The 57,671-nt window shown below is 45.0% G+C and carries 49 protein-coding genes (2 of these 49 cut by a window edge); 27 read left to right on the plus strand and 22 right to left on the minus strand.

The features are described 5' to 3' along the window. A protein-coding gene (locus A8L45_RS04645; RefSeq protein ID WP_068899735.1) for a hypothetical protein crosses the window boundary here: on the plus strand, positions 1 to 5,189 show its 3' portion. It extends 3,121 nt beyond the left edge of the window; 5,189 of the gene's 8,310 nt are visible here — the last part of the coding sequence; the start codon falls outside the window, past its left edge; it ends in the stop codon at positions 5,187 to 5,189. Between the two features lie 71 nt (positions 5,190 to 5,260). Beyond that, complete coding sequence (locus tag A8L45_RS04650; RefSeq protein ID WP_068899737.1) at positions 5,261 to 6,001, plus strand: glycerophosphodiester phosphodiesterase family protein; 741 nt, start codon at positions 5,261 to 5,263, stop codon at positions 5,999 to 6,001. An 82-nt stretch (positions 6,002 to 6,083) separates the two neighbouring features. Here the strand turns inward: A8L45_RS04650 and yccS are convergent, their stop codons facing one another. Next, on the minus strand, positions 6,084 to 8,255 hold the full coding sequence (gene yccS / locus A8L45_RS04655) for a YccS family putative transporter (protein WP_068899739.1): 2,172 nt from the start codon (positions 8,253 to 8,255) through the stop codon (positions 6,084 to 6,086). Positions 8,256 to 8,412: 157 nt separating this feature from the next. On the opposite strand from yccS, the gene helD reads away from it, so the two are divergent. Beyond that, the gene (helD, locus tag A8L45_RS04660; RefSeq protein ID WP_068899741.1) at positions 8,413 to 10,545 is read left to right on the plus strand and encodes a DNA helicase IV; all 2,133 of its coding nucleotides are present in this window, start codon (positions 8,413 to 8,415) and stop codon (positions 10,543 to 10,545) included. Positions 10,546 to 10,551: 6 nt separating this feature from the next. Here helD and A8L45_RS04665 read toward each other — a convergent pair whose 3' ends face one another. Beyond that, positions 10,552 to 10,962 carry a BLUF domain-containing protein gene (locus A8L45_RS04665; RefSeq protein ID WP_068899742.1) on the minus strand — a complete coding sequence of 137 codons (411 nt, stop codon included), beginning with the start codon at positions 10,960 to 10,962 and terminating at the stop codon, positions 10,552 to 10,554. A gap of 390 nt (positions 10,963 to 11,352) precedes the next feature. Between A8L45_RS04665 and A8L45_RS04670 the strand changes: the two genes are divergently transcribed. Continuing rightward, a complete protein-coding gene (locus A8L45_RS04670; RefSeq protein ID WP_068899743.1) occupies positions 11,353 to 11,751 on the plus strand; it encodes a hypothetical protein in 399 nt (132 codons plus the stop codon). A 50-nt stretch (positions 11,752 to 11,801) separates the two neighbouring features. Here A8L45_RS04670 and A8L45_RS04675 read toward each other — a convergent pair whose 3' ends face one another. Then, entirely contained in the window at positions 11,802 to 12,401 is a 600-nt protein-coding gene (locus A8L45_RS04675; RefSeq protein ID WP_068899744.1) for a pentapeptide repeat-containing protein, read from the minus strand. Between the two features lie 368 nt (positions 12,402 to 12,769). On the opposite strand from A8L45_RS04675, the gene A8L45_RS04680 reads away from it, so the two are divergent. Then, on the plus strand, positions 12,770 to 13,405 hold the full coding sequence (locus A8L45_RS04680; RefSeq protein ID WP_068899746.1) for a DUF6058 family natural product biosynthesis protein: 636 nt from the start codon (positions 12,770 to 12,772) through the stop codon (positions 13,403 to 13,405). Positions 13,406 to 13,725: 320 nt separating this feature from the next. Here A8L45_RS04680 and A8L45_RS04685 read toward each other — a convergent pair whose 3' ends face one another. The 4 genes from A8L45_RS04685 to dld all read right to left on the minus strand — a co-directional run bounded on the left by A8L45_RS04685 (position 13,726) and on the right by dld (position 24,845). Next, positions 13,726 to 15,510, minus strand: a complete 1,785-nt coding sequence (locus A8L45_RS04685) for a sulfite reductase subunit alpha (RefSeq protein ID WP_068899748.1) — start codon at positions 15,508 to 15,510, stop codon at positions 13,726 to 13,728. A 22-nt stretch (positions 15,511 to 15,532) separates the two neighbouring features. Then, positions 15,533 to 20,989 (minus strand): glutamate synthase-related protein, encoded by a 5,457-nt coding sequence (locus A8L45_RS04690; protein WP_068899749.1) that lies wholly within the window; start codon positions 20,987 to 20,989, stop codon positions 15,533 to 15,535. Positions 20,990 to 21,366: 377 nt separating this feature from the next. Then, complete coding sequence (locus A8L45_RS04695; RefSeq protein ID WP_068899751.1) at positions 21,367 to 23,016, minus strand: VRR-NUC domain-containing protein; 1,650 nt, start codon at positions 23,014 to 23,016, stop codon at positions 21,367 to 21,369. Between the two features lie 128 nt (positions 23,017 to 23,144). Beyond that, positions 23,145 to 24,845 (minus strand): D-lactate dehydrogenase, encoded by a 1,701-nt coding sequence (gene dld, locus A8L45_RS04700; RefSeq protein WP_068899752.1) that lies wholly within the window; start codon positions 24,843 to 24,845, stop codon positions 23,145 to 23,147. Between the two features lie 230 nt (positions 24,846 to 25,075). Here dld and A8L45_RS04705 point away from each other — a divergent pair, with 230 nt between their 5' ends. The 3 genes from A8L45_RS04705 (at position 25,076) to A8L45_RS04710 (ending at position 26,610) form a co-directional block, all read left to right on the plus strand. Then, on the plus strand, positions 25,076 to 25,489 hold the full coding sequence (locus A8L45_RS04705; RefSeq protein WP_068899754.1) for a VOC family protein: 414 nt from the start codon (positions 25,076 to 25,078) through the stop codon (positions 25,487 to 25,489). 211 nt (positions 25,490 to 25,700) lie between these two features. Further along, positions 25,701 to 25,856: a hypothetical protein gene (locus A8L45_RS24405; RefSeq protein ID WP_175401905.1), complete on the plus strand. Its 156-nt coding sequence runs from the start codon at positions 25,701 to 25,703 to the stop codon at positions 25,854 to 25,856. A 166-nt stretch (positions 25,857 to 26,022) separates the two neighbouring features. After that, complete coding sequence (locus A8L45_RS04710) at positions 26,023 to 26,610, plus strand: porin family protein (protein ID WP_068899756.1); 588 nt, start codon at positions 26,023 to 26,025, stop codon at positions 26,608 to 26,610. 17 nt (positions 26,611 to 26,627) lie between these two features. On the opposite strand, the gene A8L45_RS04715 is transcribed toward A8L45_RS04710, so the two are convergent. The 3 genes from A8L45_RS04715 to A8L45_RS04725 all read right to left on the minus strand — a co-directional run bounded on the left by A8L45_RS04715 (position 26,628) and on the right by A8L45_RS04725 (position 29,124). Further along, entirely contained in the window at positions 26,628 to 27,374 is a 747-nt protein-coding gene (locus A8L45_RS04715; RefSeq protein ID WP_068899758.1) for an SDR family oxidoreductase, read from the minus strand. Between the two features lie 54 nt (positions 27,375 to 27,428). Further along, positions 27,429 to 28,235, minus strand: a complete 807-nt coding sequence (locus A8L45_RS04720; protein ID WP_068899760.1) for a crotonase/enoyl-CoA hydratase family protein — start codon at positions 28,233 to 28,235, stop codon at positions 27,429 to 27,431. 82 nt (positions 28,236 to 28,317) lie between these two features. Continuing rightward, positions 28,318 to 29,124, minus strand: a complete 807-nt coding sequence (locus A8L45_RS04725) for a crotonase/enoyl-CoA hydratase family protein (protein ID WP_068899762.1) — start codon at positions 29,122 to 29,124, stop codon at positions 28,318 to 28,320. A 362-nt stretch (positions 29,125 to 29,486) separates the two neighbouring features. Between A8L45_RS04725 and A8L45_RS04730 the strand changes: the two genes are divergently transcribed. After that, positions 29,487 to 31,349, plus strand: coding sequence for a hypothetical protein (locus A8L45_RS04730; protein ID WP_068899764.1), 1,863 nt, complete (start codon positions 29,487 to 29,489; stop codon positions 31,347 to 31,349). On the opposite strand, the gene A8L45_RS04735 is transcribed toward A8L45_RS04730, so the two are convergent. Further along, entirely contained in the window at positions 31,346 to 31,642 is a 297-nt protein-coding gene (locus tag A8L45_RS04735) for a LysR substrate-binding domain-containing protein (RefSeq protein WP_083228205.1), read from the minus strand. The two genes, A8L45_RS04730 and A8L45_RS04735, sit on opposite strands and share 4 nt — an antisense overlap. A gap of 80 nt (positions 31,643 to 31,722) precedes the next feature. Between A8L45_RS04735 and A8L45_RS04740 the strand changes: the two genes are divergently transcribed. Further along, entirely contained in the window at positions 31,723 to 32,316 is a 594-nt protein-coding gene (locus A8L45_RS04740; RefSeq protein ID WP_068899768.1) for a LysE family translocator, read from the plus strand. 82 nt (positions 32,317 to 32,398) lie between these two features. On the opposite strand, the gene A8L45_RS04745 is transcribed toward A8L45_RS04740, so the two are convergent. Both A8L45_RS04745 and A8L45_RS04750 read right to left on the minus strand, forming a co-directional pair. Continuing rightward, positions 32,399 to 34,756, minus strand: coding sequence for a YgiQ family radical SAM protein (locus tag A8L45_RS04745; RefSeq protein WP_068899770.1), 2,358 nt, complete (start codon positions 34,754 to 34,756; stop codon positions 32,399 to 32,401). Positions 34,757 to 35,392: 636 nt separating this feature from the next. Beyond that, entirely contained in the window at positions 35,393 to 36,151 is a 759-nt protein-coding gene (locus A8L45_RS04750; protein WP_068899772.1) for a hypothetical protein, read from the minus strand. A gap of 529 nt (positions 36,152 to 36,680) precedes the next feature. Between A8L45_RS04750 and A8L45_RS04755 the strand changes: the two genes are divergently transcribed. After that, complete coding sequence (locus tag A8L45_RS04755) at positions 36,681 to 38,273, plus strand: sulfatase-like hydrolase/transferase (protein WP_217492120.1); 1,593 nt, start codon at positions 36,681 to 36,683, stop codon at positions 38,271 to 38,273. 119 nt (positions 38,274 to 38,392) lie between these two features. On the opposite strand, the gene bamJ (A8L45_RS04760) is transcribed toward A8L45_RS04755, so the two are convergent. Then, positions 38,393 to 38,866, minus strand: a complete 474-nt coding sequence (gene bamJ, locus A8L45_RS04760) for a BamJ family beta-barrel-assembly machinery protein (RefSeq protein ID WP_068899775.1) — start codon at positions 38,864 to 38,866, stop codon at positions 38,393 to 38,395. 83 nt (positions 38,867 to 38,949) lie between these two features. Next, positions 38,950 to 39,429: a BamJ family beta-barrel-assembly machinery protein gene (gene bamJ, locus A8L45_RS04765; protein ID WP_068899777.1), complete on the minus strand. Its 480-nt coding sequence runs from the start codon at positions 39,427 to 39,429 to the stop codon at positions 38,950 to 38,952. A 27-nt stretch (positions 39,430 to 39,456) separates the two neighbouring features. Here bamJ (A8L45_RS04765) and A8L45_RS24410 point away from each other — a divergent pair, with 27 nt between their 5' ends. The 4 genes from A8L45_RS24410 to A8L45_RS04785 all read left to right on the plus strand — a co-directional run bounded on the left by A8L45_RS24410 (position 39,457) and on the right by A8L45_RS04785 (position 41,832). Next, complete coding sequence (locus tag A8L45_RS24410; RefSeq protein ID WP_068899779.1) at positions 39,457 to 39,654, plus strand: hypothetical protein; 198 nt, start codon at positions 39,457 to 39,459, stop codon at positions 39,652 to 39,654. A 72-nt stretch (positions 39,655 to 39,726) separates the two neighbouring features. After that, entirely contained in the window at positions 39,727 to 40,227 is a 501-nt protein-coding gene (locus A8L45_RS04775; RefSeq protein ID WP_068899781.1) for a GNAT family N-acetyltransferase, read from the plus strand. 146 nt (positions 40,228 to 40,373) lie between these two features. After that, positions 40,374 to 40,910, plus strand: coding sequence for an MOSC domain-containing protein (locus A8L45_RS04780; protein ID WP_068899783.1), 537 nt, complete (start codon positions 40,374 to 40,376; stop codon positions 40,908 to 40,910). Positions 40,911 to 41,091: 181 nt separating this feature from the next. Further along, the gene (locus tag A8L45_RS04785) at positions 41,092 to 41,832 is read left to right on the plus strand and encodes a hypothetical protein (RefSeq protein WP_068899785.1); all 741 of its coding nucleotides are present in this window, start codon (positions 41,092 to 41,094) and stop codon (positions 41,830 to 41,832) included. Between the two features lie 53 nt (positions 41,833 to 41,885). Here the strand turns inward: A8L45_RS04785 and A8L45_RS04790 are convergent, their stop codons facing one another. Next, positions 41,886 to 43,658 (minus strand): ABC transporter ATP-binding protein, encoded by a 1,773-nt coding sequence (locus tag A8L45_RS04790; protein WP_068899787.1) that lies wholly within the window; start codon positions 43,656 to 43,658, stop codon positions 41,886 to 41,888. A gap of 810 nt (positions 43,659 to 44,468) precedes the next feature. On the opposite strand from A8L45_RS04790, the gene A8L45_RS04800 reads away from it, so the two are divergent. The 6 genes from A8L45_RS04800 (at position 44,469) to A8L45_RS04825 (ending at position 49,138) form a co-directional block, all read left to right on the plus strand. After that, positions 44,469 to 45,155: a haloacid dehalogenase type II gene (locus tag A8L45_RS04800; RefSeq protein WP_217492121.1), complete on the plus strand. Its 687-nt coding sequence runs from the start codon at positions 44,469 to 44,471 to the stop codon at positions 45,153 to 45,155. Between the two features lie 124 nt (positions 45,156 to 45,279). Further along, on the plus strand, positions 45,280 to 45,681 hold the full coding sequence (locus A8L45_RS04805; RefSeq protein ID WP_245680642.1) for a GFA family protein: 402 nt from the start codon (positions 45,280 to 45,282) through the stop codon (positions 45,679 to 45,681). Between the two features lie 145 nt (positions 45,682 to 45,826). Next, positions 45,827 to 46,624 carry a class I SAM-dependent methyltransferase gene (locus tag A8L45_RS04810; protein ID WP_068899793.1) on the plus strand — a complete coding sequence of 266 codons (798 nt, stop codon included), beginning with the start codon at positions 45,827 to 45,829 and terminating at the stop codon, positions 46,622 to 46,624. Next, positions 46,624 to 47,076: a GNAT family N-acetyltransferase gene (locus A8L45_RS04815; protein ID WP_068899795.1), complete on the plus strand. Its 453-nt coding sequence runs from the start codon at positions 46,624 to 46,626 to the stop codon at positions 47,074 to 47,076. The genes A8L45_RS04810 and A8L45_RS04815 overlap by 1 nt, the downstream gene beginning before the upstream one ends. A gap of 332 nt (positions 47,077 to 47,408) precedes the next feature. Continuing rightward, positions 47,409 to 48,734 carry a serine hydrolase domain-containing protein gene (locus tag A8L45_RS04820; protein ID WP_068899797.1) on the plus strand — a complete coding sequence of 442 codons (1,326 nt, stop codon included), beginning with the start codon at positions 47,409 to 47,411 and terminating at the stop codon, positions 48,732 to 48,734. A gap of 155 nt (positions 48,735 to 48,889) precedes the next feature. Continuing rightward, on the plus strand, positions 48,890 to 49,138 hold the full coding sequence (locus tag A8L45_RS04825; protein ID WP_068899799.1) for a DUF1145 domain-containing protein: 249 nt from the start codon (positions 48,890 to 48,892) through the stop codon (positions 49,136 to 49,138). 250 nt (positions 49,139 to 49,388) lie between these two features. On the opposite strand, the gene A8L45_RS04830 is transcribed toward A8L45_RS04825, so the two are convergent. After that, positions 49,389 to 50,273 (minus strand): helix-turn-helix domain-containing protein, encoded by an 885-nt coding sequence (locus A8L45_RS04830; protein WP_245680643.1) that lies wholly within the window; start codon positions 50,271 to 50,273, stop codon positions 49,389 to 49,391. 606 nt (positions 50,274 to 50,879) lie between these two features. On the opposite strand from A8L45_RS04830, the gene A8L45_RS04835 reads away from it, so the two are divergent. The 3 genes from A8L45_RS04835 (at position 50,880) to A8L45_RS04845 (ending at position 53,057) form a co-directional block, all read left to right on the plus strand. Continuing rightward, positions 50,880 to 51,464: a hypothetical protein gene (locus A8L45_RS04835; protein WP_175401906.1), complete on the plus strand. Its 585-nt coding sequence runs from the start codon at positions 50,880 to 50,882 to the stop codon at positions 51,462 to 51,464. A gap of 425 nt (positions 51,465 to 51,889) precedes the next feature. Then, complete coding sequence (locus A8L45_RS04840; protein WP_068899803.1) at positions 51,890 to 52,315, plus strand: NUDIX domain-containing protein; 426 nt, start codon at positions 51,890 to 51,892, stop codon at positions 52,313 to 52,315. Positions 52,316 to 52,394: 79 nt separating this feature from the next. Continuing rightward, the gene (locus A8L45_RS04845; protein WP_068899805.1) at positions 52,395 to 53,057 is read left to right on the plus strand and encodes a Type 1 glutamine amidotransferase-like domain-containing protein; all 663 of its coding nucleotides are present in this window, start codon (positions 52,395 to 52,397) and stop codon (positions 53,055 to 53,057) included. On the opposite strand, the gene A8L45_RS04850 is transcribed toward A8L45_RS04845, so the two are convergent. The 3 genes from A8L45_RS04850 to A8L45_RS04860 form a co-directional block, all read right to left on the minus strand. Beyond that, complete coding sequence (locus A8L45_RS04850) at positions 53,016 to 53,540, minus strand: DUF6942 family protein (RefSeq protein ID WP_068899807.1); 525 nt, start codon at positions 53,538 to 53,540, stop codon at positions 53,016 to 53,018. The genes A8L45_RS04845 and A8L45_RS04850 overlap by 42 nt on opposite strands. Before the next feature lie 84 nt (positions 53,541 to 53,624). Continuing rightward, the gene (locus A8L45_RS04855; RefSeq protein WP_068899810.1) at positions 53,625 to 54,407 is read right to left on the minus strand and encodes a DUF2145 domain-containing protein; all 783 of its coding nucleotides are present in this window, start codon (positions 54,405 to 54,407) and stop codon (positions 53,625 to 53,627) included. A gap of 26 nt (positions 54,408 to 54,433) precedes the next feature. Continuing rightward, positions 54,434 to 54,778, minus strand: a complete 345-nt coding sequence (locus A8L45_RS04860) for a hypothetical protein (RefSeq protein ID WP_068899812.1) — start codon at positions 54,776 to 54,778, stop codon at positions 54,434 to 54,436. Between the two features lie 75 nt (positions 54,779 to 54,853). Between A8L45_RS04860 and A8L45_RS04865 the strand changes: the two genes are divergently transcribed. Further along, positions 54,854 to 55,045 carry a hypothetical protein gene (locus A8L45_RS04865; protein WP_068899814.1) on the plus strand — a complete coding sequence of 64 codons (192 nt, stop codon included), beginning with the start codon at positions 54,854 to 54,856 and terminating at the stop codon, positions 55,043 to 55,045. 2 nt (positions 55,046 to 55,047) lie between these two features. On the opposite strand, the gene A8L45_RS04870 is transcribed toward A8L45_RS04865, so the two are convergent. Next, positions 55,048 to 56,256, minus strand: a complete 1,209-nt coding sequence (locus A8L45_RS04870) for a GGDEF domain-containing protein (RefSeq protein WP_068899816.1) — start codon at positions 56,254 to 56,256, stop codon at positions 55,048 to 55,050. A gap of 211 nt (positions 56,257 to 56,467) precedes the next feature. Here A8L45_RS04870 and A8L45_RS04875 point away from each other — a divergent pair, with 211 nt between their 5' ends. Together A8L45_RS04875 and A8L45_RS04880 are read left to right on the plus strand one after the other, a co-directional pair. Continuing rightward, positions 56,468 to 57,133, plus strand: a complete 666-nt coding sequence (locus A8L45_RS04875; RefSeq protein WP_068899818.1) for an HI_1241 family integral membrane domain — start codon at positions 56,468 to 56,470, stop codon at positions 57,131 to 57,133. Between the two features lie 163 nt (positions 57,134 to 57,296). Continuing rightward, on the plus strand, positions 57,297 to 57,491 hold the full coding sequence (locus A8L45_RS04880; protein WP_068899820.1) for a DUF4250 domain-containing protein: 195 nt from the start codon (positions 57,297 to 57,299) through the stop codon (positions 57,489 to 57,491). Positions 57,492 to 57,517: 26 nt separating this feature from the next. Here the strand turns inward: A8L45_RS04880 and metR are convergent, their stop codons facing one another. Then, positions 57,518 to 57,671 carry the 3' portion of an HTH-type transcriptional regulator MetR gene (gene metR / locus A8L45_RS04885; protein ID WP_068899822.1) on the minus strand. It continues 758 nt past the right edge of the window, so 154 of the gene's 912 nt are visible here — the last part of the coding sequence; its start codon lies beyond the right edge, outside the window; the stop codon is at positions 57,518 to 57,520.

Here is a 57,671-nt window from a genome sequence, read left to right on the forward strand (position 1 = left end):
CAACAGGTGGTGAAGAGAGCGTCGTCTTTGACCCGGATATGTTGGTTTCAGCCCTGTCCGGCGTGACTTGCTATGCCATGCCAGTATTGATAGATAGTTCCATTCCCGGGCTACTCAGTCTGTATCTTGATGATGCCGATGGTCGTATTGCGGTGATGGATATTACCCCGGTACGGTGCAACGACGGTGTCAGCTATGATTACGAGTCAACCCAGCATCAGAAAGTAGACGTCGCCAGCGGCGAGGAACACTTTATGCTGCCGTTTATGCTGGTGGACAGCGTGACCGGAAACAGCCGACCATATCAGATATCAGTGGCGGTCAATCAGGGCGACCATGTACCTGATTTGTCCCTGTCCAACCCAGACCCTGCTCAGCAAATGCCAGCGATGGACATCACGCCGTCAGAGCCTGACATCATGGATACTGCAGAAACTGCACCAGATATGATGGGTGATGGCACCCCGATGCAGGAAAACCTAGATAAAGAAACTTCATTACAGGAAAACTCAGCTGAGGAAGCGGAAGGTATGCCCGCTGAGATGATGCAGCAAGAGGATCTTGCAGAGCCCAGCATGTCTCCAGAGCCAGAAATGGCACAGCCATCAGGTGGTGAAGAGAACGTCATCTTTGACCCGGATATGTTGGTTTCAGCCCTGTCTGCCGTGACTTGTTATGCCATGCCAGTATTGATAGATAGTTCCATTCCCGGACTACTCAGTCTGTATCTTGATGATGCCGATGGTCGCATTGCGGTGATGGATATTACTCCGGTACGGTGCAAAGACGGTGTTAGCTATGATTACGAGTCAACCCAGCATCAGAAAGTAGACGTCGCCAGCGGCGAGGAATACTTTATGTTGCCATTTATGTTGGTGGACAGCGTGACCGGAAACAGCCGTCCTTATCAGATACCCGTGGCGGTCAATCAGGGTGATCATGTACCGAATCTTGACGCCATGCACAGTGAACCAGCGCCAGATGAAAGTAATAATGTGATGCCCGCTGAAGGTGCTGAGTCTCTGGATAGCGGCAACATGAGTGTGATAGAAGACACCACCGAGAATATGTCATCCGAATCATCCTCATTGGTTCCACCCGTTTTGCTGAGTGTTCCGTTAAAACCTGTTCATGTCGAGTCAGGTAAACCTGTTCCACTTGCCAGTCTGTTGATTGATTGTGTCTTACAGCCAGATGCGCTCACCGGGCATTCTCTTCACTTTTCTCTTCAGCCCGAAACAGGGATTTTATTTGGTGGCGGTATATTTAATGCCAAGGGTAACTGGCTTCTCAACGACGGTATGGCATTAAGTGAAGTCATGTATGTGCCAGAAGAGGGTTTCTTTGGTGAAATTATCCTGACAGTGTCTGTGTCGGTTGATGGAGAGGAGACTGGTCCTTCGGTGGATGTAGATGTCAGGGTTGGAGACGTCAGTGGTCAGACCGAAACGGATGAGGAGAAGCGGGTAATTTCTCTGGCACAAAAGATCTCTATCAGTGGGTCTGCAGACGCGGAAAACGAAGAGTTATTTGTCAGAGTATTCAGCCTCCCGGAAAATACCAGCCTGCAATTGAGAGATAACACGATTGACGAGGGCGAGATTCATCAGCTCTCCGGAGATGACCGGATATCGGCAGATAAAATCATTGGTCTTGAGCTTCTTGCCCCACATGATATTGAGACTGGTTTTAGCATCATGGTGGAGGGTATTGTTCAGACAGCCACGGTTGACGGTGTCAAAGAGCGAATACTGCCGGCACAGTCTCTACAGATTGATCTGAGTGATTCAACAACAGATACTCAGTTGCAGGGGCACGGCATCGAAATGGTGACCACCGAGATAGAGTTACCGGATGAAAATACCAGCACTGAACCTTCCGGTGTCATCGATGCTACTGAGACAGATTTTCCTACAGTAGAGACACTTTCTCCGCATGACCTAGCCGAACCTTCGCTGTCAGAAGAATTGCCAGCAGCAGAAAACGATGGGATGGGTAATGAGATATCCCCGCCTTGCGAGACTGCTGAAACATCTGAGATGCCAGAAATACAAGCTGATGATGGGTTGAAGCAAAGCGTTGTTGACGCTGCAGATACAGCAAACGAAATAGCGGAGCCAGAGATAGAGCCCGCAACGGATAGTCAGATAACAGCTAAAGAAACTATTGCCTTTGATCCCGACGTTGTTGCCGCAACATTTTCTGGAGTGACATGCTACACCATGCCTCTGCTAATCGATACGCAAGTACCTGGCATGCTCAGTCTCTATCTTGACGATCCTGATGGTCGCATTCCTGTGATTGATCTTTCCCCCGTTGCGATTTCCGGAAGGCCCGATTTCGACTACGAAATGACTCAGCACCAGCGAGTTGATATCGCTGATGGGCAAGAGAATATGTCCGTCGCTTTCAGTCTGATTAACGAAGTAACGGGTGCTATTCGACAAAGTCACGTCGATATTATTATCAATCAGGGAGACCATAGCCCCAACCTGAATGCAGAGCCTGCCCAAGAGCTACAGAGCGATATACATGAGGTGGAAGATATACCTGAAGCTGCGCCAATGACAGATGCGTTATCTGAGCTGTCGGCAGAGACTGCAGACATAGCACCTGACGGTATGCCGTCACAAGAGAGCGTAATGTCCGGAGACAGCACGCCGGACGAGGCAATGTCAGCGTCGAACGTTGATATGGCAAAAGTGCATCAAGGTCTGGTTTTTAATGGTGTTGTTCCTCTCGACTTTGCTGAAATCCGTCGTCAGTTTGCTAACGCCATGATGTCCGGGATGACAGAGCTGACATTAACCATCAGTCATTTCCACGAAGAAGATGTCTTCGTGTTGGTCTCTGACCATGGAACACAGACCGACATTGAGCTCAGTTTCATCGGTTGGGCAGAGGATGATACTGGCATGTCAGTCGCTCGTTTTAGCTTCGACCTCGCGATGTTGGATGCGGGCCACATTTATCTCAGATTGTCATCGCAGTCATCTGCTGAGACAACAGCGATTCAGGCTTTTCTCGGCAATACGGATGGCACGGCTATCTATCAGGGGCTCATTGTTTCGCGGTCAGAAGGCGAGGTGAGTGAGGTTGGTCAGGCGATTGAAGATTCGGCCCATCCACTGTCATCTTCTGAGAGTGTCAGCCAGTGTGGAGGGATGACTCTGGCCTCTTTATTAGTCAGCTGTCAGGGCTTGGGTGACATCAGTAATGTGAAAAGTGCAATGTTGTTTGTTGATTACTCAAAGGGGGCTTTCGCACTCCCTTCTGGGAATTACAGCAACGTGTATCTGGCTTCCTTGGCTGACGAAATTCTCTTTATGCCCGAGGAGGGCACCCGGGGAACGCTAGAGATTAAAGCGGTGATCACTCTGAAGGATCCCACGTCAATCGAATACCGCACTGTGATAGAGATGATTTCCCTTGATCTTGATGCAATGGGCTCAGAATCGGTGACTTTTGATGGAAACTCTCAGACTGAACCCGCACCTTTTGAGCAGCCTACTGAGCACGTAGAGCCGCAAGTTGCTGAAGGAGCCACAGAGGATCAGCAAGACATGATGGCTGCCGAGCCGATTGAAGCAGAATGTAGCACAGACGACGTTGGTCAGCCTGATAATGCTGTCTCGATGGATAATGCCGTTTCAATGGAAGATACTGCGTCAATGGCAGATACTGCTTCGATGAATGCGGATATTATGGAACCCGCAGCTTCCGCCAGTCCAATTGCTGATGAGCAAAACGCGACAGAGACATATGTTGAAACGGATAATCATCTTTCGGAGTCTCACTCTGAACTCAATTCTGGTTCGGAATCCCAATATACAGAAAATGATGAGGATCAGCTTGTCACCGGACTTCACCTTGATCAGTCGGATTATCCTCAGGTGAACGTAACGCTGGCAGCAGGTATTGACGCTCAGTTGACGATTGAGGCTGATGCCCCTGATGTGATTGCTAATGGTAAAGGCAAAAATGTACTGGTACTGACGGGTGCGGTAGAGGCGGTAAACTCTCTGCTTGAAAAAGGGATCAGTTGTCACCACGGATCGCAGGCAGGTATTGCGATGATTATTACCCGGGCAACGCCCAAGGGACGCTCTGTTGAGCTGGCTGAGTTGTCATCTGGCGGTAATCTGAAAGCAACTATTGTGACGAATCGCGCTATCCCGATACCCGTTGTTGGTCTATTGGAATCTATGGTTGACCAATTAGATATCGTCACCAGCCTGACCATTTGTGGACTGGGAGATACCAGTCGGATTGTCGATGCCAATGAAAATATTGTCGGCTCGCATTATGGAGATGGCACCTGGACAGTGAACCTCGAAAACTCTGTCGTCGATAGCCTGTATATTGCTTTAACCGATCAGCCCCGTCGGGTTGTCGAGATAAAAGCGATGGCAGGAGAGGCGACACTTTGCTCTATCAACGCTGTCTTCCGTGTGACTGATGCTGAAGTCAGTGCAGCGGTACTGGAAGAGGATATGCTGAATGCAGCTCACGACGACGATACACAGGCGCAATCTGCCGGGGGTAACGTCGATGTGATTGAAAATTTCAATATCGGTGTCGATGTGATTAACCTCAAGCGAGACTTTGCTTCTGAGGGGCGCTTTACCTTCACTCAATTGGCAAATCGATTGGATATTCAGCAAGTCGGCGACGATACCCGATTACAAATTTTTGATGTCAGTGCCACTCTTCAGCGCACCATACTGGTTAAAGGACGGCCTCTAAGCGCCATGCTGGGTGTTGATTGCCACAGTATGAATCAGGATGAGATCATCGAGGCGATGCTGATGTCTGGGCAGCTTGCTGTCTTTGGTAACGAAGATGAAAGCTTCGCACCTGAGTCAACGCAAGTGGTAATGAATGCAGTTGAAACACAGCATGTTGAGATGCAAGAAGGAGATGGTGTCTGCGATCTGTCGACATTACTGCCTGCCAGTCTTCATGGTCAGCAATCTGTAGAAGTTCTCAGGGATTATATCCGCCCCGAAATTACGGCATCTGGTATTGTGCTTCACGTTTCTGGAACACCCGGAGGAGAGGCCATTGCCAATATTGAACTTGATCACTTGAGTCTGGCATCACTGGGTCTTGATGATACTGCGACGGGAGGGGATATCCTTCGTTGTATGTTAGAACGGCAGGCTTTGGTGCTTGAGCCTCAGACTTGACCTTAACGCTTGATCAAATTGAAGTGGGCAGGCAATCTTCGCGTCAGCGTTAATAACGAGACCTGAAAAACATGAAGACACTATTTGCTCACCGTGGCATGTCGTCGCTGGCCCCTGAAAATACCCTGTCAGCATTCTCGATAGTCAAATCTCACGGTATTGGCTGGATAGAATGTGACGTCGATGTGCTGGCTGATGGCACTGTTGTTGTGTCACATGACGATACCCTCGACCGCTGCACTGATAAAACAGGTAGTTTATACGCATTGAACCAGAGTGACCTGACAACTATTGATGCAGGCAGCTGGTTTGGTGATGAATTTAGCGGAGAGCCCTTGCCAACGTTTGAACAGTTGATCGAGTTGGTAAACGAACATCAGCTAAATATAAATGTGGAAATAAAATCGTGTGCTGCAGGTTGGCCCATGACGTTGAAGCTGATAGATGGAGTCATTAAAGGACTGGAGCAACTCTCGCCGACATCAGAGCTTCTGGTTTCTTGCTTCAATCATTTGGCTCTTGCTGAATTCAAACGAAAACAGCCCCACGTCGATGTTGCTTGTCTGTTCGAAGCTGAAGACTTCGGTCATGACTGGTTGTCATCCGCTCAGTCATGCTCTGCTTCGGCGATACATCTAAACGATTTGAGCGTGGACAAAGAGACAGTGGCTCGTATTAAAGCGGCGGGTTATCGGGTAAATGTTTACACGGTCAATGACTTTGCAAGAGCCAATCAATTGTTCAACTGGGGGGTAGACGGGATTTTCACTGACATTGGTCATGAGTTTCCTTCCCGTTACCGACAATATTAGCCCGCTGATATAACGCTGACCTTGCTAACCCATGCGCTATCGCGATGGATGGCGTGGTCAGAACGCTATCTGTTGTGAGGTGTTAGGCTTTAGACGTATTCAATGCTTTGCTGTTCAGGCTTCCAATTAGACTGTAAAGCTCAGGAATAATCCGTTCGATAAGACTCAATTGGCGTAAAATAAACTCCGCGGAGTCTGATGAATGGTTCAACTCCCGCCAGCTACTTGGCCTTTCTTCCCACTGTAATGCGGCAATATCAGGATCAGGGTTATCAATTTCGTTTACCAGCTGAGCGAGTCCGTCTGAGACATGCTGATGCGCGGTCTCAATTGCTTCCAGAAGATCGCCACTCTCAATCGGTTGTCGGTGAGCACCAATTGCCGAAATATAACCCAGCATCGCGTTGGTTAAACAAAGAAAGCGAAAACCCTCGTCGGTGGCCGTTCGATATCTGCCGGGCTCAGCCAACATGTTACTCATGGCCGTTGTCAGCTGTGAATCCTTGTTATGTGCCTGACGCCTCACAACCCGATACTCCACCGTATCTTGCTTACCTTCATGGTATTGCGTTAATACCTTTTGCAGGTACTGGCTATTGGCGGTCAGGGTATCTGACATGATGCCTCGCAGTCGGTGTGCCTGCCAGTCAGGCAGAATAAACCTCACCGCCAGTGCCGCGATGATGCAGCCCGCAATCGTATCCGCCATCCTGGGAACCATTACCGCAAAGCCATGCCCAAGTTGATTAAACGACATCAGGACAAACAGAGTGATACAGGTTGTCGCCAGCATGTAGTGAGTGACGCGGAAAGCAAAAAACAACATCCCAAAAACGACCATTAACGCCAGTTGTCCGCCCGAGTCTGGGAACAGCGTCATCAGGGGCAACCCGGCGGCAAGACCTGAAACTGTGCCAAACACTCTGTCAGTCAGTTTTGAACGGGTTGCGGCATAGCTGGGCTGACAGACGAAGAGCGCGGTGAGCATCAGCCAGTATCCCTGTTCCAAATCCAGCATCTGAATGACGCCATAACCCACTGTTAAAGCGGTAGCAAGGCGGATCCCATGCCTAAACAACAGAGCTTTTGGCGTCAGTTGGGCTTTGATCCGATAAAACTTCTCCTTCACGCTGTGTGCTTCAAAGTCAGCCAGTTCACTGTCAGCTTGTTCGTTTGCGACAAAATGCGCGTTTGTCACGTTGTTAAGCTGGTTTTCAACCGTTTCGAGGTTGCGAAATAAGTAATCAACCTGAGCGATGAGTTCACTGCTTGCCTGCGTATTGTGTTGTTTTACATACTCAATGGCATCAGCCAGCTCGAGTAAAAGCCGTTGATTGGCCTCAGCATGCTGATAGGGCTGTGCCAAAGTAATCGCCTCAGCAATGGCACGGCAGGAGTGAGCTTGCTGCTGCATCAACAAGCGAACTCTGAACAACAAATCACTATGGAAAAAGGCATCGTACAAGTCGGCATAGAGATAGTGAGAAGAGCTGATCCGCTCATGAATATCTTGTGCAATAAAGTAAGACTGAAGCAAAGCCGATGTGGTGTTATTTGATGCTGAACGACGGGTGCGACTCAGTAAGGCTGATTTTGCCAGATTGAGAGCACCGACTACCTGACTGTTCTGGTTGGCCAGTTTGAGCCGGGTCTGTTGAGGACTTGGCTCGCTGGTGGGAAGAAACAAATCTGATTTAAGACTGAAATAATCCCCGAGTTCAGCAAATATTGATGACAAGTGGTGCTGCACGGGCTGCAAAGGCCAGATTGCTAACCATATAAGAGAAATGAGCCCGTACCAGCTCGCGCCTGACATTAACAAGGTTGGTTGGAGAAGCGCCGTACCATCCTCCACACTTAACATGGTGTATACCGCAATCATAAGAGACGCGAAAGCGATGGTGGCATAGCGGCTGCCTATAGCGCCAAGCATGACAAAAAAGAACGTTGAGCAGAAAAGTCCGGCAGCAAATAATTCGGGATAGGGAAATAAAAAAGAAACAGAAAGGGTGGCAATGCTGAAGCAAATAAGGGTAACGGTCAGAGATTTAAAACGCCCCACTAAACTGTCGTCTGTTTCCGCTAACGCTGAAGCAATCACACCCAGTACAAGAGGATTGATTGCTTCAATGCTATTTTGCCACCAGCAAGCGAGCACAATACTACTAAGTGCTATGAAAACGCGGATACTGTAGTTAATTCGGCTATTAGACCAATAATGACGAAACTTATTAGGGGTTAACTGACGGTTCATTGGAGTTCCGAGCCACTTTTTATTGGTCAATAAGTTACCAGAATTAGGGGTGTAATGTGTCACATATCAACAAAAAACTGAGAATTCACACTCATGTTATGAGAACTGATGGAAATACTGCTATTCTCGCTAAAAACAATGCAGATTTATTAACACTATGAAACTTACCGCTAGTCCCTTTGCACAATGGTTTGTGCAGGGTGACCACTTCAGTATTGCCGTTGGTGAAAACTGCTTAAAGTTAGAGTCAAAAAAAATGTTCGAAACCGTCCCTTTTGCATTGTGGGATGGTCAGTGTCGAATTCGTCGCGGCATATTCTGGGGCGAGCTGACACTTTTTGTCTCACCGTTTGATACGCAGGCAAGAATAATCAGAATTCATGGACTGAACTGGCGGAAACTCGAAACCTTCGCTCAGAGCCTGGCTGAACATCATCGCCTGTGGATGGACGAGCAGAAAATACTGTTGAAACCCATTTTGCCGCAGATCGATGCTTTGCTTGCCGAACTTGATGATGCGCCTTACTACCTCAGGGTCGATGACGTTGCACAATGGCAGAGTAGGTTTCACAAGGTGTTGACAGATTATGGCGTTAGTTTTGCTGTGTTGAATGCTGTCGTACCCGCCATTCATCAAAGAGCACTGGCATGGCTCGAAAAGCCAGACCAAGCCCGTACCGAGAGAAATCAGGCGTGGCTGACCGAAACGCTCTCTATCTGGCAGCCTTTCTTTGACACGGCCGAATCATCACCGCTTAATCAGTCCCAACGACATGCTGTCTTGCAGGATGAGAGCCATAATCTCCTTTTGGCAGGTGCAGGGTCGGGTAAAACCAGTGTGCTTACTGCTCGCGCAAGATATCTTGTTGCCAGTGGTCAGGCTCAACCCTCAGAGATCTTGCTCCTAGCGTTTGGCAAAAAAGCGGCAGAGGAACTGAAACAAAGGTTGGGCCAACCTGAGATGAAAGGGATTCAGGTGGCGACGTTTCACAGCTTTGCATTGGAGACTATCAGGAAGCTGACGGGCAAGGCACCTGACATTTCACACCTTGCCAGTGAGGACTGCAGCCGCTCAGCTTTCATTACCTTGGCGCTTTCCGAACAGTGGCAGAATAAAACCCAGCTTAACCGATGGAACAAGTACTTTTCTGAATGGCCTCTTCCCGGGGTTGATAGAGATGGCGAACTGGTTAAGCAAGCGCACTCAGAAAAGCTTCATCAGTGGATTTGGCGAAGGCTCAGTTTGTTGTTACAGCAGAATGAGAGTATGACCAAAGTTAAACAGAACATAGACTCAACAGATAAGCAGGCTAATGCGGAGTTCGGTCTTATCGCCCCTTTGGTTAAGGCCTATCAGGACGTGCTGAAAAAAGAGGGGACGACCGACTTTGACGGATTAATCCGTCAGGCAGCGAAACTGCTACAGCGTAAACATGGTGCGGATGTCAGTGGGATTCGATTTATCATGGTCGACGAATATCAAGATATTTCCCCATTGAGAATGACAATGCTGGAAGCCCTGTGCTGTGCAAAGAAAAGCCGAACGCCTTCTCTGTTTGCTGTCGGTGATGATTGGCAGGCAATATACCGCTTCACTGGTGCTGATGTATGCCTGACAACCGATTTTTCTGAGCGGTTCCCAGATGGAAATATTAGCTACTTAGATACCACTTATCGCTTTAACAATATGATAGGAGAAGTCGCGAATCGATTTGTCTGTCAGAACCCACTACAGCTTGAGAAGCCGCTGAATAGTATCAAAACGCAGAAGAAAAAAGCCGTGACTGTGATTGGAGAGGGAAATGAGGCAGACATTATGGCAGATCTGTCCCAGCGTCATCAATCTGCCAGTGTTCTCATCATTGGTCGTAATAACAGCCATAGACCGACCCAACTGGCGGATTGGCAATCTCGCTTCAGCAACCTTGATATTGATTATTTAACCGCGCACGCAAGCAAGGGCAGGGAAGCGGACTTTGTCTTTGTCGTAAATGTTGATCAGGATGTTTTCCCGCCACGAGTCAGAAATGAGGCTATGCTGGATGCGCTTTTGCCGCAGCAAGATGTGATAGAGGATGCTGAGGAACGGCGGCTATTTTATGTTGCGCTGACAAGGGCTAAGGAGCACGTATGGTTGAGCTGTTCACCTGATAGGCCTTCCCCTTTTGTTTGTGAATTAATTGACGAGTGCTATCCAGTGCTCAAGAAGTTAGCTGGGCTGACAAAGCGAAAGGTTCAGACTGTTCTGCAGGGTGAAGACGTAGAGTTGGCAAGTACCAATGATGGTTGATGCTGCTTACTTTTTGAATGCCAGCAATAAGCTGAGAGCTTCTCCTGGATCGAAGGTGACGGATGGATCGTCGCTGAAAAAAGACTGATGCTGTGACAATCTGGGATCATTGTCCTGAATGTGATGAAAAGCCATCGGGGTGGCATCAAATGCCCTTTCTGAGATGGCAAGTTTGCTCATCTCACGCACGCCATAATGGCGGTTATCGCGACAAATCTTTTCGTACAAACACACAAGGTGGTCGTTTGGCCCTTCAATTGCCTGAATAAAATCTCCGTCTCTGTAGAGCAACATGCCTGTTACCCCTGTGGATTGATTTCGTTGTCGGATGTCTTCTAATAATTCATCCAACTCGCGGTCAGAGAAAGGATGCTCCGCACTGCTTATGTAAATAATCTGCGTAAGATCATTTTTCATAACACCCTCTGGACATTATTAAACCTAGTTTTTATTTAGAACATAAAGGCTTATAAGGTGATACATCAAACAACTGAGTGTTAAATCACTGCTGAAGGTGGCCTCTATACTTATGAGAATAGTACAAACCCTAATATCTCCTAGCAGTCCTTCATGGTTATTTTTAGACGTTGCCGACCATGAATTCTTTTCAAAGCATGTCATTTAACAGGGAGAATTTAGTCTGAAAAACCGCTCAAATCCCGTGATAACACTCTGTAGTGTCGCTTAATAAAGGATCAGAAAATAAAGATATATTGCACATTTTGTGACATTGCGCAGCTCTTTATATCGACCTTGCTAATGATAATCATTATCATTAGCGTCTTTGGTGTCCGTTAGGTAAATATCATGCCAGATTCAGACTACATCAAGCGAATGGACGAATACCGCAAAGCTTTCGAGTGTGCCAATACTGTTCTTACTTTCCGGTTGGTAGCAATGAAAAGCGGTAAGCCGGGAATTTGTAAATTAAAAGATTTGATTACTGCAAGCCTCGAACTCGCCGGTGTCTGCCATCACTACGATGACATCTTGAGGCACTACGAGTTGTTGATTTGGTTACATCATCAAATTGCTTTGTATCATAGGCTGGATGAGGCTGGGCCTGGGCTGCAAATGATATGCCGTGTAGAAGCCAGACAGATAGCCGATAAGATTAAAGATCTTGAACCCATCCTTAACGAAAGTCACATTGCTCCGTTTATTGAGTTGTTGGAGCCTGAGAGGGAATACGAGCTCAAGCCTTAATTGTGGGGACTTCGTCAAGGTTATATCTGCCAATTTTCGGTTGATTATTGTCAGTCAACGAGTGTGATACCCAGACTCGTCAATAAGTTAACCGCCTCATCTCGCGGCATTACGGTCTTGTTAAGATGATTGATTTTAAGATTGATATCGAAATTGACAGACCTCTCTAGATCGCAGCCCTCTAAGTTTGTTTGTTCGAACTTAGCATCACTTAAATCGCAGCCGTTTAGCTTTGCACTGACTAGGCTAGCGCCGCGGAAATCAACATTATGCATTCGACAGTCGCTAAATATTGCTTCACCCATATCCAATTCAAAAAATGAGGACTTGTTAAGTACGCACGCGATAAAGCGTAGTTGAGAGCCAGAATCAAATGGCGTCCACCTTGCCTGAACCCAGTCAATACCAACCAGTTTACAGTCAGAAAATTCTACATTGCTCAGACGGGTTTGTGAAAAGGTGACAAGGCTGAGATTGCACCTCTCAAACCTACAGTCAACAAGACGGCAGTGGTCCAGTTCGCACTCACTCAGGTCGCACTCAACAAAAGTACAGGATTCAAATTCAATATTTTTTAAGCGATTGAAGCTGCAGGAAAGCTGGAAGAAATTCTGTTCTATGTACTCTTTGTGACTTCCTATCCGTGACACTGTGATACCCTCCTGACTGTATTGGAAACGATTCTTTAAACGTATTCGCTGATACATAAAAGTGCGCCAATCAGTAGAATAACTGACTGATATGATGCAATTAAGTCAGGATAACGTGTTCCTCAAAAAACTCTTCCATCCCGTTCTTCGTCAGGTATCTATTGTCACCCTCCCCATTTCAGCGGCAGTCTAAATTAGAGATTTTTCACGTGCCAGATATTTGGTGATTTCCTTCGAGCAGTGACGTTTGGGGTATGGAGACGGTCTCAATTTTTACGTATTAATAACATTGGACAAATCTTAGGAACTATATTGAATTTTTTGCGGTGAATTAACCTGTCAGCGTCTCTAAATGGAAGCTTAAATTTGTGAAATTAATTAAATATCTGAACGATCACTTCATTACTCAAAGTGAATTGCTTGAACTCTCTAAGGTGACTGAAGAAGAGCTGATGAAACTTCAGCATCGGCGTTTAATGCCGCAGTGTTCTTACAAGCTGAAAATAAACGTGGAAAGTGACTCTTTTTTTGGTGCTTACTCCGAGCATCAAGAGCTGGAGTATTATGCAAAAGGCTATATTTCTTGGGTAACAGCGATTAAAAGACTCCAAAGTAGTAACGACGCTTATTTACTTTTTGCATCCCGTTACAAAGCGGCTTTAAACAACTTAAAGAGTGATGGGTTTGTAATAAGCGACCACAAATTCAATGAAGGTTTAGAGTTACATATCGAAGAGCAATGGGCGCATTTTTTAAATGGTACCTATGGGCTCTGCACTAAATCTGGTTTGCCAGAGGATATAGCGGCTAAAGCACTTGCGACAACAGAGATTAATGAACTGACTGAATGGTCTGATTTAGATGAAAAGCAACTGAGTCGTCTCGAACGGGCCGTTAATCTTTTGGACTCTGCCAGTTCCTTATTTGCGCCTCATGAGAGGCTAAAAAGCTCACGCCATCGTCTGGTTGATGACGTTCGACGTGAGTACAAACTAGACATCTAACAAACGGTCCGACCAAAGACAGAAAAAAGCAGAGTTACACTCATTTGGCACTAACTCTAGCTTGGTACTTTTGTGTGAGTTAAGCCAGCGATTTATAGGGTTTGCTTCCACCGTTTTTAAAGGGGGAGAGTAATACTAAAAACGTTCAATCTGTCGTCCCGTAACACTCGCCTTAAAATACAGTACTGTTGCTTTCTGTTCGCACCAGAAATTTACAAAGGTAGTTATATGCCTGAAACAGTAAGGCCCGAACAAACGGGCCTTGGTTTGATTGTGTCGAAGGTGCTATCACGGACGTTTTTTATATAACTACTGTCATCTTAATAAACATCACGCACATAGCGTTTTTGTTTCTTGAGATCATTGACGTAGCTCTCGGCAGCTTCTGCGCTCATACTTCCGTGTTGCTCGATAACTCTGTGTAGTGCCTTATCTACGTCTTTCGCCATCCGGAATGCGTCACCGCAGATAAAGAAGTAGCCTCCGCGCTCTAGCCATTCAAACAGCTCTTTGCCGTTTTCTTCCATTCGATCCTGCACATATACTTTTTCTGCCTGATCGCGGGAGAAAGCCAAGTCTAGGCGGGTGAGTAGGCCATCCTGTTGCATTTGCTCGATTTCGTCCTGATAGATGAAATCGGTATCCCGGTTTCTGTCACCAAAGAACAGCCAGTTATCACCATTGGCACCTGTGGCTTTTCTCTCTTCGAGGAAAGCACGGAAAGGCGCAATACCTGTACCAGGACCAACCATGATCATTGGCGCATCATGATTTTCTGGTACAGCGAAGTGTTTATTAGGAGCGAAGTAGCATTTGACGGTCTGACCCTCGTCGGCAATGTCTGACAGGAATGTCGAGCAAACGCCGTTATGGTCTCGCCCATGACTTTCGTACCTGACGTTACCAATCGTCAGATGCACCTCCTCCGGGTGATAGTTGATGCTGGACGAGATGGAGTAAGCACGCGGTGCCAGTGGTTTACATAAGCCGACAAACTCTTCTGCGGTCATGGCTGTGTCTGGAAAGAGACCGAGTAAATCAACCGTATCTTTGCCCCACAAATAGTCGTTTAACTTTTCAGTATCGTTAAGCATTAAAGCAAGCGACTTGTCATTGCTGTGTCCTGCAAGGTGGGCGAGAAACTCTTTACTGGGAAGCCTTATCTCAAGATGTTCTTTGAGAATGGTATGTAAAGTCAACGGCTGGTTATCGAAGTTGATTTCTGCGTCAGGACTGCTGTTTAACCGAGCTATCAGGTCAGTCACCAGATCTTCTCTGTTGATCGGAATAATGTTCAGCGCGTCGCCAGCTTCGTAGTGTTCTCCGCTACCTGCCAAAGAGAATTCATAGTGGAGAGTTTCTTTACTCGACCCATCGGAGGTCAGGCACTTTTTGGTAAGCAGTTCAGCAGACAGTGGGTTTTGTCGGTTATGCTTGGGCTTATTCTTTTTACTGCTGGTCGTTGCAGGTTGAGAGGCGGCATCCGCAGGACCTGCATTGCCTCGTTGAGCAATTTCAGGCAAGGTCGCATCCATCCACTCGCTGGCTGGGGTGTCGAAATCGATATCACAATCAACCCGTGTGGTCACTCTCTGGCCACCAAGCTCTTCAAGCCGCTCATCCCACTGAATCCCTGCCAGACAGAAGTCGTCATAGTTGGTATCGCCCAGCGCCAAAACTGAGTAGTGGGTATTGGCGAAACTCGGCGCATCGTCTGCGCTGATAGCGTCCCAAAGGTTTTGCGCATTATCTGGCATTTCGCCTTCGCCATAGGTACTGGTGACAACCAGCAGACGTTCGTTCTGAGCCAGTTGATTGAGGTCAGCGTCATCCATGTCGAGCACGGTTGGCGTCAGCCCCGCTGATTTAGCCTGCTCTGCCGCTGTTTCAGCTACGCTTTCTGCATTTCCGGTTTGTGAGCCGTAAATAATTGTGATTGGTCTTACCGCGACCTGCTGCGATTGGGCTGGGGCCTGATTTTCTTCCTGAACCAGCAGCTTGGTATGTAACCCGGCGAGAAAGCCGCCGAGCCATTGTGTCTGTTCGCTGTTAAACGGAATATCCTCGGGTAGATAAGGTACTTTTTGTGTGTTGTCTAATTTCATCGTTAATCCATTCTCCTGATAATTAGGCAGCGTCACGCATGACCTGACTGAGGACGTGGCAGTAATGACTGGCCAGCAGTTGTTCAAATGCAGGGTATTGTTCTAGCTGTTGTCGAATCTCCCTGTCTCTCTCAATAATCCATACGCTGGTTCCCCATGCTCGGGAATCCCAGACTTCACGTTTTGACATCGCAGATTTGTAATCATCAACACGTTTCTGTGCGATCAAACAGGCCAATGCTGCATCGTCATAGTCAGCCAGTGCAGCTTTGGCATCTTTCACAAGAACATCAATCAGTCTTTTATCTTCAGTATCAAACAGGTAACGACAGGCCTGAGTTTCCGTCGCCCCTCGCTTGAGAAATTCATCTGCTTGTCTGGCGGTTTCAAGACCACGCCTTAACACGCCAGATGCATTGACATACTGGCAGATCAAATCGGTGTCTCTATCTCCATATCTTGGAACTTTTCCATCAAATATTGAGATCCCCTGAGCTTCATGGTTGGCGTACGCCTCTTTTATCCGGCTGATATGGAGACGGGAAAAATATTGGGAGAGCTCTTCAACCATACTTTTTCTGTCCATCGCTGCCGAAATAGCATCGCTGGTGTGGTACTTGAACAGCGACAGAGGAATAAGGACATAAAAGTCAGCACTTGCCAGCGCCCAGTTGTGAAGAATCGCTCTGGCTTTGTCTGATCCTGTCGCATTAAAATGCTGGGTAAGGTGGTAATGAAGCGCCTGACGTTGGCCCTCAACCAAACTATCTCCCCCTTTCAGGCTGATTGCTTTGACCGAGTCGTTACTGCAGGACGAGACGATAGCGCCGGACGGGTCGTACTGGAAAGCGGTTCCTCCGCTCATTCCGTTACCAAAGCCTTTTCCGTAGCCACCGAGATTGATCACGGCACCATTTGTCATATATTCGCAGCAGAAGTCACCCACGCCTTCAACAACAGCGACAGCCCCTGAATTTCTGACACCAAATCTGTCGCCGGCTTCTCCTTCTACAAACAGCTCGCCGCCGGTAGCGCCGAACAAGGCGAAGTTTCCTATGAGTACATTGTCGCCTTGACTGATGGACTGCCCGCCAGGGAACTGAACGATGATGCGTCCACCGCTTGCGCCTTTGCCGACTCCATCATTACAGGTGCCGATATGACGCATTGTCACTCCTGAATTATTGAAGGCAGCAAAACTTTGACCAGCGGAATCACGGGTAATGATTTCAACACTGTCCGATGTCAGTATCCGACGGCCGTTTTCGAGGGTGTGAACAGCAGGATGCTGAGACGCATCCTTGTCAGTGAGACGATAATTAAGAATACGCTCAATATCGATAGAGAACTGCCCGCCTACTGTTTTATTGCAGTTACAGAGACTTGGCCCCTCAAATTGTATCGTTTCGTTATTAGTGGAGAAGAAGCGATCTTCGACCGTCTCGATAAAACCATCGTCAGGTTTGAAACACGCTTCGAGACAAATAGGATCCTCAATGTGTTTTGTGTTTGCCTTGGCCAGCAGGCCTGTCATATCGAGTTGACCAATCATCTCTGGATGGTTGATAAGGTGCAACAGGTGTGTTTGACCGCATATCGCTTCCAGTGATGTGTAGCCAAGACTCGCGAGAATGTGTCTGACTTCATGTGCCACATTCATAAAATACTGAGCCAGCGCGCGGGGATCGCCGCGATATAACTCAGGGTTGGTTGTCAGACCCGCAGGACATTTTAAGTTACAGTTTTTCGCCATGACACATTTAAGCATCATTAACGCGGTTGTCCCGAACTCAAAGGAATCACCGCCAAGGATCGCCGATTTGACGACATCTATCCCTGTTTGGTGAGCATTCGAGCAACGCAGTGTCACCTTGTCACGGAGTCCATTTTCCGCGAGCGCCTGATGAACCTCAGCAATACCGATATCAGCTGCTCTACCTGTGTTCTTCAGGCTGGTAACCTGAGCTGCACCTGTTCCGCCAGTATTACCTGCAACGTTGATAACATCAGCACCTGCTTTCGCCACACCGACGGCAATCGTACCTATGCCTTCTGACGACACCAGTTTTACAATCACCCGCACACGTGCGGCTTTGGCGTCATGTATCAGTTGCCCAAGATCCTCGATGGAGTAGGTGTCATGGTGTGGAGGTGGTGATACTAATTCAACGCCCGGTGTTCCGCCACGAGCTGCGGCAATTTCCACATTGACCTTTGGGGAGGGGAGCTGTCCACCCTCACCTGGCTTAGCACCTTGGGCGATCTTTATCTCAATTTCTTCCAAAGAGGGATCGGCAAGGTAACCCGTCCACACCCCAAAACGGCCAGATGCAAACTGTTTAATCCTACTGGCTTTCACTGAGTTGTAGCGGCGGGAGTTTTCTCCACCCTCTCCTGAGTTACTCATGGCTCCGGCTATGTTGGTTCCGTGAGCAACGGCCTCGTGTGCTCTTGCGACCAATGCGCCATGGCTCATCGCCCCTGACGCAAACGCAGCTGTGATCTGATGGGCGGGTTGCACATCATCAAGAGAGATTGAGTTGGGTGGTGGACTGGTGTGGGTAAAAAACGTTTTCGCTGTACCATGAGCGTTCAGCTGAATGCCACGGGTGCCGACATCAACACCGACCAGATCACTGCCGAACACCTGCTGTAGCGCAAATGCCAGCATAGGATGGCGCGCTCTTGGCTGCTCGTGAAGTTGCAGTAACCACTTATCGCCGCCGACGGATTCGACAGAGAGTCCAGCCAGTGAAACTTGGGGTGAGCCACGGAAAGAAATGCCGCTGAGTGTGGCTACAAAATCGTCCTCGGTCTTGCATTGTGACAGGTCAACGGGCAGCGCCAACACGTCACGCAAGGTGGCGGGACGCTGTTTACGCTCTTCATAAATTCGCTCCGTAAACTCTCGATAGACCTCTGTCATTGCAAAAGAATCAATTTGCTCGGGAGTTCTGGCTTCAAAACCAAGGTCTTTATAGCCTTCGTCTTCAGGCAATAAAAAACCGCTTTCATCCCACTCGGATGCATCTTCTGCAGCATACTGGATGGGTTCTTCCGTTAAGGCGACAAACTCGCGGGTGGTTAGGTTTCCGTAACCGTGTGCGCCGCCCTCAGCACGCTCTTTGAACAATCCCAGCACTGGGATCTGATTTTCTGCTTGAATCTCAAAGACTTTTTGATGCCATTCGATAGCACTTTCCACTAAGTCAGCAAACTGAGCACCGCCAACAGGTGAATGGATGTTTGGAAAAAGAGCTGCCAGAGGTGGATCCTGAGTATCTAAGAAATTTGCCTCGAAAAACTCGCCGCCGATATAACTCTCGGCTGTACACAGGCCAAATTTACCCATGGTCTTCATCAGTGCTTTTTCAACGGCCTTTTGATAGGTTTTGAGTGCTGTTTTCACACCCTCAATGTTACCGTACAGCTCCCAGGCCCGGTTGAAAACAGTCACCGGGCAGACGGCAGATGCACCAAAACCTAGTAGGCTGGCAATGTCATGGGTGCTGGAGGCCTGGCCTGTTTGATAGATAATACTGGTTGAGAAACGTAGCCCTTTATCGATCAGACGTTGGTTAACGGCAGCTATTACCAACATTGCAGGCAGTGCCGCTTTTTTATGGCTTACATGTTGGTCAGTCAATACAATAATATCATGTTGAGAAGACGCCAGTTTCTCAGCCTGGTCTGCAACGTCATCCAGTGCGCGTTGCAAACGCTTAACGTTGGTTTCATCGCCTTTGGCTGCCTTGAGGTCAGGAATAAAAAGCGTATCGATATGCCCGATCTTCAGCTTGTCCTGCTCAAGGATCTGTACCATTTGCTGGGGTTGCAATATGGGTGATGGGATGACTAACTGAACATTGGTCGTCGGGCTGATGTTTGGTTTCGGTCCCAATGCCACTCTTAATGTCATGCCATCTGCTTCGCGAATACTGTCGAGAGGCGGGTTGGTTACCTGTGCAAAACGTTGGCTGAAGTACTTGGATACACCGCCTTCAATGCCTGACAGTGCATTGGGCGTTAAGCCGTATCCCATGGCAGAGATTTTTTCCATACCCGTTTGCAACATCGGATCGAGCATAAACTTGAAACTTTCTTGGTTCATGCTGTAGGCAACATGTCTGGCCGCAGGTTCAAGGCTGGAAGAATTATCGAATTGCGACACGTCTGCATCTGGTAAATCAGATAACAGGATCCGTGCTTCACTCAGAATTGCGCTGTAATCTTTCTCAGCAGCAAGTCTCTCCAATATTTGATTGGTGTAGAGGGTTTCTTTGGTCTCATGGTTAAAGACCACCATACCGCCAGCCTCAATACGTCCTCGTCTTATTACTTCATCATGAGGAAAATCTATCTGGCCTGCCTCACTCATAACAGCAAGGTAATCACTTGTTTCCACTGTTCTCAGAGGGCGAAGGCCCAATCTGTCGAGGCGGGCACCTATTTTAACACCATCGCCAAATATGAACGCTGCGGGTCCATCGTTTTTCTCTTCATACAAAGAAAAATACTCAAGCATATCCCGGACATTGTCTGGCATCTCATGGTCGTTTTCCCATGCTGGTGGCATCATGGCCAGTGCCGCCACGTCAATGTCCATTTCGTCTTCCGTCACCCGGCGGGCAAGGGTCTGGTCAAGTCTGGCTGAGTCTGATTGGCCTTTTGGAAAGATAACTTTTTTGTTGTGCAGTCTGGCTATTGCAGCTTCACTGAGGCGATTTTTTCTGTCAGTGTTCAATTCACCATTGTGAGCCATTCGTCTGAATGGTTGTGCGAATACCGGGTTTGGGGCGGTATTGGTGGAAAAACGGGTATGAAAAAACAGCGTGTGAATTTTGTGTGACGTATCCGTGAGGTCGCAAAAGTAGGCGACGACTTCCCAACTGTTGAGTCTGTTTTTCAATACCTGCGTGTGGCTGCTCATCGAGAGTGGATAAAGACCCTCTAACTCTGGATGGGTAAAAGCTGGCTGCTCAATGTCGAGCAGTGCCAAGTTGATAATATGTTCAAAAGAAGCGCGATTTCTGACGCTTTTAGGCTTGGCGAATACGCATTGTTTGATAGGAAGTTGCGCAGCTGCGCTGCACTTGTTTAACACATCATTATTGACCGGGACATCTCTCCAAAGAAGAACATTGAGCTCGTACTTTTTGAGGGTATCTACAATGATTTGGTGCGCAATTTTGTGTTGGTTTTTATCGACAGGATAAAAAAAGTTAGCAACACCAAACTCTCCAAGCTTTAAACTTGGTTTTTTGGTCAGCTTTCGAAAGAAATTGAGTGAAATGTCAATATTAACCCCTGCACCATCGCCTGTACCGTCTGCGCTGATTCCTCCGCGATGCGGGATCATACAAAGACCCTGATGGGCATGCTTCAGTAAAGTATGGGTTTGCTTGCTGTGTTTGTGGGTAATGAAGCCGACACCACAACTCGAATGCTCACTATTTCTATCGAATAAATAACGTTTCATAATTTTTATTGTCCATATATTTGTAAGCCGAATAACCACCTTGTTATCAAATAACCTTGAATGTCGTCACTTTCACTAATCGGCCATCCAGAATAGCTAGATAGCAATACTTATGCAAATAGTAATTATTATCATTACATATTAGGTTGTTAATTCTATAGGATGGGGGTGAGGTGGATTTTTGCTGATGAAATCAGCGTTGAAGGCAAATTATCATCTGTTTTTGTGTTAACGTTCTGGATTATACCTCTACAGATATAAAAGAATTTTCAGGGTATTAGCGGGTAATAAATGTGCATATGGTGAATTTATATTCTGTTTTTTGTGCTATTTATTCTCTGTGGTGTTCGGCTGCTATAAGGGGATGTCAGTGGCTGTTAGCTTTCATCTGTGGGGAGTTGTTGCACGTAAAGTACTGAACACGTTATATCGTGCAGATGGAGGTAGTTTAACCATCGAATCTGATGATGCTGAAGACTGTCGCCCGGACCTTTAACTTCGACAAAAGCGTGGTTGTCACCTTTAGTCATAAACAAGTCTGCGTGGCCTTTTCGGTTTGTTCGAGGATCAAAAAGCAGGCGTTGAAAGCAGGCGACCCATTGCTTGGGAGATAAGGCCGGGATCGCAGCGTCAAGAAGCTCAGGTTTCACATACTCCCAGACTATCCAATCATTACTCAGACCGTATTTTTTCTGATACACATCAAAAATGAACGTCAGTCCACCATTTTCAATGTCTTGTAATCGACAGTTGATGGAATATTCCCGATTCGCGTAAAAGGAGCCGTCATACATATCTCGTGGTGAACGTTGGAAGGGATTGAGAAACGCGCCCTCTACCGGGCTGAAAATTATATCCCAGAATGCCAAGCCAAATACGGCATTGATCAATAAGTTTTCGCAATACCAAACTTGCCAGCCATGAGATTGAAAGTGCTCGGCGACACTTCTCTCGACAGAACGGCCGATATCGAGTGTCAATGTGTCAGAGGAAAATGCTGGCGATACTTTTTCTGGTGCCTCTAGTTCAATCTTCTTCACTAACTGGCGAGCAATACGGCCTGCCGTTTCATGTTCTTCTTCGTCTTTTGGCGCGTTCAGCATGTTCGCAACAATGTTGGCTGCCAGTGAATATTCTTTCTGTTTTATCAGTATGCGAGCTTGTCTTTCTCTTGACGGCGGTAATTCTGACTGACGATAGAATGTCAGCGCTTGCCCTAAGTGCGTCTGACGCTCTAATTCACGACCGATTCTATTCATCAGTCGCTGCCGCTTTCTTTCGAGTGGTTGCCAGTTGAAAGCGGTGGAAAGTTCACTATTTGCAACATTATCAGCGATATCACGCATTTTATCTTTGTCTTTTGCGACCCCTGCCAGCCAGAACTGTTCAGATAACGCCGACAGAGCAAGCCAGTTCTCGATATGCTCTCGGTGTTGGAATAAACGGACATCCCGAGATAAGTCGGTTTGTTCAAAAATATGAATACCAAGATCGCCGAGGACAAACTGACTGAGATCCTGATGAGCATTACCGAAAAACAACAACAGGAGGATGGGCATGATCGTATGATTTTTCAGGCTAACACACAGAAATGGCAGGTTAATCTCAGGCTTGTGATTGAGCATGTAGTCAACAAAAACTTGCTTTTTGGCTTGTTTCTGTATGCCAGAATCTGGAAGAAGAACAATCAGCTCCGGCTTTGTCAGTAGCTCGCAGCATGCTTCCGGCGGGGGAGTGTGCGTTATATTTACAACTCCTGCCAATTGAAGCTCTTCGAGCGTTTTGTCAATGTCGTCAATCTCTTGATAACTGATTTTATCTCTGCGAAACCAATCACTCCGTCGAGAGAGAAATCGGACTGTCAGTGCTTTCCCATCCCGTGATAACGAGGCATAGCTCTCTAACCACTGCTGTTCTTCTGTATTGAGTAAATCGAGGTACTGACGAGATACAAAATCAATCAGAGTTTCAAAGTTACTGAGGTAGTAGAAGTCAGGAAGAACGGGTGGGGGAGTGGTCGTTATCATATCTGGTCTGATAGTAGGGTCTGCTTAAGACAGTATTCATCGAGAAGTGAATGTTTGGTTTCGTACATCCGATACTTATACGCTCACACAGGCCAATCGCTCAATTAGCCTGTGTAAGAAAGTATAAATCAGTGCCAGTGTTTGCACTTACTGGTTTTACCTATACCCGGATTAAAGGAGTTGGTCGGATCCAGTTTTTTGTAAAATGACTTTAGCGCATCCTTGGCAAAGTATTCATGGCCTACATTGTGTTCAGCCGGATACTCGGCGCCGCGTTGGTCAAACGTTTCAAGAATTTGATTCTTAACAGCTTTTGCGTCAACGCCTTTTTTCATGATGTAGTTTTGATGCATCACGTGGCAGAACAGATGGCCGTAATACAATTTGACCGCAATCTTTTCTTCTAATTCAGGAGAAAGACGCTCAAACCAGTCTTTCTCATTACGGGGAAAGGCAACGTCTATGGTCATAACAGCACCCAGTTCGTGGCTTCTCATCGCATGCATTCTGCCTATCGCACCGCCGGCGACAAAACGGTGAAGAATGGCTTTTTCACCTTCTTCTTTGGTGCACTCTAAGAAGTCACCCTCGTTGTCTTTGAAGAAATCATTAAAATATGCCTTCGCTTCATCGACACCATCGCCGCTCATTTCGACTATCCAATGGTGCGCGTATTTGTCTCGGTACTCATCGAGCCGCTTGGGAAGGTGATTCGGCCACAAATAACTCAAATACTGCATAACGCGGTCAGAAAATTTGCTGGGAAGAAATTTCATTTTGTCTGCAATACGGTCTACGGTTCTTTTCATCGCAAACATTTTGGGGATGAATTTCGAGCCCAGCTTATTGATCACTAGGAAAGTGTCTTTGCCGTATTTTTTCGATGCATCGTAGCAATCGCGATGCATGTACTCGCCAGAAATTGGCAGGTTTTCAAACTTGGAGAGAATATCCCGGCGAATCTGACCTAACACATTCGGGTCATTGGTGCCGATATAGAAGACCTGATATTTTTCCGGGATCGGATAGGTATCAAGTCTGACAGCAAATACAGCGAGTTTTCCAGCGCAGCCAGATGCCTCATATAAGCGTCGTCCATCATTATTGAAGCGTGAGGGTGTATCGGCTTCTATATCCCTGACTCGGGAGTGATATTCATTATCTGACGCTCGCTTCTCGCCATAAATAATGTCCTCTTCGCGATAGTTCTTTTCTTCTAGGTTTTTTAAGATCTCTTCTGGCGAGTCCCCGAGATGAATGCCGATATTGTTGACCAGTGACAATCGACCTTCCTTGTCGATTTGGGCGTAAAGAGACAATTCAGTGTAAGCAGGACCACGCTGGACCAGCGCACCTCCGGAGTTATTACAAATACCGCCAACAATAGATGCGCCTATGCACGATGAGCCAATAACAGAATGGGGTTCGCGGCCGTATTTTTCCAGTACATCTTCCAGACCGAACAGCGTCGACCCTGAGAGACCAATAATTTGCTTTGCATTATCGATGAGCTGAATGTCGTCAATTCGCATAGTATTGACGATGACAATTGGCCTGTCATAGTCCTTTCCGTCAGGCGTGGAGCCACCTGTGAGCCCCGTATTGGCAGCTTGCATGATCACGATGATATCTGCAGCAACACAGACTTCAAGAATTCGCCAAATCTCAACCAGTGTTCCCGGTCTAGCAACAGCCATTGCCTCGCCCGAACCGAATCTAAACCCCTTACAGTAGGGCTGTTTCTTAGCGTCGTCGGTAAGAATGTATTTTACACCGACAATTGCGCTCAATTTCTCAATGAGAGAAGCCTGCTCTGCGCTGTTAGTCATGAAAATCCCTAATATGTGCAAAGTACAAAGTACTTGAGTAAAAACTAAAAATCCCTAATTCGATTCTACCGGAACATCAAGTCCGAGTGAATATGAATAAAAATGTAACAACAATGGGCATTATTTCTACCACTAAAAAGACTTACGGGTTGTCGCAACTATTGGGCGTAAGACATGAATCCGATTGATAAAATGTCGCAACAAAACGTGACCAGATAAGGGGTAATATCATGGCAGCCATGAAACCACATATCACTTTTCACGGACTATGTCGCGAGGCGCTGACTTTTTATCGAGAGATATGGTGTGGCGATATCAACCAATTATCCACTTATGATGAGTCTCCTGTTGAGTTTCCCAGTCATCTCTCAGGAAGGGTGATGTACGCTGAATTTGATTGCCAGGAAATAAGCTTTCTGGCCTCAGACGGTGTAAAAGACTCTTTACCGCAAGGTTCGGGCGATCTGGCTATTCATGTTTTGTTCAGTAATAAAAAGCGCCAGAGTGATGTTTTTTCTGGTTTGTCTAAAGAGGGGCACATTTACATGCCTTTGGATGATACTTTTTGGCAAATGCGATATGGCATAGTCACCGATAAATACGGAATTAGATGGATGCTAAGTTGTCCGTCTCATTCTTTGTAACAATGCGATGAGTAGTTGAAATGAGACGAGTACGACTATCAGGTTATTGAATAAATGAGACAATCAACGTCGGGCTGGATACACTCTAGTAGCTTATTTGGCATATCTGCATCCGGTCTAATTAGAAAATGATATGCATTTTAGTGAATAATAATGACAGCCTTTTCAAACTGAGGCTGCTGCAAATGATAATACTTCTTTGGGGTGCCCGGTGATAAAAGTTGCGGTTATTGTATTACTTATTCTTATTGGTTTTTTCGCTGTGCGGGAGATGTCAGAACATAATCAATCGCGATTTGCCGTTGGTGTTGGGATATTGATCGCCTGTGGTTTTCTCTATGCGGTGATTGTTGAATTGGCTAGATAGTACGTTTTTTTACCTTGCTTCTAGCTATCTCTCGTTTTCTGCCAATTTATCTTGTTTATTTTCTTGACCTTTAAACTTGTTAAGGGAGAATAAAACGTTGTTTTATTCTCCCTGTGAAACATCATACTTGATGTTTCTTTATTCACTATCTTTTAGAGATAAACCAATGAAAACACCCAAATGGCTTTGGCTAGTTGCAGTTATGCTTGTTTCAGGAGCAACTCAAGCAGATGAATTTTCAGGTTGGTATGTTACAGCTGGTACTGGTTTTGTGACTGGTAAGGTCGGCAGTGATAAGTTCAAAGCCGTTAATAACCCACAGGGGTTTAACATAACAGGGGGCTATCAGTTAAACCGATTTATTGGTGTTGAGGCTGGGCTGCAATCATATGGGAAAATGCGTGTATTGGATCGCACTGCTGACCCACGGAGCATCTCGATTTCTGCAAATATAGGGTATCGAATGGACAATGGCCTTCGACCATTTATTTTGTTTGGTTTTGGTAGTTTTATTCTCAACGAGGTGTCGGCCGGTAAGTCAGAACGCATTGCTGGCAATGATGAAGTGGCAGGATTACATACCGCTTTAGGACTCGAGTATCGAATGGATCACTGGGCGCTTCGAATATCTCAGCACCTTGTTGATGCCAAAATGATGAAATCTGTTGAGACAATACCTTACTTGGTAGAATCAAAGAAGACTGTCGATATTCCTCTGACATCAACTGTTTTGTCTCTGGCATACCATTTTTAATGCGCTTTTATGGTGGCTCATAGCCCCCCGGTAACGTCGATGAATGTTCCTGTGACGAAAGCGGCTTCTTGTGAACATAAATAGGCAATGGCTGAAGCAACGTCCTCAGACTCTCCACCCCGCTGGAGAGGAATTTTTGACGACAGACGACTGACTCTATTTGGTTCACCGCCACTTGCGTGAATGTCTGTGTTGATTAAACCTGGCCTGACACCATTCACTCTAATACCCTGCATCGCTACCTCTTTAGCGAGGCCAACGGTCATAGTGTCAAGTGCGCCTTTGCTGGCCGCGTAATCGACGTATTCATTTGGTGAACCTGTTCGTGAAGCCGCAGAAGATACATTTACGATGACGCCGCCCCCTCCACCATGTTGAGTCGACATTCGTTTGGTTGCCTCTCGACAGCATAGAAAAGGCCCGATGACATTTGTCATCAGTGTCGTGTGAAAGCGGTCAGCTGCAATATCTGCCAAGGCGCTTTGATGAAACAAAATACCAGCGTTGTTGACCAACACTCTCAATGGTGAAGGGTGTTTGTCCAGAAGCGAAAATAATGAGCGAACTTCCTCCTCATCGGAAATATCAGCCCCAAAAATAAATGCATCTCCGCCGATTTGGCTTATTTTTTCTGCTACTGATTCTGCTGCTTGCCTTTGATGTCTGTAGTTGATGCAGACTGTGTGCCCTTGTTTAGCCAATGCAATTGCCGTTGCTTCACCAATACCGCGGCTCGCCCCTGTAACCAATGCCAGACTCTGCATACCATATTCCGTTAACAGACAAATGTGGTACAAATTATCTGGCTTGGGTGATCATTACCACCAAAACTGGCGTTTAATGTATGGCCTGTCGGGAGATTTTGTTTGTCGGCTGAGGGCTACCCGCTGATTTTTACTGAAGAACATAGCCAGCTGATAAAATGTTTCTCGGGCCAGTAAGCTTCGTACACTGGCTGACCAGCTCTTATGTGTTGTAAATTTAATTGCGGCAGCGGCATCTGGGGAGACGTTCTTAATTTTGTCGACCAAAGCCATCGCTTCTTTCATGGGATCATCGCAAGCTTGTGTTACCAATCCATATTTCTCGGCCTTCTCTGCGTCCAGCACCTCAGATGTCAATACAAGTTCATGGGCACGATCGCGATTTACGACGCCACGGAGCATCTCTAAACCAGCCATGTCGGGTATTAATCCCCATCTCGACTCCATGATCGCCATTTTGGCATCTTTGCTGCAAAAACGCATGTCGCTACCCAAGGCGATATTCATTCCACCGCCATAGCATATACCTTCAATCACGGAAATGACTGTGACTGGGAGTCTTTGCCAGCCTATTGAAACTTGTTGAGCAGTGTTGGCATTGCCGGGTAGCCATTTAAACAACAATTTGACGATATTTATCGGTTTTTTTGCGACACCCAGTACATCTAGACCAGAGCAAAAGTTACCCCCGGCTCCACGGAGAATGACCGCCCTCAGTGTTTTTTCCTTACGCAATATTTTCTGAACTTTAATGATTTCATGAAATGCATCCATGTTCAGGGCATTGTACTTATCGGGACGATTGAAAGTAATAAAAGCAACATCATCTTCGATATGCCATTTAAGATAATTCCATTCCAAAGCGCGAACTCCCTATGTGTAATTGCTGATAGTTACTGAGCGAAAATCTTATAATTGGAATACCAGTTTTCTCACTATTGGCTTACCACCACCACTGTCGCGGCGCATATTGTCTGTCTGGTTCCTTTCGATTTCTGGCAATGGCTATACGCCAGTTTTTGCTGATGATAATGGCCATTTGGTAGATTGTTTCCCGCGCTAACAACATCTTTGTTGAAGCATTCCAGCTTTTGTGAGTACTAAGCTTGATGGCTGCTGTGGCATCAGGTGACCGTTCTGCAATTTTGTCTGCCATTTTTCTTGCTTCAGCCAGAGGGTCTACAGTAACGCGTGTAACTAATCCAATCTCTTTCGCCTGTTGTGCAGGTATTTCCATTCCAGTGTGGATTAACTCCAGAGCGACATCTTTAGAGACCAGACCGCGCAAAGAGTCCATTCCTGCCATATCAGGCACCATACCCCAACGTACTTCCATGATCCCCAGTTTTGCATCAGGGCTGGCGTAGCGCATGTCACAGCCCAGTGCTACATTCATCGCTGCGCCAAAACAGACACCCTCTATCGCAGCAATCACGGGTATTGGCATTCTCTGCCAGCCAATACAAACACGCTGTGCCATGTTGGCTTGCCATGGAAGCCATTTAAAGCCAACTTTGAAAAAGTTGATGGTTTTATCCATCATACTGTGTATGTCGATACCCGAGCTGAAATTGTTACCAGCGCCACTCAGTATCACCACTCTGACATCACGTTGCTTCTTTAAGTACTTCTGAACACTATCAATCTCACAGAACAACTCATAATTCATCGCATTGAATTTTTCAGGTCTATTGAGCCTGACATCAGCGACGCTATTTTCGATATTGAGTTGTAAGTACTTCCACTCCATGATGTACACCTTAATCAGCTGGTCAGTCCAGTTTCGGAAAGTAACATAAATATGAAGGAAACGTAAAACGCTTGTTTGATTTTCATGGGGAACAATCTGTACAAAGTATGAACGAGGATGTACGAAACTGTAGTCAGAGAGAAGCCTTAACTGGAAAGCGACTTTTTTGCTGTTAGAAGCCGCGCTGTGTAAAACACGAATACTGAAGTAAACACTACTTCTGGCAAGACCATTTTGTCTGCGATCACAACGATTAGTCTGTAAAAACCTTCATGCTTTTTACCCTAATTAATTGATAAATAGATTATTTAAGCCATGCTTAATACTCATGCTTCCTGACTGTGAAAAATGGTTTCTCGCCTATGAAAAGACTGGTTTCGCTTTTACTGTTCATATCGTTTCCTTCGCTAAGCTACGAGATTGCTTCTGCCGATAGTCAGCAAAAAACCTCTGATGAGTTTGCATCAAAAGAGGGAGCTCCAGCGATCTATTTCACAAAAGCGATTGCCAATTGTGAGAGTAACTGCCGAAACGTCTTAATTATTGGAAATACCAAATATACCTACAGCCCGGATTCATCCGTAGTGGTTCAGTCCAGATATCGAAATCAGAGCTGGGCAATAGTCAGAGAGGCCTACCAGAGTGGTGATGACTTTAATGTCAACTTCTGGCTGGTGAACAGTCAGGAGCAAACGCGCTGGAGTTCGCTCGGCGCATGTTTACACGCTCCGGCCAAGGCGCTCGATCCAACAGGCCGACTGGTCTGTATCGCTGATAATCAGCTGAACATCATAAATGGTGACAAGCAGCGGACGATGGAGATACCCGTTGTTCCTATTATCGCCAGCATAAACAATAATTTGAATGGTGATTTAGCAATAGCTTTGGTGGACATAGACACTATGGCATTGAAAGTTACGTCTTTGAATGGGCTTGTTGAGAAAGGGCAAGAGGCTTGGCAGTCTGTTCAGACTGAATTGCATTTAAAAAGTGACTTTGAAGACACACTTATTGTTTTTCCAAAAGATGAAGACACCATCGCTGTCGCCAGCTATGAATACGTCAATGTATTCAATAAGGGACTTGCAACCTACCTTTTCAGTGCTGGGCAGGAACCGACAAGGCGGGTCGTAGCAAACAGTTTTAAGCGCAATTACGGAACCAACCCTGACTTGTACCTTGATGATAATTCACTGATGGTCTCTGCGTTCGATTCGACTCAGGGGGCCCGGTATGGTTATCAGGTGACGGTTGATCAGCTTTACGAGCCTGAAAAATTTCAGTCGATATTCACGTCTCCGACCAGGATCGATGTTATGGCAGGGTATGGTTTGATGAACACGTCATGGTATGTGGATCAAGAGACTGGTGTTGGCGAGGGTAACCGGGGAAGCAGCAACTATAAAGTTGACAGTAGCCTGCTGCAAAGTACCTATTTTCAGGGAAGAATAGATAGCACTCAGTTAACCTTCAACTACTTGACCAGTGCAGGAACGGAAACTTCAACCCGTGATACTGACAAAATGACGGAATATCTGTCAGGTGCGATTGATTTCGAGAGTATTTTTGATGGCCCCGATGCGCTGAGGCTCCGTTTCGAGCGCTTTCAGACATACGGTATCGCCTCACACACTACTATGCTGGGCCAATCGGTTGAGACAGATTTTGAGGCACGTTTTAGCAGTACAGATTTACTGGTATTGAGTGAACAGGGGTATTACTTTGGTCTCGGTTATCGTAACTATCGAATTCCAGGAGTTGTTGGCTTTACCTCTGCCGAAGCAGGGAAATCTGGCTGGACGTTCGACAACGACTTTGAAATAGACAGTATCAGGATATTGGCAGGCAAGGATGAATTCAGCTTTGGCTCGCGATATGAAGCGTCTTATAGTCGTTTTTACATTGCGCCTCAGGTTGGTGTCGGTATCAACAAAATGTCCACGAGTAACAATGCACTGCTGCGTTCAGTCGGCTCTTCTCAAGGCGGTCTCTCTGGTGAATATGCCATTGCCTTAAGCGGCCAACTCGACCTTGGTTACGCCTATCAAAGACGTTCTGTCGCAGCATATGGCTTGGGGTATGCGTTGCAGGTGGGTTACAGGGCGAGGGCTGACTACAGTATTCAGGATTGGTACCCCGAATCTGACTCTGGTCGCTGGCAATTAAATTATTCTCGCGCGGATATCTGGCATGGGCCCTACATACAATTCAATGTGATGTTTTAGTTGAACGGACCCTGTACTTTTTCCAGCAGAAAATTGATTAATCGTCGTGTGTTAGTGTTTTCCGGGTTTTGTCCCGGCCAAATCAAGTGGTAGGGAATCGGCTCTACCTGCCACTCCGTCAGTAATTCAATGACCTTTCCTGACGCCAGTAATGGCTTTGCAAGAAAACTGGGGGGCGTTGCAATTCCCACACGCTGTGAGGCCAATTCTGTCATTACCTCAACATTGTTTACTGTGATCTTACTGCTTAATGATACGTCTATTGGCTCATCATTCTTTCGAATAGATAAAATAGATTATTCCATATATTCAAATATATAAATTCATTTTAAAATCAACAAATAAAATAACCACCTTTAGTCAGGAGTGAAAGGTGACTCTCATAATAGCAATGTGCATGTATGCGTTTACAATGTCAGTGTCTCCGGGACCCGTAAATATGGTGATCTTAAACAGCGGCCTAAACTATGGGGCACGTAAGACCATCATGTTTATTATTGGTTCGACGTTTGGTTTTACACTGCTTCTCAGCTTTATCGGTTTAGGGCTGGGTGCACTACTGTCCTCACTTCCTTTTTTGGTTCACCTTCTTACTGTCGCAGGCAGTGGATTTATTGCCTACCTTGGCTGGCAAATCATGCGTTCCGAGGGCACGCTGACATTAACGGAGCAAAAACGTCCGGGTTTTTGGCAAGGAGCAGTGTTGCAGTGGATCAATCCAAAGGCTTGGATCGCTTGTATGTCTGGTATCTCTGCCTTTTCGTTGCACAACGAATATGGGAAGTTAGGCGTATTCTTGTTGCTGTATTTTACGATTTGCTTTCTGTCTCAAATGGCATGGGCAACAGCGGGAGAGAAAATCTCAATCTTCTTCGCAAATGAGCGTCGGCGTCGATTGATAAATCAAATCATGGGCGGAAGTCTGATCGTGATCGCAGGGTACCTAGTCGCTAGCCACTTCTTATGATTTGATGTGATAGCCCTTTGGTAAATAATGAAAAAATAAAGCCGACAATACTGTCGGCTTTAACTGTTTTATACGCTACTGACTACCGAGCAGCCTGACGCTGTCGATTGCCAGCTGGCTTTTTACCTTTTTTACCCAAAGCTGGTGATGAGCGTCCAGGTGAAGGTTTTCCGTGTTCTGCCTTATTTTGCGTTTTCCCGCCGTTGCCATGCTGGCGTCCCGGTTTGCCAGATTTCGGATTTCGATTCTTATTGCTATCCGGAGACTGGCTTTGATGATCTTGTCCTTGACCTCTGGACGGACGGCGAGCTTTCTGGCCATCTTTGCGAATATCTGGCTGATTCGGATGCTTGGTGGCGAAACGTTTTGCACCATGACGGCTTGAGCCACGTCGTTGCGCTGGCGTCAGCTCTGCTTCAGAGCCCTCATGAGGAACCAGACAACCCGGTCTGTCACCGATAAGATGCTTTTTACCCATCCGCGCAAGTGCTTCCCGAATCAACGGCCAGTTGGCAGGATCGTGGTAGCGAAGAAGCGCTTTGTGCAGGCGGCGCTGGCGATCACCCTTGGCGACGGTCAGATCCTCACGCTTTTTGTATTTCACTCGCTTGAGCGGATTGGTCTCAGAGTGATACATCGCCGTTGCATTACACATAGGTGATGGGTAGAAATTCTGTACCTGATCGCACTCAAATTCATTTTCTTTTAACCACAGCGCAAGGTGAAGCATGTCGTCATCAGTACAACCGGGGTGAGCCGAAATAAAGTAAGGGATCAGGTATTGTTTCTTCCCGGCTTCTTTACTGTACTTCTCAAAAAGCTCTTTAAATCTGTCGTATGTGCCCATACCGGGCTTCATCATCAGATCCAATGTTCCTTTTTCGGTGTGTTCCGGTGCGATCTTCAAATAGCCACCGACATGATGGGTGACCAGCTCTTTCACGTATTCAGGCGATTCAATGGCCAGATCGTAACGTACTCCCGATGCGATCATTACCTTTTTCACGCCTTTGACTTTGCGTGACTCACGATACAAATCGATGGTGTGCTGATGGTCTGTATCCAGTTTTTCGCAGATCTTAGGAAACACACAGGAGGGGCGACGACAGTTGCGCTCAGCCCGCGGATCAGAACAACCAAGACGATACATGTTTGCTGTGGGACCACCCAGATCTGAGATGGTACCGGTAAAGCCGGGCACTTTGTCTCGGATGGCTTCAATCTCATTCAGAATCGATTCTTTTGAACGGTTTTGAATAATTCGGCCTTCGTGCTCGGTGATTGAACAGAATGAGCAGCCACCGAAGCAGCCGCGCATGATGTTGACCGAGGTTTTGATCATGTCGTAAGCCGGAATTTTTGCTTTGCCGTACATAGGGTGTGGCACACGGGCATAAGGTAAATCAAAAACAAAATCCATCTCTTCGGTCGACAAGGGAACGGGTGGCGTATTAATCCACAGTTCACGGTCGCCATGTTTCTGAACCAAAGCACGTGCCGAATAGGGATTCGTTTCCAAGTGCATCACGCGGCTGGCATGAGCATAGAGGATCCTGTCATTCACCAGTTTTTCAAAAGAAGGCAGGCGGACATAACTATTTTCAGCATCATGACGAGCGGGTCGAACCGTTATAGGTTTTGCCGCGCTCTTCTCTTTGTCTTCATTGGTTTTACAGGCTGTTTCGGTCGCATAGGGATTTGGCATCACCATAGACTTACCCGGCTTATCAATACGCGAACTGTCGATTTCACGCATACTGTCCGGGGCTGTTTTCATCATCACAGCTGTGCCAGGGATCCTTGTCAGGGTGTCGACACTCTCACCATTTGCGATCCTGTGAGAAACTTCAACCAATGCCCGCTCGGCATTTCCGAACAACAGGATATCTGCCTTGGCGTCCATTAGCACTGAACGACGAACTTTATCAGACCAATAGTCATAGTGGGCAAGACGTCTTAAACTGGCCTCTATACCGCCCAACACGATAGGAACATCTTTGTACGCTTCACGACAACGCTGAGAATAGACAAGAACAGCTCGGTCTGGACGTTTGCCACCCTCATTATCAGGTGTGTAGGCATCGTCATGACGAAGTTTACGATCGGCTGTGTAGCGGTTGATCATGGAGTCCATGTTGCCAGCCGTGATACCGAAATACAGATTCGGTTTTCCCAGAGACATAAAGGCATCTTTATTGTGCCATTCAGGCTGGGAGATAATGCCTACACGGAATCCTTGTGCCTCCAGTACCCGACCGATCACTGCCATGCCGAAGCTCGGGTGATCGACATACGCGTCGCCGGTGACAATGATAATATCGCAGCTGTCCCAGCCTAGTTGGTCCATTTCTTCTCGGGTTGTCGGAAGAAAAGGCGCAGTCCCGTAACACTCTGCCCAGTATTTCGGGTACTCAAAAATATTTTTGGTTTGTGGTCGCATAAATTTAACTTGTCATTATTTGGGGCATGGAGGGCAGATTGATAGCCCCCATATAAGGCAAAACGCGTTATTTCTGGATGTGCTCACTCATCCAGCCATTGCCAGTCTCGTAGACTTTTTAAAAATGCCCCATTTGCTTCGCAATAAAATTGGGTTTGGTTTGCAGATAACAACCATCAACCACACGAATACTGTATTTGGGATTGTCGTCTGTACTGCATGCTTGCCCGTTCATGAACACATGTTCACTTTTGTGAATGCGTGCAACAAGAAGGGTAACGTTTTTTGTCAGTGTTAAAGTAACCTTACAGTAAACATGGAATAAACAAAAGCGCAACACTATACCACGAACATGCCAAGACGCACTAGTTTGTGTGAGCGTCTGACTTTGATTCTCTAGGTATCTACAATATATCGTTGGAGGAATTTAATTGTTTAAAATCAGTGCTTTGATTAGTTTTTTGTTGATGGTACGTATTAGTTAGATAAAAAGAGGTGCACAAAAATAATGTGTCTCCTGTCCACTCTGATCATGGTCATCAAGACATCCAGTAGAACAACTGGCGTTATCCGCTTAACTGGAAAAGTAGCTTAATGACCTAATATTCAGAACTTGATGATGAGAGATAAAGTTCTTTAATATGAATGAAGAAACATGATGTCCTCTAGTGTGTTCACGAGCTCACCAAAAATTTGAACATTATTCATATCGGGATTTGTATGACTTATAATATGAAATCCTAATTGATGATCTGTTGGTGTTCCAAATCCAACTTCTGAGTAAACTGGTACAAGTTTATCGGCGTTGAAATAGGTTGCTATACCTTTAACAGTGCCATTGTTATTATCAATAGAACAATTGCTTAATTTCATCGTGACATCAAATATATTTTTATGTTTGTATTTTATATTTCCATCAATCTCACAGTCTATTATAAAATCGGAACTGAAATTACCAAATGGGTCGATATTCAAGCGTTGGCGATTATTTTCTGCTTCACCACTATACCAATCTCCCGTTACACTATATTGACCTACGTTATCACCGAAACCACCAAATAAAGTAAATTTTCTACCATTTATCTTTCCACTCAATCTATTATTAGACTCTCTTATCAATGCCACTTCATAATCATTACCTTTTGGTAATTTATTATCTAGAAATGTATCTTGATATCCATATAATTCTTTTCCATTATCTCTATATTCACCAGATAAAATATGTGAGTAGATTTTATTTTTGTAGAAAGCCCTGTGGTTGTATGTACTTTCCTCTTGACTGACAGCAAACCAGCCGCCTTCGACAAGTGAAAGATTGTTAACTTGTCCTGTTTCATCACCGCAGCTGGCTAAGAGTAAGGTTGCAGGTATTAAAAGAATAGATTTTTTAAGCATTAGAATAGACCAGAGAAATAAAAATTAGTGTCATATAACTAGAAATCTGTTTCAAAGGAATAATCAATTGTTTCGAGATGCTTCATAAAAAAATGATCCTGTTGCTATGAAAAAATTCAGAGTGTTCACAATGATCATTTATTAATTACTTTATCATTTTAAATGATGTTGTCTTTTCTTTGTAAAAAGATTAGCTATATTTATTAGTTAGTCATTTTAATATTGATAACTTTTATAATACAGAGATGTAATAATTTATCAGAAATCGTATCATACTTAAATTAATAATACAGTTATAAAATATTTTAATATAGGTACTTCAGTATTGGTGTCGATCAAATGTTATATGAGCGATATGACTTTTTATCGGTTTTAAAAACCATACTATCTATATGAATATTATTCTCTCATTTCGTACAAGAGTCATTATTCTATCAATCGATCAAAATTTTGTTCGTAATTTGCCTCTTTGATATCTACGCTGTTCGGTAGGAGATTCAATAAAACGGTAAACAGGGAAGTGCCTACAGTGAAAGCAGAAGATAACAAGCCGAATATTCTTTTTGTTATGGCTGATCAGCTCAGAGCTGATTATCTTGGGTGTAATGGACACCCAACAATAAAAACGCTTACGATTGATTGGCTGGCAGAGAGGGGCATTAACTTCAGTAAGGCTTATTGTCAGGCTCCTGTCTGCGGTCCGTCTAGGATGTCTTTTTATACTGGTCGCTATGCGTCTTCACATGGCGCAAGCTATAACAGTGTGCCGTTGAAAATTTCAGAGCTGACACTTGGCGATTACCTTCGTCCGCAGGGATACAGAGTGGCATTGGTGGGAAAAACTCACATGAAGGCTGACACAGAAGCGATGGAGCGGTTGGGTGTTGATCCTGCCTCATCAAAAGGAGTGTTGGTTAGTCAATGTGGCTTCGAACCCTATTGGCGTGATGATGGCTTGCATCCTGACCAGAGTGCTTCAGCCGACTTAGAGTATAACCAATACCTACAAGAGCAGGGATATGACGGTGATAACCCATGGCATGGCTGGTCTAACTCTGGTGAAGATCCCGCCAGTGGAGAGATTAAAAGCGGCTGGTATTTGAGAAACAGCCATTTACCTGCAAGGGTCAGAGAAGAGCTTTCCGAAACAGCATATACCACTGACCGGGCGATGCATTTTATATCCGAGTGCCGTGATAAGCCATGGTGCCTGCACGTCAGTTACATCAAACCACATTGGCCTTACATTGCACCTGAGCCCTTCCACAATATGTATGGGATTGATGATCTTCTGCCTCATAATGCTCACCCTAACGAGAGAAAAGATCCCCACCCTGTGGTAAAGGCCTTTATGGCGCACCGAGAGTCACAGGCGTTTTCATCGCAGGAAGTCAGAGAACGCGTTATTCCCGTTTACATGGGATTGATCAGTCAAATTGATCATCATCTCAAACGTTTGTTTGATCATTTAAAAGAGACAGGGCAAGACAAAAACACTGTGATCGTATTTACCTCAGATCATGGTGACTATCTCGGAGATCACTGGCTGGGAGAAAAAGAATTGTTTCACGAGGCCAGCGCCAGAATCCCATTGATCATATACGATCCCCGATGTGGTGCCGACAGAACACGCGGCACAATCAGTGATCACTTGGTAGAAGCTATTGATTTAGTGCCAACATTCACTGAACTTGCGGGCGCAGCACCTGCTAATCACCAAGTAGAGGGACGATCATTAATTGATCTGATCACAGGGGACATTTCTTCTTCAGAACAATGGCGGCAATATGCGGTCAGTGAGACCGATTATGCCTGGCGTGGTGCCAGAAAAACTCTAGGTCTTTCACCTGATCAGAGTAAGGCAGTGATGATCACTGATGGTCGCTGGAAGTACATACACTACGAGCATTTCAGCCCTCAGCTTTTTGATCTGGAGACAGACCCCTGCGAGTTTGACGATATCGCGATGACGGAACCCGGTCAGGAAGTGTGTAAGCGTATGGAAAAAGCACTCTTTTTATGGTTTAGGCAACGTAAAACAAGAGTTACCATGTCGGATGACACAGTGGAAGCCCTTACCGACAATGCGCATCAGCGTGGTTATTTGTTTGGCTTTTGGTAATGTGAGCGGCCTGTATATGATGGTGGCAATGTTCTAAGGATAGAGTGGGGTATCTATGAGCCAGTCTGCCATCGCTCTTTTTTGATGTGACAGACTGACATAAGTATTTAGATAGGCTGCTAGCTGAAATCAATTAACTCGACATCGAAAATTAGCGTTGAACCGGGTCTGATAATACCTGCAGCACGATTACCGTACGCCAGTTCTGATGGAATGAAAAAGCGTGTCTTTTCGCCGACAACCATAAGCTGCACACCCTCAGTCCAACCTTTAATGACTTGATTAAGACCAAATTCAATCGGCTCACCACGTTCTACAGAACTATCAAATACTGTGCCTGTGATCAGGGTGCCGTGATAGTGGACTTTTACCTTTGACGACGCCTTGGGGTGTTCAGTACCTGTGCCTTTCTCTAATACCTTGAATTGCAGCCCTGATGCTGTGGTCTTTACGTCGTCTTCTTTAGCATTTTCGTCTAAAAAGGCACTGCCGGCGCGCTTGTTTATTCCCGCTTCAGCATTGGCTTTCAGGCGGTTTCTGATCAAAAACATTAAGACCAGAGCGAACAAAATAGGCAGGATAAAATCTAACATAATGTACCTATGATTTGATGTGTAATGGGTGTTGGTTAATGGCGTTAAATCACAAACGCCACTCCATTCATGTTATCGGTTTATTACTGATTGATTTCGAGTAATTCGACATCGAAAATGAGTGTCGAACCGGGTTTTATACTGCTGACGCCACGGTTACCGTAGGCAAGATCCGCGGGAATGAAGAAACGTGTTTTTTCACCCACCACCATAAGCTGCAGTCCCTCAGTCCACCCTTTTATTACCTGATTAAGCGCGAATGAGGCAGGCTTACCTCGCTCAACAGAACTATCAAACACGGTACCATCAATCAAAGTGCCGTGATAATGGACGGTCACTCTAGAATCTGAACGTGGATGTTCAGTACCTGAGCCTTCTACTAACACCTTATATTGCAAACCGGATGCGGTAGTTTTTACGCCTTCTTTGGTAGCATTCGTCGCAAGGAATGCCTCGCCTTCCGCTTTGTTTTGGGCGATCGCCTCTGAATTGCCAGAACTGAACTGAAAATACCAAATAAGCGCGACAACGGCGAGGACAAGCGGAACAAGGTACTTAGACATAACTAAACCTGAAATTTTTACCAATAGATGGCTCAGGATTATCAGCAACTTGTTGTAAAAAGTGAACCTTCTTTTATCGCTTTATCGAATCAAAATGTTAATCAGTTCACGCTTCAGCAACAGCTTGCGACAATCCATATTGTTATATCCATTTTTAGAGTGGCAATGATGAACAGAATATTTGTTATTCAGGGTATGGGTAAATATGTGACTTTTGCTGATTAATCAGTGGTGAGTAATTATCTTTCTCCCCGTTAACTGCTAGCGTCGTTGATCTAACGAGTCTGGGAGCGAAATATGGAGATTAGAGCAATCAAGGCCGAGGATGCTGGCGCAATGATTGTATTAACAGAACGTCTGACCGAAGAGACGACGTTTATGCTTTTTGAGCCCGGTGAGAGGAAGGTTACGGAACAACAACAAACACGTATGATTCAATCACTGATTGACGATCCTGACAGCTGTCAGTTTGTCGTGGAAGAGAAAGGGGAACTGCTTGGTTTTGTTGTCGGTAGAGGTGGTGCGGCGGACTGGGGGAGCCACTCAGTTTACTGCGTAATTGGCATCCGACAAGTCGCGACAGGGCGTGGGCTTGGTAAGGCTTTAATGCAAAAAATCATTACGTGGGCATCGGGGAAAGATTTTATCCGGATGGAGCTGACGGTGATGTGTCATAACCAGAGGGCGATAAAGTTATATCAGTCCTGCGGTTTTGAGATTGAGGGGACCAAAACGCATTCTCTCAAGGTTAATGGCGTATTTGTTGATGAATATCTGATGGCTCGTAAACTAAATTGAAGGTGTTCGGAAATATGTTTCGAATGTTCTCTATGACGAGTCTTTAGCCACATCTCGTCGGGACAAAAAAGTAAAAAGGCTCTTATCAGTGGTCTAAGCCGGATACGTTTCGTATCTTCCCTTTTTTCTCAACGGACGATTGCGTTTTGGCACATGTTATTTCGGTACAAGTGAGTGATAAGCATAGCTTCACCAAGTATCCGTCATTGTTTATTGAATTACTCGAGGAGCAGGGTGTACTGGGTGATGCTCATTGCGGTTCGACAGTACAAAGTCGTTATCTAAAGCGCAGAAATGCTGCAGCTCCCAACCTCAGGCAAGTTCACCTTATTCAGCAGGAAACCATCGACAATTTGAATGAACAAGGTTTTAATGTCTCTCCCGGAGAAATGGGTGAAAACATGACGACTCTGGGCGTCGATTTATTATCTTTGCCGCTCGATACAAAAATACACTTTTCTCATGGTGCAGTTATCCGATTGACTGGAATAAGAACCCCATGTAATCAATTAAACACCTATCGTGCTGGTCTAAAACGAGCTGTTAGCCGGAAACATGATGGAAAAGTGCAATTTCTTTGCGGTGTGATGGCAGTCGTGGAACGCAGTGGAATCATCAATATAGGCGATGAAATGGACATTGTTTTGCCATCATTGCCTCATAAATCCTTACCTTCGCTCTGAATATCGTCTGGCAATAAAAGGCATATAAATAAGGCAAAAAGTACTCATATTATTGATGAGTGCGTTTTCACTTGCAGATATGAAAAAGAGATGTAAAAAACAACATATAACCGTGTGAATAAAAAATTATCAGTGCTTTAAGATCAGGCGTTTATTGTGATGATATTTTATAGGTTTAATCATGCGCGCTAAGGCATCTTTTTTAACACTTCTCTCTGCGCTAGCTCTTTCCGCCTGTAACGTGGGCGACACAACATCGAAAACGACCATTGATGGCGTTGAAGTCGATCTAAATGACACTGCTGAGTCTTGCTTTAATCCTATATTGGGCGAAAAGGGTACAACATACTCGATTGCCTATGACAGGGTGAAAGATGGTATTCACTATGGGATCAGTACAGAAACTTCAAAGGTTTTAAACCGAGATGACTGGGGTGATTCAAAAATATTGACAGTGAACGATGCAGGACAAGCAGCAATGACATACAAGAATTATGACTCTTCCGACGTCATGATTTTAAAAAGTTATGCCACCGTTCTTCCATCAGGTGACGTCTTCAATAAAATAAATCTAGAACCAACAGGTTTGATCTATTTATTTTCTCATGCAAGGGGGCAGGAGGGCGATCTTGGTGCTGTTTCAGTTGTGCAAGAAGACACGGGAAACACAATACAAACGCGGTATTTAAACTACAAGTATGTGGGCAAAGAATACATGACAGTCAATGGTCACAGAACACTAACATGCCGAATAGATACTTATGGACCTGTGGTTATTAATGGATACACACATGATTATCGCAACTCTATTTGGTATGGCGTTGGTAATGGACTGGAGCTGAAAAAAACTAAAAGCCTAGATGGTGAACAGGAAGTTAGCTACCAAGCCGTAACTGCCAAACTGAACGGTATCGATATTTAACGAAGACGATTTTAATATCAAAAAAGCCCACATAATAGTGGGCTTTTCGCTATTTAGACTGTTGCCTCTGCCTGCTTTTGGTATTGGACAGACTGCAATTTCCATAGCTCTGCATACTCGCCACCTTTTGCCTCCAGTACAGCTGGCTGCCCATCTTCTATTAAGTGACCGGATTTAAGCACCAGCACACGCTCCAAGAGAGCCACTGAGCCTAATCTGTGTGTTACCATGAGTGCTGTTCGATTTGCCATCAGGCTGGTGAACTGCTCGAAAAGCTCGGCTTCTACTCTGGGGTCCATCGCGCTGGTGGGTTCGTCTAAGATCACCAGACCACAATCACGATTGACTGTCCGTGCCAACGCCAGTCGCTGCCATTGACCGCCTGAGAGTTCGGTACCATCGAACTCCGCTCCTAACTGTGAGTCAAGATTTAGGTTATCACTGAGTTCAAATCTCGCTTTGCGGGCTGCATCCGCAAGTTGAAGGCTATTATCACTTTGTTGTTTGTAGCCAAGTGCAATATTTTCACCAACAGTCAGATGATAGCGACCAAAATCTTGAAAAACGGCACCTATGTACTCGCGCCATTCGTCAAGATTAAGATGCCTCAAATCCACACCACCCACAGTAATGCGCCCTTCGCTGGGGTCATAGAAACGACAGAGTAATTTGACCAATGTAGTTTTGCCTGCGCCGTTTTCACCCACTAACGCCACTTTTTCACCCGACTCCAAGGTGAGGTTAATGTCAGAGAGAGCCTTTCTTCCATCGGGGTAATGGAAGCTAACCTCCTCGAAAACGACGGTTTTATTTTCTGGTAGTGCTTGGTTACTTTGACTGGTATCGACTAAGGGTTGAGTATTTTCCAGTCGCCGCATTTGACGAAAATATTCAATGCAAACGGGCAATACTGAAAGATTGTAGGTCATGCCCTGACTGATAGCGCTGAAAATAGCCATAGCCTGAATGAGGCCGACAAGTTGTCCACTGGTGGTTGTAGAAGACATACCTCCCGTCAGCCAGAATATTGCCATTGATATGGAGAGAAAATAAATAAGGTTCCATGGCTGAGGTTTAAGCATCATTTGTATGCGTTTGTTTTTCATTGAGCCAAGGTAACGATCGTAGTGGTGGACATATTTTCTCTGGAAAAAAGAAAATAGATTGAAAATACGAATGTCTTCAGCATATTTGTGGTTGAGGACCACCTTGAAATAGTATTTGAAAAATCTCGATTCCTTACTGGCACTCAACATTTCTTTGAAGACATCCATCTGTGTTTTCATTAGTGTCCAGGCTACCGGGAGGAGTGGGAGTAACAAAAATAACGGTAGCCACCAGATGAATGAGGCAAGCAAAATGCAGAGTGATCCCATGGTTACTGAGCTTCTAATCACTTCGACAACATTGACCAAGGTATTCAGTGGGCGGTGGTGAGATTCTCTTGATAATAACTCAATGCAATCGTGCATCTCACTATCGTGAAGGGTGGCCAGATCTTTTATGCCAGCCGCCATACCCATGATACGCAATTGAACATTCCTAGTGACCCTGTCGTTGATGAGTGCCTGAAATCCACTATTGATAGGAGCAAGAATGGGAGACAGGGAGAAACTTAGTGCCCAGAGTAGAATCAGTGACAAAGGCAGAGCGTTCCCTGCAGTGACTTCATTGACCAATTCAACACTTAACATAACGTTAATTACTGGCATCACACCCTGAATGATCAGAGAGGTAATGAAGAGTAGAGTTATCTTGGGCGAAGAGGAAAAAATTATACGAAGTGCGTAACACAATGTGGTTGCGGTTGACCATATGTTTTGCATATCTTTGCTCAATTGGCGTAATAGGGAGGGCAATCATAGATAAGGATAAAAAGAGACGATATGAAAAGAATCTTGCCTTGCGAGCTCCGCCAAAGATATCAATTGATACTATTTTAAGATTGGATCTACAGCAAAACATGAGTTTTTAGGGAGTGCTTTCATTAACTTTTATACTTTATGATTTCCTCTACGGTTTTTCTTAATAAAGTAAGATATGTCGATATTTTTTCTCCGCTACACATTATTTAATAGCAAATATTGACAACTATTTGTTCCTTTTATCATATTAAGAAAGTATAAATATTTTATAGAAGTAAATATTTAAGGTTTTAAATTTATAAAGCACTTAATCTCTTTTTATATCGAGTTTTTAAGGGGTGTTATATGTAATTTTTATTATTATGTTGAAAGTGATTGTTATGAATAAACACGGCTTTCTATAAATTTTATAATGTTCCTTTTTCCAATATGCCAACCGTTCCAACATACTAACAGCTGCAATGTGAACAGAACGGCGGTCGATGAGATGTCCTTCACTACTTTCGCACGCATAAAAAAATTCATTCTTGGATGATGCTCTATCGTGTGAAATATAATATGGAGTTTATTCTTACCTCTGATCCAAGCGGTCACCCACCATATGTGCTTTTTTTGCCTCATTTTTCAATCTTGATACCTCTTTGGTTCCTCATTGAGTCTCGGTAAATAGTCCTGCCCACTGATGATAGAGAATTATACTAAAGCACTGAGTTTTGGTAATCGGCCAAGTAGCCAGCCACTTTTCAATAAATGATGAATAGGGAAAGTCAAATGATCACATTAGCTTTTGATGTATACGGCACACTAATCAATACACAAGGCGTGGTGACACTCTTAGAAAAAATGGTGGGTGACAAGGCCGATGACTTTTCACGCTCGTGGCGCAACAAGCAGTTAGAGTACAGCTTTCGCAGAGGTTTAATGAAACAGTATGCGCCTTTCTCTCAATGCACCATAGATGCGCTTGACTACACCTGTAATCTTTTCAATGAAGATTTGACGTCGACAGAGAGAAAAAAACTGATTGAAGCATATGATGAATTACCACCGTTCGATGACGTTATTCCATGCCTAAAACAGTTGGCAACAAGACCTGTAAGGCTTTTTGCGTTTTCAAATGGTCAGTTTGCTGCAGTGAAGAAATTACTGGATCATGCAGAGATTCTCCCACTTCTTATCGATATTATTAGTGTTGACGAGGTACAGTCTTTTAAGCCTGATCCTGCTGTTTACCATTATTTTCTTCGTCAATCAGGGTCGAAAGAAGATCAATCTTGGTTAATTTCAAGCAATCCGTTTGATGTGATTGGTGCAAGCCATGCAGGGATAAAGTCTATTTGGTTAAAAAGGGAACAAAATTCACTACTGGACCCGTGGGATATAAAACCAGAACTCACGATAGACAACCTTTGTGCGTTGAAAGACATTATTGATGATTTGACGAGCAGTCAAATATAAAAAATTTTCGTCTAATATTTAGGCAAGTGGATTTAGTGTTATTTATATTCATCATTGCAAACGTTAAAATAAGTGAAAATAATCATTTTAAAATAAAAAAATTAAACGTTTGCTAGGAGAAATGATGCTTAAGGGTTCATGTTTGTGTGGGAAAATAACAATAGAGGTGCCTGACGAATTCGAATATATGGGAAATTGCCATTGTTCGGAGTGTCGAAAGTTCACAGGGTCTGATTATTCTTCTGTTGGTGGTATCAGTTCAGAAAAATTCAGATATATCACCGGAGAGAGTATCGCCCGAACATACCGCAAAAGTGAAGAAACGGAACTGGTTTTTTGTGGTGAATGTGGCTCAAGCCTTTACTCCCGCAAGCGCACTGGCGGTAAGCATAATATTCGACTAGGTATTCTGGATTCGGTACCGAGTCACAAGCCAAGTTTTCATATACATACCGCCTCCCGAGCTTCATGGTCAGAAATCACTGATAATTTGAAGCAGTTCGAAAAAGGCCCAAATGGCGCTTAACTAAATCTGTATTACTTGCATAGTGAAGATGTCTGCTAATTAATCGATTAGCAGTTTTCTTTTTTGTTAACAAGCAGCCACGTTGTCTTACTTCTCCATTTATTCAAGGTTGCTTGTTAAGCTGTCAATAATAAGGAACGCAAGTATGGATGATTTAATCGCCCGATATACCGATGCAGATGAGGATTCACGTCTCACCCGTCAATACATTGCCAAGATGGAATACGACACTACCATGTATCTACTGAGGGATTACCTACAGCCGGGTCAGAAAGTGTGTGAGCTTGGTGCGGCAACGGGCCGATACTCTCTGTCTTTTGCTGACATGGGCTGTAACGTTACCTCGGTCGAACTGGTCCCCGACCAGGTCAACATCCTGACCCAAAAGGCGAAAGCGCAAGGTAAACCGCTTACCATCCATCAGGGTTCTGCCTGCAGTGTTCCCTTTATCGAAGACAGTTCTCAGGATCTTTGTGTCGTGCTTGGTCCTCTCTATCACTTGAAAACAGAGCGTGAAAGACAACAGGTGATTGAAGAGGCACAAAGAATATTGAAACCCGGCGGTGTCGTTGCGCTTGCGTACATCCCTCGTTTTTTCGTGGCAGGGCTATTTGCCAAAGTGTTTCCTGAACTGGTAACCCCAGAGGTTATGACGGAATTGACAGAAGCTGGTACTGTTTCATCCGTCAACGCAAACAGATTCTTCCGTGTCGGGTATTTCTCAATGCCGGAAGAAATGGAGGCTCTTTTGGCTCATGGCGAATTTTCCCTCTTGCGTCATTCGGCGACGGATGGCATTGGGAGACTTATCTCTGAAGGCGTTAATCATTTTAGCCCCGAACAGTATCAGAGCTGGCTCAATTATCATTTGGCGACCTGTGACGAACCAACGTTATTAGGTGCCAGTAATCATGGCCTAGTGATAGGAAAAAAGCCTCAGTGATGCCAGCACTTCAATTCAAAAAAGCGACTGATACTGAGCAGTTCTTTTCAGTTTATAAGTCATGCTTACATCATCATATCGATGCGGTTTTCGGCTGGGATGAGGCTTTTCAACGTGATCTGTTCGCAACCAGTTACGAGGCGGATTGGTTGTACTGGATTTATCGTGATGGAGTGAGGGTGGGGATGGTATGTTTCAAAGCCGTTGAAGACGCTTTTCACGTTCACCTTTTACTCATCTTCCCGTCATTTCAGCGTCAGAAACTTGGTCTACTTTCGATGGAAAAAATTCACAAACTGGCAAGGGAGGAAAAACGTCATCGAGTTACGCTTTCAAGCTTCAGGCGAAATCAAGATGCACTGACCTTCTATCAAAAGCTGGGTTACACGATCATTGAGGAAGAGGAACATTTTGTCTCGATGACATGTCGTCTAAATACCCGTATTTCTTAGTGTCAGGGATATAGAAGGCGCACAATATTGGGTGCGTCTTGTTCTATGTTCTAAAGCATGATCCGCCAACAATTTTTGCGGCCTAGCCGTTTCTCTCTGTTCTGAATCAACTCAAACTACACCTACTTTTCAAGCACATCAGCAAAAGAAAAATATAGTTTTTCTCAATATCGACATATCCACACGTCTTACCACTTTTCAATCTTCGGCGATAATGACGATTCATTTAGGACAAGTGTTGAGAGCAATCTTTTATGGTCATCAACGAGTTAATTTGTTCTTCATTTCATTAGTGATCGATTAGATAACTCCAACGCTTAAAGGATGTTCGAATGTCTCTGTATCGTCTCTCTCCGTTTATCTCTTTTCTGTTGTTCTTAATCTTGATAATGATGTCCTTCACAACACATGCCGGATATGGCAAATATCCAGATGCTGAACAGTCGGATCCCCGCACTCTGGGTTGGATGCAGGGAACACCGCCGCCTGCGGATAAACGCATCATGCAGCCACAATCAAACTATTTCAGTTTCCCTAAATTGCGTTGGACACTCTGCCATATCCGAGAATTGATGCCGACTCAGTTGGTGAGCCGGGGAATTAGCGCGCCACTGCCGATAGATTATGATCTCGATCCTGCAATCAATCGGATCACATTCTCGCCTACTGGAAGCAGTACTTTGATGACATGGGCGGACTCCCTATCTGAAAACTATACCGATGGCATCTTGGTCATGCACAAAGGAAAAGTCGTTTATGAAGAATATTTCGGTTGTCTGACGCAGTTTGGAAAACATACAGCGATGTCAATGACCAAGTCATTGACGGGTCTGTTAGCTGAAATCCTAATCGCTGAGGGAAAATTGGATCCCAAGGCCAAAATAGCGACATTGGTACCAGAGCTGAAAGACAGTGCGTTCGGCAGTGCAACGGTGCGGCAAGTCATGGATATGACTACCTCGTTGGCTTACAGCGAAAACTATGCTGACCCGAATGCTGATATTTGGGCTTATACCTCGGCGGCAGACCCGCTGCCAAAGGCGAAGGACTATAACGGGCCAGTCGGCTATTTCGAATATTTGAAAACAGTTAAACAAGAGGGCAAACACGGAGAAGCCTTTGGCTACAAAACCGTGAATACTGACGCCCTTGGATGGGTAATTTCACGTGTGACTGGCAAAAAAGTATCTGACTATCTATCAGATCGTATCTGGCGCAGAATTGGTGCAGAGCAAAACGCTTACATGACTGTTGATGCGGTTGGAATTCCTTTTGCAGGTGGCGGCCTTACAGCAGGCCTGAGAGATCTTGGCCGGATTGGACAGCTTATGCTTGATGAGGGACAACATAATGGGCAGCAAATATTTCCAGAATCTGTTGTGACAAGTATTCAAGCTGGGGGGGATAAAACCGCTTTTGCCAAGTCTGGCTACAAAGACCTAAAAGGTGGCAGCTATAAGAGTATGTGGTGGATATTCCACAATAATCACGGTGCTTATGCAGCACGTGGTGTTCATGGTCAGACTATATACATAGACCCTGTTGCAGAGATGGTCATTGTCCGTTTCGCCTCTTTTCCGGTTGCCAGCAATAGTCATATCGACCCTACGTCTTTACCTGCATATCAAGCGGTTGCCGACTATTTACTTTCAAAATAAGGCCTCAAAAGCATCAAAATCCAATACTAAGTTTCAAAATCGAGACAGTTTGAATCGCTAATGCTAGCTTACTCTGGATATTGACATCCGGATATGCATTGTCATTCATCTTTGGCGATGCATTCACCTATATTATTACAATTAAAGGAATAACTATGTTTCAAATGGCTATTCAAGGAATGAAAGCGGGTACAATAATATTTTGGGCGGCGTTTGTTTTGAGCCTCTTTTCGTTATTACCACAGGATTGGAATGTGGTCGTAACCTTTCTTGGTATTATTCTTCTTGTCATCCATTTTATGGAATATGTGGCGGTAAAGTATAACTCCGACAAGGAAACCAGTTTTATCCAGACGATGATCTTTGGTGTACTTCACTGGCTACCTATTTTACGTGGTCAATAAGCGGCCTAAGAATAAAATCAAAAACTCAGTCACTTTTTTTGTATCAATATTTACTGTGGATACACGGTTCGTGACTGAGTTTTTATCTTCTTGAAATGACCAAGTGAGTAATTTTTTACTTAGTGGCTGGGAAAAGTCAGAGGCCTGTTACTTTGTATTAATTTGAGTCAACTGAGAGCTCATTTTCTATACGAGCTCTATTTCACTTTTCGATGGGAGAAAGTAAGGGAAGTCCTATCCTGCACCAGTTTTACTGGCCAGTATGTTTTTTTCTGTAAGCCATCGGACTGACCCCTTTGATCCGCCTGAACTGTCTGCTGAAATTCGCCAGATTGTGGAACCCCACCTGCTTACAGATACTTGCAACTTGATCCGTTGTTTCGGTCAACATTACACAAGCTCGTTGCACCCTGACCCGATTGACGAAATCGATGAAACGATGCCCTGTGGTGCGGTGGAAAAAGCGTGAAAAATACGACTCTGTCATATCCAGTCTGGCAGCAACATCCTTGAGTCGGATCTGTCGCTTGTAATTTTGCATCACATAATCGACGACATTGCTGATTCGGCATTGCAATGTAGTTGCATCTTTGACGATAGAGGTTGGTATGGTCGACAGAATCTGGGTTCTAGATTCACTCAGATAGTTGATAAGGTTAAGAAAGTGTAAAAGCCTACTTACACCCTCAGAATCTCTTATCTGACGAAACTTATGTTCAGCTTCTACTAGCGGAATATCAAAAAACTCGATTCCCATCCGAGCTTGCTCAAGCATGGCTGAAAATTGCGATAGCTCAGGAAATACAGTGTATGCCTTTTTAAATAGCTCAGGCTTAAACCTAATTACCATATCACGTAGTGGCTTTGCCGATGCCGATTCTTGCTGACTCACCCAGTTGTGGGGTAGCCATGGGCCAATAAGGGTCAAATGCCCAGGAGAGAAAGGCCCGAGGTGGTTGCCTATCATTACTTTGCCATTGGTATTAACAATAAGCCGGAGTTCGTATTGCTCATGCATATGCCAGTCAACACTTTGACTTGTCGTGTAATTTTCCAGGTAGCCTATTGATTGATCCTCCATTTGAATAAACTCCCACGCGGGATCGTTGATCGTCGGTAGTTTGTTCTTTTCCACACATGCTCCCTTTATTCATAGTTTACGGAAATTAGAAAAATCCATCAGTTCTAAAATTAACTGTTTTTTCAAACATCTGGCTATGTTGTTTTTGGACGAATGTTGTCTCTGAGGAGTGGCTCAATACGAGCGACAAGAAAACAAAGATAAATAGCTCTTCACCAATTTGGTTCAGTGAGATGAGGGTTTTCACCTTTTTGGTCAATTTCGGAATTATTATTTTTTTGAACTGCTGTTGAACAATAATGAACTATTAGCTATCTCCTTTTTGTCGCAAAAACGATAAATTATGAGACTCTTATGGTTATTGGCGAAAAATAGCAGGCGTAGACTTAAAACGGTAGAAAAGGCAATAAACCTTTAAAATTCAATATAAAACGAAATTCATATTCATAAGATGGCATTTTTTCTTTCTCGCAAATGATAATCTCACTTTTGTTACGATGAAAAAAAAGTGAGAGATGGAGCGAAGGAATGAAGAGTTTATCGGGCAAATCCGGCACGCTTTGCCAGACTTTTTACGACTGAGAGGTTAGTTAATATTGGTTATACCTCGATTTCAACTCGATATTGAGTCTGGTAACTGAATGGTGAGGTCGTATGAGTATGAGACTGAAATTGTTACTGCAGAAATTTGGATTTAAAAGTGTGAGCGGCGGAAGTTCTCCGGCAGATAATGGCTTGTTTAGTATTGAGCAAGAGCTGGCATCACTCGATATTTGCTGGGAAGGCTCATCTGCTGGTTGGCTGTTATTACTTACTGAGCAGTTACAGGATACTGATGCATTTCACCAATTAGTTGCCGTTGTAAAAAGTGGGCTAATGGAGTCTGATGATATTTTTTCCGCTTGCGATGATGAGGCATTAACGGCAGTTATTATTACTGCTATCTCCGAAGCATCCAATCAAAATGGTCAGACATGTATCAAGTGTGATCGTCATGACGACTCAAATACCCGAAGTTGTTCTCCCGTCTGCTCTCATTGTCACCATGGATACATTCCATGGACAGACGACAGTCGACATGCTTTTTTTGTTCAGTTATACCCTGCTCCTTATTCAGATTTTGTGCACTACTTACCTCTTATTAGTCAAATCACGGATCGGCTTTCACTGGATAAACTGGCAGCATTAATGTCGATAAAGGGGAGAGTAGAAAAACAAATGCGATGCGAAAAAGTAGTGGCATGAATGTATGCCTACTGAGTTTTTGTTTAAAAAGTCAAACTATCTAGACTGTGCCTCTTGGCAGGCAAAAACACTGAAGCCAGTCGTAATTACAATGTATTGTGATGTTTTTCTTAATACATTGAATGTAGATTTACGGACGACTGGCAATGATTTCGAGGGTTGGTACTTTTAGCCCTCTTAAGGTATTCATTCTTCATTTTTCACCCTCCATCCTATTTTTAAGTTCTATATCGCATAGATCTTATTGAAAATAATATTCATCGATTATTGATGAGATATTGGTCCCCTATATTTTCTGACTTTTGAACGTTATCGAGTTTATCAAGAAGACATAAATGAGGTCAGATAAATAAACGAAAGTCAGGTGTTCGCTTGTTACAACACCAACGCTGACATAGATTCAAGCAACGTAGAGAGAGAGCTCATTGAATAAAGGCAACCTTCCCTTTTCCGGTTGTAAACTGGCCGTTATTTGCGATGACAAACTACTGGTTTATCGGCGAGATGCAAAACAGGGTATTCCATACCCAAACTGTTGGGATTTTCCGGGAGGTGGTAGGGAGGGCCAAGAAACGCCGGAACAATGCGCATTGCGTGAGCTGCATGAAGAATTTGCCCTAACTTTTCCAGATGAGAGAATCCACTTCAAGCGGTGGGTAAAGAGTCACACAGGTGTTGGAGGTGCATATTTTATGGCAATACATGTGGGCCATGAGGAGTTAGCAGATATTCAGTTTGGTGATGAGGGGCAACACTGGACAATGATGACAGTACAAGAATACCTTTCGCATCCAGAGGCTATTCAGGCATTGAAAGACCGGCTAACCATATACCTTACTGAGAACAAGTGATTGTGACGCAGGAAGTGCACTTATGATGGTTAAAGAGAGACAATCACGGCAATGCATCGCGCTGGGTGGCGGTGGCTGAATGACGGGAGAGAAACGGAGTGAGCTTGATAATTACATCCTGAATCTTTCCGAAAAACCAGAACCCAGAGTTTGTTACATACCCACTGCAACGGGTGATGCTGAAGAAGCGATACAACGTTTTTATCAGTCGGGCTTGCGAGGCCAGTTGAGTCATTTTTCTTTGTTCAAAATGCGATCTGGATGGCGTGATCGCCTGCTTCAACAAGATATTATTTACGTCGGTGGAGGTAATACCCGCTCAATGTTAGCTGTCTGGCGAGAGTGGGGTGTCGACTCAATACTTCGCGACTGTTATGAACGGGGGATTATCTTAGCCGGAATGAGTGCAGGAGCGATTTGTTGGTTTAGTCATTTGATCACCGACAGTGATCCCGAGCATTTTTCTGTCATCAAAGGTTTGGACATTCTTCCCGGCATGGCTGCTGCGCATTTTGATGACGAGACTAATAAACGAAAACTCTTCATAAATTTTGCTGATTCAAATCCGCAAATACCTTGCTACGGCATAGACGACTATGCAGGTTTACATTTCGTTAATGAGCGGCTCCGCAACACCATTCGCAGTCGGGAAAAAGCCGGAATCACGGTCAGGAATGTCGGTCATTCGATAGAAAAAACACTAGCTAATGAGAGTAACGAGTGTATTTATTCTGGCGTTTGATAGTTGACGATAGTCGAAATAGGGACAGACATAGACGGGTAAGTTTTTATGAACAGCAAATGCCTCATTAAGCCAGACAAACTGACCGGCGAGTCCTAAATTTTTGCAGTGTATTCTTCCCGCAATAATATGCAGCCCCCCTTGCTCAGCTCGCTGAGGTATATCTACTTCGCCAAAAAATAGCGCCGTATCACTGCTTTTCTGAAGCAGCCTATCATCTCTGAAATCTTGCCATCGGGTAAATGCTGAAGGGCGGAGAGGGTGGCTTTCAGGCAATGCAAATAACACCTTGGCATACACATTGAAGACTTTTCGCCAACCATTTCCCCCTGTTTGGTTAATTATCTCTATATCTCCACTGGAAAGTGGATAAACAGCATTTATCGGCAATGATGTTGCCATTGCCGCTTCAAAGGGAGGCGCTTTCTCTACGTAAACATTGAGAGTTGCTGATGGATCGCCAATTGCTGTGAAGTGATTCAACAGGTATTCCTAAAATGAGCATGGTGATTGGGTAATCTACCATGCTCGGATATAGAAATTGTCAGTATTTACCTACGAACATTATTAATGGGTTAAATAATAAATTTCTGATGCCGCGCCGTTGTCGTTGAGAAATTTACCAATAGTAGAAAACGTCGCAGTCTCGGGGTGGGACGGATGATCAGAGATTGACACTGAGCGAGCAAAGACTGACCCTAGCGCGAGCTTCATTCGACTTATATGTATCCTTTGTGGGGTGAAGTAAGCTTTCTGATACGTTTTTATTCTGCTCAAATTATCAGTTTGATAGATGGCTGCGGTAACTACGTCGAGCGTATGCTCAGTACAATTTTGGTATGTCAGTGTAAAAGGGTTAGCGATGATTGAGTAATCTGAATTGTGCAGGTCCCGATACGTTGCCGAGCTGATCACCGCAAGTAATCGCTGCTGCAACGCTTTACTTGGAATAATGACACCTGCTTTAAGCTCGTAAGCACCGGAGAAAAAATCGACAGGAAAGTCCCTGACCAGCTCGCTTTTGTGTTCTTTACCGGCTACCTGATAAAGGTTATACAGTGTATACCCTGGATACACCTTTCCATCCTTACCTGTGATTTTCGAGTACACGGCTAATGCTGTATGCGTAAAGCTGATGCCTTTGGGTAATCCGCTGCGTTCCTCACCGATACGAGCAATGATGGCAACATGAGCTCTTTTTGTTGCTAATGATTTTTCGACCTTTTTGGCGAAAGATACAATATCCTCTGGTTTGTGTCTCGGTGGTCCATTTGGCTGACTACCTGCAAAAGCAAAGGGTATAACATGTAATAAAAGCAGTGAAACGACTAACTTGTACAACAAATTCATCTTATTGCCTCCATGTCAGTTCGGTATTAATTGTTGCTGAGTGCCTCGGCTGGGGAGGGAAGGGCAGTAAACGTTTCCTCACAAACGGGGAGAGGCTCAGACATTGATAAATCGGCTGCATTTAACATCGATCCTGCAACCATACTACTTGCAAGACCTGCACTCCCGACGATGAGGAATGGAATCGCGGCAGTCGCTACTACTGCTTGACCAGAAGCAACAAGACTGTGACCGGCGCTTGCTGTGCTCGCCGACGCAGCATTACCGCTTTCACGTATTGCTTGTTTACTGTGGTTTGTTGAAGCTTGAACCTGACATATCGAAGCACATGCCAATATTGCAGTTATCTTTATCCATTGTGTAAGTTGCATTTTATATTCCTCTCTCAAGATTCCACATAAAAACACCGTTCGATAAAAACTTACTCATTACGGAGCAATAAAACAATGTTCAAAATTGAGAAGTATGGAATTTATCGCAAAGAGATGAAAGAAGGTTCAGTGAGACACGGCAAAACATTGTGTTTAGCTATCTTCGATAATGGTGAACGGCTTTTTGCCTCTGTTTTTGTGCGCAAATTATTTGAATGTAAAGAGCTAACAACGTTTAGCACACAGGATTTAGGAGAGAGTAAATGACATTATGATGAGTATTCCAACCAGGGCCTTTTGGCTTCATCGGTAGATACTGGAAGTGATTCCGAATAAATCCGGACTTGGTCACGGCCAGATGATTTTGCCTCTAACAATGAAGTATCTGCTTTTTCAAGCAGACAGGAGAAATCATCATGACTCATTGCAGTGTGTAATCCAATGGAGACAGTCACTTTTAGTCTATCGACACCCTCACCAATATCGACCTCCATGTCCCGCACTGCATCAACAATGCGCTGGGCAATTTGCTCTGTTGTTTCTGCACTGCAATCTGGTAAGAAGAGAATGAATTCTTCTCCGCCAAAGCGGCCGAAAATGTCTTTTTTTCGGATTCGGTTTTGTACAGTGTTGGCAAAAGCCTCCAGTACCCTGTCTCCCGCGAAGTGGCCATGTACATCATTTACACGCTTGAACCTGTCCAAATCTATCAGCATTGCAGAGAAGGGCTTATTCGCACGTTTGTTTTTACGGTATTTCTGTTCGGCCTGAGTCATCAGCATTCGTCTGTTATAAACACCTGTAAGAGGGTCTAAAGTGGCATGACGATAAAGTTTCATGATCATATGAAGTTGCGACAGTTGAGACCATGCAACCATGAGTGCTGTGATTGCTTCGATAAGATAGAGTACTTTTTTAACGTTATCTAACTCATGCCCGCCGAGATATGCGACGTTATATTGAGTCAGCAAGGTTATCCCAAGCAAAGCCAATGACTCGGAGGCAGTGAGAGGGAAAATTGCCAGCACAACAATATGTATCAGTGGCAACATGGCATAACTGAACGAGTAGTGTGTGTGGTCGAACGGAAAATCCAGTACAAAACTGGTACTGAGATAGAATAGGTTTGCAGCAATGACCATCAACGCCAAAGCATATTTAATTTTTGTCAGACTATTGGTTTTGTTCACCTGCTTAGCAATAGCAAGAAGGCTCACCGCAAAACATCCACGAAGGACTGACAATTGAAAGATGGCCTCCTCAGAGACACCCATATTTGAGGAAAGCTGATAAAAATCAATGGCTATCCATAACAAGTTAGCCGCTGCCCACAGTACACATAACGCTTGAAATCGCCCTTTTAGATAGGCTTGACGAGTCGTATTAAACGACTGAGCATGGTTTTTGTGCGACCACAATTCATACAGAGACAACTTCCAGTGTACTAATCTCGGCTTGGAGCCTCGGGCTATTGTCATTTAGATTGCCTGCAGTAAGGTGAGTTAACTTATTATTTTTATTGGCTTATGCTACTGCATGAATTATGAGCAATATACATTTATTACACTGTTTACCTCATACTCATTCATTACTGTGAACTTATGCATGCCTTTTAATTTACTCACATATTTTGCGTGAAGTCTCCGACACCGTATAATTGTGCAATATTTTTTATTTTGAGCGAGTGGCATGTTTTTTAGTCTTGGTCTGGCCATTGCAGCCGGTGTGATTGGTGCCCAATGGGTGTTAACTTTGGTGCTTTTGCGTGGTGATATCTGTCCCGGTCAGCGTGGCCGAATCCACGGTGTGTTTTGGTACCTTGTAGGTGGTTGGCTACTCGTGATACCCGCTTTACCTTGGGCTGTTTTGCCCTTCTTGGTGTTAGGGATCTTTGCTTTTCGGGCAAAAACAGGTAAAACGCGTCAGGTCGGTCCTATTCCGCTGCTTCATTTAGCCAATGGCCTTGGTCTTCTCACTCTCTTCATGTTTTTAATTCAAGGCCAATGGCTACAAAATATATTGATTCTTCTTCAGTTGCCGATACTTGGCGCCGCTTTCTCTCATTGTCTTTTGGTAAAAGCGCGCTCGCGACTGCAAGCATTTCACCGTATCTTGCCTGTCGTTGGGATTTGTGTGGCGATGCTCATGGCGGTAGCTGGAGCGCTAGTTGGATATGTGTCGGGTGCTGGAGAAGCCGAGATGTTACCCATCCTGGCTAGTCTTGCACTGCTACTCACAGGGGTCACTTTTTGGATTGTCCACCTTTTCCGTCAGGATGCACCGAAGCTGGTTATGCTTGTGCCGGCACTCAGTGCTGTGACGGGTTCTTCTTTCCTGCTTAATTCTCTTATCTAGTCCCCTGCGTCATTTCTGATAAGGCACAGTAGAGAGTGCCTTATCAACTAGACATTTCATCACAGCTATCTGACACTCAATATGACGGACAAAGTTAAAGTCCGGTTCCGATAACACGTCGATTTATACTCAATAGTGAGTGACAGTGGAAAGGAGTGACGAGATGGAAATTCACAATGCCATCAATCTAGATAGCGCAATCCTGTATGGGATTATTAATGAGAAGCTGCGGCTTGAGTGTGACAGTTTGGAAGATCTCATGTCGACGATGGATTTAGATCAGAGCCAGCTTCAGGTCCGGCTCGATGAAATGGGCTGCTATTACGACCCTGTTGTCAATCAGCTCAGGCAAAAATAGAAATGCAGGGTCGAAGCGTCACTTGGTTACACTTTCCTTATCCCTTCGAGATAGCGCTGACATTGCTGGCGGGCAGTGGCGAAAAAGGCTTGTAAGTAAGGACGGTTTTTGTCACTTGCCCGAACCGCAGCATAAAGACGTCGCCAAAGTCCGTTCTCTAACGGCTTGTCTACGACCAGC

Origin of the sequence: Veronia pacifica (assembly GCF_001707825.1) — a bacterium.
In the GTDB taxonomy this organism is placed as follows: domain Bacteria; phylum Pseudomonadota; class Gammaproteobacteria; order Enterobacterales; family Vibrionaceae; genus Veronia; species Veronia pacifica.

What these genes read in the sequence shown, in the direction of transcription:
- A8L45_RS04875 (WP_068899818.1), top strand. Translation starts at nt 56,468, where the DNA reads ATGTTTTTTAGTCTTGGTCTGGCCATTGCAGCCGGTGTGATTGGTGCC.
- A8L45_RS04725 (WP_068899762.1), bottom strand. Translation starts at nt 29,124, where the DNA reads ATGGAGTGGAAGTACTTACAACTCAATATCGAAAATAGCGTCGCTGAT.
- A8L45_RS04815 (WP_068899795.1), top strand. Translation starts at nt 46,624, where the DNA reads ATGCCAGCACTTCAATTCAAAAAAGCGACTGATACTGAGCAGTTCTTT.
- A8L45_RS04785 (WP_068899785.1), top strand. Translation starts at nt 41,092, where the DNA reads ATGCGCGCTAAGGCATCTTTTTTAACACTTCTCTCTGCGCTAGCTCTT.
- A8L45_RS24410 (WP_068899779.1), top strand. Translation starts at nt 39,457, where the DNA reads ATGGCTCAGGATTATCAGCAACTTGTTGTAAAAAGTGAACCTTCTTTT.
- A8L45_RS04860 (WP_068899812.1), bottom strand. Translation starts at nt 54,778, where the DNA reads ATGCAACTTACACAATGGATAAAGATAACTGCAATATTGGCATGTGCT.
- A8L45_RS04690 (WP_068899749.1), bottom strand. Translation starts at nt 20,989, where the DNA reads ATGAAACGTTATTTATTCGATAGAAATAGTGAGCATTCGAGTTGTGGT.
- A8L45_RS04730 (WP_068899764.1), top strand. Translation starts at nt 29,487, where the DNA reads ATGAAAAGACTGGTTTCGCTTTTACTGTTCATATCGTTTCCTTCGCTA.
- A8L45_RS04665 (WP_068899742.1), bottom strand. Translation starts at nt 10,962, where the DNA reads ATGAAAAATGATCTTACGCAGATTATTTACATAAGCAGTGCGGAGCAT.
- yccS (WP_068899739.1), bottom strand. Translation starts at nt 8,255, where the DNA reads ATGAACCGTCAGTTAACCCCTAATAAGTTTCGTCATTATTGGTCTAAT.
- A8L45_RS04820 (WP_068899797.1), top strand. Translation starts at nt 47,409, where the DNA reads ATGTCTCTGTATCGTCTCTCTCCGTTTATCTCTTTTCTGTTGTTCTTA.
- bamJ (WP_068899775.1), bottom strand. Translation starts at nt 38,866, where the DNA reads ATGTTAGATTTTATCCTGCCTATTTTGTTCGCTCTGGTCTTAATGTTT.
- A8L45_RS04705 (WP_068899754.1), top strand. Translation starts at nt 25,076, where the DNA reads ATGGCAGCCATGAAACCACATATCACTTTTCACGGACTATGTCGCGAG.
- A8L45_RS04715 (WP_068899758.1), bottom strand. Translation starts at nt 27,374, where the DNA reads ATGCAGAGTCTGGCATTGGTTACAGGGGCGAGCCGCGGTATTGGTGAA.
- A8L45_RS04835 (WP_175401906.1), top strand. Translation starts at nt 50,880, where the DNA reads ATGAGACTGAAATTGTTACTGCAGAAATTTGGATTTAAAAGTGTGAGC.
- A8L45_RS04750 (WP_068899772.1), bottom strand. Translation starts at nt 36,151, where the DNA reads ATGCTTAAAAAATCTATTCTTTTAATACCTGCAACCTTACTCTTAGCC.
- A8L45_RS04825 (WP_068899799.1), top strand. Translation starts at nt 48,890, where the DNA reads ATGTTTCAAATGGCTATTCAAGGAATGAAAGCGGGTACAATAATATTT.
- A8L45_RS04775 (WP_068899781.1), top strand. Translation starts at nt 39,727, where the DNA reads ATGGAGATTAGAGCAATCAAGGCCGAGGATGCTGGCGCAATGATTGTA.
- A8L45_RS04810 (WP_068899793.1), top strand. Translation starts at nt 45,827, where the DNA reads ATGGATGATTTAATCGCCCGATATACCGATGCAGATGAGGATTCACGT.
- A8L45_RS04805 (WP_245680642.1), top strand. Translation starts at nt 45,280, where the DNA reads ATGCTTAAGGGTTCATGTTTGTGTGGGAAAATAACAATAGAGGTGCCT.
- A8L45_RS04865 (WP_068899814.1), top strand. Translation starts at nt 54,854, where the DNA reads ATGTTCAAAATTGAGAAGTATGGAATTTATCGCAAAGAGATGAAAGAA.
- bamJ (WP_068899777.1), bottom strand. Translation starts at nt 39,429, where the DNA reads ATGTCTAAGTACCTTGTTCCGCTTGTCCTCGCCGTTGTCGCGCTTATT.
- helD (WP_068899741.1), top strand. Translation starts at nt 8,413, where the DNA reads ATGAAACTTACCGCTAGTCCCTTTGCACAATGGTTTGTGCAGGGTGAC.
- A8L45_RS04790 (WP_068899787.1), bottom strand. Translation starts at nt 43,658, where the DNA reads ATGCAAAACATATGGTCAACCGCAACCACATTGTGTTACGCACTTCGT.
- A8L45_RS04880 (WP_068899820.1), top strand. Translation starts at nt 57,297, where the DNA reads ATGGAAATTCACAATGCCATCAATCTAGATAGCGCAATCCTGTATGGG.
- A8L45_RS04650 (WP_068899737.1), top strand. Translation starts at nt 5,261, where the DNA reads ATGAAGACACTATTTGCTCACCGTGGCATGTCGTCGCTGGCCCCTGAA.
- A8L45_RS04745 (WP_068899770.1), bottom strand. Translation starts at nt 34,756, where the DNA reads ATGCGACCACAAACCAAAAATATTTTTGAGTACCCGAAATACTGGGCA.
- A8L45_RS04855 (WP_068899810.1), bottom strand. Translation starts at nt 54,407, where the DNA reads ATGAATTTGTTGTACAAGTTAGTCGTTTCACTGCTTTTATTACATGTT.
- dld (WP_068899752.1), bottom strand. Translation starts at nt 24,845, where the DNA reads ATGACTAACAGCGCAGAGCAGGCTTCTCTCATTGAGAAATTGAGCGCA.
- A8L45_RS04870 (WP_068899816.1), bottom strand. Translation starts at nt 56,256, where the DNA reads ATGACAATAGCCCGAGGCTCCAAGCCGAGATTAGTACACTGGAAGTTG.
- A8L45_RS04710 (WP_068899756.1), top strand. Translation starts at nt 26,023, where the DNA reads ATGAAAACACCCAAATGGCTTTGGCTAGTTGCAGTTATGCTTGTTTCA.
- A8L45_RS04800 (WP_217492121.1), top strand. Translation starts at nt 44,469, where the DNA reads ATGATCACATTAGCTTTTGATGTATACGGCACACTAATCAATACACAA.
- A8L45_RS04695 (WP_068899751.1), bottom strand. Translation starts at nt 23,016, where the DNA reads ATGATAACGACCACTCCCCCACCCGTTCTTCCTGACTTCTACTACCTC.
- A8L45_RS04670 (WP_068899743.1), top strand. Translation starts at nt 11,353, where the DNA reads ATGCCAGATTCAGACTACATCAAGCGAATGGACGAATACCGCAAAGCT.
- A8L45_RS04685 (WP_068899748.1), bottom strand. Translation starts at nt 15,510, where the DNA reads ATGAAATTAGACAACACACAAAAAGTACCTTATCTACCCGAGGATATT.
- A8L45_RS04845 (WP_068899805.1), top strand. Translation starts at nt 52,395, where the DNA reads ATGACGGGAGAGAAACGGAGTGAGCTTGATAATTACATCCTGAATCTT.